49 protein-coding genes and 1 riboswitch (1 of these 50 only partly in view) are annotated in these 49,556 nt (G+C 48.3%); of the genes, 36 read left to right on the plus strand and 13 right to left on the minus strand.

Annotated elements, in window-relative coordinates:
- The 4 genes from ACIFO6_RS03300 to ACIFO6_RS03315 all read left to right on the plus strand — a co-directional run.
- Positions 1–845, plus strand: partial view of a methionine ABC transporter ATP-binding protein gene (locus tag ACIFO6_RS03300; protein ID WP_430038142.1) — the 3' portion only. The gene continues 178 nt to the left of window position 1, outside the view; the window shows 845 of its 1,023 coding nt (coding positions 179–1,023); the start codon falls outside the window, past its left edge; it ends in the stop codon at positions 843–845.
- A complete protein-coding gene (locus ACIFO6_RS03305) occupies positions 842–1,510 on the plus strand; it encodes a methionine ABC transporter permease (RefSeq protein ID WP_430038146.1) in 669 nt (222 codons plus the stop codon). The genes ACIFO6_RS03300 and ACIFO6_RS03305 overlap by 4 nt, the downstream gene beginning before the upstream one ends.
- Before the next feature lie 73 nt (positions 1,511–1,583).
- On the plus strand, positions 1,584–2,426 hold the full coding sequence (locus ACIFO6_RS03310; RefSeq protein ID WP_430038149.1) for a MetQ/NlpA family ABC transporter substrate-binding protein: 843 nt from the start codon (positions 1,584–1,586) through the stop codon (positions 2,424–2,426).
- Between the two features lie 144 nt (positions 2,427–2,570).
- Positions 2,571–3,335 carry an SDR family oxidoreductase gene (locus ACIFO6_RS03315; protein WP_430038152.1) on the plus strand — a complete coding sequence of 255 codons (765 nt, stop codon included), beginning with the start codon at positions 2,571–2,573 and terminating at the stop codon, positions 3,333–3,335.
- 94 nt (positions 3,336–3,429) lie between these two features.
- Here ACIFO6_RS03315 and ACIFO6_RS03320 read toward each other — a convergent pair whose 3' ends face one another.
- A complete protein-coding gene (locus ACIFO6_RS03320; protein WP_025684715.1) occupies positions 3,430–3,675 on the minus strand; it encodes a NifU family protein in 246 nt (81 codons plus the stop codon).
- A gap of 87 nt (positions 3,676–3,762) precedes the next feature.
- On the opposite strand from ACIFO6_RS03320, the gene ACIFO6_RS03325 reads away from it, so the two are divergent.
- Complete coding sequence (locus tag ACIFO6_RS03325; RefSeq protein WP_044645448.1) at positions 3,763–4,020, plus strand: YuzB family protein; 258 nt, start codon at positions 3,763–3,765, stop codon at positions 4,018–4,020.
- A 132-nt stretch (positions 4,021–4,152) separates the two neighbouring features.
- Here the strand turns inward: ACIFO6_RS03325 and ACIFO6_RS03330 are convergent, their stop codons facing one another.
- Both ACIFO6_RS03330 and mqnE read right to left on the minus strand, forming a co-directional pair.
- A complete protein-coding gene (locus ACIFO6_RS03330; protein WP_430038155.1) occupies positions 4,153–5,220 on the minus strand; it encodes an NAD(P)/FAD-dependent oxidoreductase in 1,068 nt (355 codons plus the stop codon).
- Positions 5,221–5,485: 265 nt separating this feature from the next.
- Positions 5,486–6,592: an aminofutalosine synthase MqnE gene (gene mqnE, locus ACIFO6_RS03335; protein ID WP_430038158.1), complete on the minus strand. Its 1,107-nt coding sequence runs from the start codon at positions 6,590–6,592 to the stop codon at positions 5,486–5,488.
- 381 nt (positions 6,593–6,973) lie between these two features.
- Between mqnE and ACIFO6_RS03340 the strand changes: the two genes are divergently transcribed.
- Both ACIFO6_RS03340 and ACIFO6_RS03345 read left to right on the plus strand, forming a co-directional pair.
- A complete protein-coding gene (locus tag ACIFO6_RS03340) occupies positions 6,974–7,333 on the plus strand; it encodes a HesB/IscA family protein (RefSeq protein WP_430038161.1) in 360 nt (119 codons plus the stop codon).
- A 221-nt stretch (positions 7,334–7,554) separates the two neighbouring features.
- The gene (locus ACIFO6_RS03345; protein WP_430038164.1) at positions 7,555–8,328 is read left to right on the plus strand and encodes an S-layer homology domain-containing protein; all 774 of its coding nucleotides are present in this window, start codon (positions 7,555–7,557) and stop codon (positions 8,326–8,328) included.
- A gap of 350 nt (positions 8,329–8,678) precedes the next feature.
- Here ACIFO6_RS03345 and ACIFO6_RS03350 read toward each other — a convergent pair whose 3' ends face one another.
- The gene (locus tag ACIFO6_RS03350) at positions 8,679–8,906 is read right to left on the minus strand and encodes a helix-turn-helix domain-containing protein (RefSeq protein ID WP_283653184.1); all 228 of its coding nucleotides are present in this window, start codon (positions 8,904–8,906) and stop codon (positions 8,679–8,681) included.
- 351 nt (positions 8,907–9,257) lie between these two features.
- Between ACIFO6_RS03350 and ACIFO6_RS03355 the strand changes: the two genes are divergently transcribed.
- The 9 genes from ACIFO6_RS03355 (at position 9,258) to ACIFO6_RS03395 (ending at position 15,807) form a co-directional block, all read left to right on the plus strand.
- Complete coding sequence (locus ACIFO6_RS03355; RefSeq protein WP_283653183.1) at positions 9,258–9,623, plus strand: hypothetical protein; 366 nt, start codon at positions 9,258–9,260, stop codon at positions 9,621–9,623.
- 185 nt (positions 9,624–9,808) lie between these two features.
- Complete coding sequence (locus tag ACIFO6_RS03360) at positions 9,809–11,383, plus strand: sigma-70 family RNA polymerase sigma factor (protein ID WP_430038168.1); 1,575 nt, start codon at positions 9,809–9,811, stop codon at positions 11,381–11,383.
- 301 nt (positions 11,384–11,684) lie between these two features.
- The gene (locus ACIFO6_RS03365) at positions 11,685–12,437 is read left to right on the plus strand and encodes a TetR/AcrR family transcriptional regulator (RefSeq protein ID WP_430038171.1); all 753 of its coding nucleotides are present in this window, start codon (positions 11,685–11,687) and stop codon (positions 12,435–12,437) included.
- 26 nt (positions 12,438–12,463) lie between these two features.
- Positions 12,464–13,210: a type I methionyl aminopeptidase gene (gene map / locus ACIFO6_RS03370; RefSeq protein WP_430038174.1), complete on the plus strand. Its 747-nt coding sequence runs from the start codon at positions 12,464–12,466 to the stop codon at positions 13,208–13,210.
- A 325-nt stretch (positions 13,211–13,535) separates the two neighbouring features.
- A complete protein-coding gene (locus ACIFO6_RS03375) occupies positions 13,536–14,153 on the plus strand; it encodes a hypothetical protein (protein ID WP_430038176.1) in 618 nt (205 codons plus the stop codon).
- 10 nt (positions 14,154–14,163) lie between these two features.
- A complete protein-coding gene (locus ACIFO6_RS03380; protein WP_430038179.1) occupies positions 14,164–14,508 on the plus strand; it encodes a YkvA family protein in 345 nt (114 codons plus the stop codon).
- Between the two features lie 30 nt (positions 14,509–14,538).
- Positions 14,539–14,877 carry a hypothetical protein gene (locus ACIFO6_RS03385; RefSeq protein WP_430038182.1) on the plus strand — a complete coding sequence of 113 codons (339 nt, stop codon included), beginning with the start codon at positions 14,539–14,541 and terminating at the stop codon, positions 14,875–14,877.
- A gap of 6 nt (positions 14,878–14,883) precedes the next feature.
- Positions 14,884–15,174 (plus strand): hypothetical protein, encoded by a 291-nt coding sequence (locus ACIFO6_RS03390; RefSeq protein ID WP_430038186.1) that lies wholly within the window; start codon positions 14,884–14,886, stop codon positions 15,172–15,174.
- 312 nt (positions 15,175–15,486) lie between these two features.
- Complete coding sequence (locus tag ACIFO6_RS03395; protein ID WP_014277849.1) at positions 15,487–15,807, plus strand: hypothetical protein; 321 nt, start codon at positions 15,487–15,489, stop codon at positions 15,805–15,807.
- Positions 15,808–15,960: 153 nt separating this feature from the next.
- Here the strand turns inward: ACIFO6_RS03395 and ACIFO6_RS03400 are convergent, their stop codons facing one another.
- The 3 genes from ACIFO6_RS03400 to ACIFO6_RS03410 form a co-directional block, all read right to left on the minus strand.
- Positions 15,961–16,815, minus strand: a complete 855-nt coding sequence (locus ACIFO6_RS03400) for a 1,4-dihydroxy-6-naphthoate synthase (RefSeq protein WP_430038190.1) — start codon at positions 16,813–16,815, stop codon at positions 15,961–15,963.
- On the minus strand, positions 16,816–17,475 hold the full coding sequence (locus ACIFO6_RS03405; RefSeq protein WP_430038247.1) for a futalosine hydrolase: 660 nt from the start codon (positions 17,473–17,475) through the stop codon (positions 16,816–16,818).
- 263 nt (positions 17,476–17,738) lie between these two features.
- On the minus strand, positions 17,739–17,984 hold the full coding sequence (locus ACIFO6_RS03410) for a hypothetical protein (protein WP_430038193.1): 246 nt from the start codon (positions 17,982–17,984) through the stop codon (positions 17,739–17,741).
- 308 nt (positions 17,985–18,292) lie between these two features.
- On the opposite strand from ACIFO6_RS03410, the gene ppk1 reads away from it, so the two are divergent.
- Positions 18,293–20,413: a polyphosphate kinase 1 gene (gene ppk1 / locus ACIFO6_RS03415; protein WP_430038195.1), complete on the plus strand. Its 2,121-nt coding sequence runs from the start codon at positions 18,293–18,295 to the stop codon at positions 20,411–20,413.
- Here the strand turns inward: ppk1 and ACIFO6_RS03420 are convergent.
- Positions 20,373–21,920, minus strand: coding sequence for a Ppx/GppA family phosphatase (locus ACIFO6_RS03420; RefSeq protein WP_430038197.1), 1,548 nt, complete (start codon positions 21,918–21,920; stop codon positions 20,373–20,375). The two genes, ppk1 and ACIFO6_RS03420, sit on opposite strands and share 41 nt — an antisense overlap.
- 217 nt (positions 21,921–22,137) lie before the next feature.
- Here ACIFO6_RS03420 and ACIFO6_RS03425 point away from each other — a divergent pair, with 217 nt between their 5' ends.
- Together ACIFO6_RS03425 and ACIFO6_RS03430 are read left to right on the plus strand one after the other, a co-directional pair.
- Positions 22,138–22,794 carry a YheC/YheD family protein gene (locus tag ACIFO6_RS03425; protein WP_430038199.1) on the plus strand — a complete coding sequence of 219 codons (657 nt, stop codon included), beginning with the start codon at positions 22,138–22,140 and terminating at the stop codon, positions 22,792–22,794.
- Positions 22,795–23,075: 281 nt separating this feature from the next.
- A complete protein-coding gene (locus tag ACIFO6_RS03430) occupies positions 23,076–23,219 on the plus strand; it encodes a sporulation histidine kinase inhibitor Sda (protein ID WP_007431918.1) in 144 nt (47 codons plus the stop codon).
- A gap of 160 nt (positions 23,220–23,379) precedes the next feature.
- Here the strand turns inward: ACIFO6_RS03430 and ACIFO6_RS03435 are convergent, their stop codons facing one another.
- Positions 23,380–24,384 carry an NAD(P)/FAD-dependent oxidoreductase gene (locus tag ACIFO6_RS03435; protein WP_430038201.1) on the minus strand — a complete coding sequence of 335 codons (1,005 nt, stop codon included), beginning with the start codon at positions 24,382–24,384 and terminating at the stop codon, positions 23,380–23,382.
- 245 nt (positions 24,385–24,629) lie between these two features.
- Between ACIFO6_RS03435 and ACIFO6_RS03440 the strand changes: the two genes are divergently transcribed.
- From ACIFO6_RS03440 to ACIFO6_RS03455, 4 genes are all read left to right on the plus strand, one after another.
- Positions 24,630–25,820: an NAD(P)/FAD-dependent oxidoreductase gene (locus ACIFO6_RS03440; RefSeq protein ID WP_430038203.1), complete on the plus strand. Its 1,191-nt coding sequence runs from the start codon at positions 24,630–24,632 to the stop codon at positions 25,818–25,820.
- A 166-nt stretch (positions 25,821–25,986) separates the two neighbouring features.
- Complete coding sequence (locus tag ACIFO6_RS03445) at positions 25,987–26,493, plus strand: MarR family winged helix-turn-helix transcriptional regulator (protein ID WP_430038205.1); 507 nt, start codon at positions 25,987–25,989, stop codon at positions 26,491–26,493.
- 116 nt (positions 26,494–26,609) lie between these two features.
- Positions 26,610–27,947: an HlyD family secretion protein gene (locus tag ACIFO6_RS03450; RefSeq protein ID WP_430038207.1), complete on the plus strand. Its 1,338-nt coding sequence runs from the start codon at positions 26,610–26,612 to the stop codon at positions 27,945–27,947.
- Positions 27,944–29,110 carry an ABC transporter permease gene (locus tag ACIFO6_RS03455; RefSeq protein ID WP_430038209.1) on the plus strand — a complete coding sequence of 389 codons (1,167 nt, stop codon included), beginning with the start codon at positions 27,944–27,946 and terminating at the stop codon, positions 29,108–29,110. Before ACIFO6_RS03450 ends, ACIFO6_RS03455 begins: the two co-directional genes overlap by 4 nt.
- Positions 29,111–29,234: 124 nt before the next feature.
- Here ACIFO6_RS03455 and hemQ read toward each other — a convergent pair whose 3' ends face one another.
- Complete coding sequence (gene hemQ, locus ACIFO6_RS03460) at positions 29,235–30,014, minus strand: hydrogen peroxide-dependent heme synthase (RefSeq protein ID WP_430038211.1); 780 nt, start codon at positions 30,012–30,014, stop codon at positions 29,235–29,237.
- A 347-nt stretch (positions 30,015–30,361) separates the two neighbouring features.
- On the opposite strand from hemQ, the gene ACIFO6_RS03465 reads away from it, so the two are divergent.
- The 4 genes from ACIFO6_RS03465 to uvrC all read left to right on the plus strand — a co-directional run bounded on the left by ACIFO6_RS03465 (position 30,362) and on the right by uvrC (position 35,709).
- Positions 30,362–31,879 (plus strand): helicase DnaB, encoded by a 1,518-nt coding sequence (locus tag ACIFO6_RS03465; protein WP_430038213.1) that lies wholly within the window; start codon positions 30,362–30,364, stop codon positions 31,877–31,879.
- A gap of 229 nt (positions 31,880–32,108) precedes the next feature.
- The gene (gene dnaI / locus ACIFO6_RS03470; protein WP_430038215.1) at positions 32,109–33,062 is read left to right on the plus strand and encodes a primosomal protein DnaI; all 954 of its coding nucleotides are present in this window, start codon (positions 32,109–32,111) and stop codon (positions 33,060–33,062) included.
- 119 nt (positions 33,063–33,181) lie between these two features.
- Entirely contained in the window at positions 33,182–33,499 is a 318-nt protein-coding gene (gene trxA, locus ACIFO6_RS03475) for a thioredoxin (protein WP_010347861.1), read from the plus strand.
- Between the two features lie 155 nt (positions 33,500–33,654).
- Positions 33,655–35,709 (plus strand): excinuclease ABC subunit UvrC, encoded by a 2,055-nt coding sequence (gene uvrC / locus ACIFO6_RS03480; protein WP_430038217.1) that lies wholly within the window; start codon positions 33,655–33,657, stop codon positions 35,707–35,709.
- Here the strand turns inward: uvrC and ACIFO6_RS03485 are convergent.
- On the minus strand, positions 35,681–37,408 hold the full coding sequence (locus ACIFO6_RS03485) for a CPBP family intramembrane glutamic endopeptidase (protein WP_430038219.1): 1,728 nt from the start codon (positions 37,406–37,408) through the stop codon (positions 35,681–35,683). The genes uvrC and ACIFO6_RS03485 overlap by 29 nt on opposite strands.
- 263 nt (positions 37,409–37,671) lie before the next feature.
- Positions 37,672–37,821, plus strand: a riboswitch (cyclic di-AMP (ydaO/yuaA leader).
- Between the two features lie 588 nt (positions 37,822–38,409).
- On the opposite strand from ACIFO6_RS03485, the gene ACIFO6_RS03490 reads away from it, so the two are divergent.
- Together ACIFO6_RS03490 and ACIFO6_RS03495 are read left to right on the plus strand one after the other, a co-directional pair.
- Positions 38,410–39,750, plus strand: a complete 1,341-nt coding sequence (locus ACIFO6_RS03490) for a TrkH family potassium uptake protein (protein WP_430038221.1) — start codon at positions 38,410–38,412, stop codon at positions 39,748–39,750.
- A gap of 48 nt (positions 39,751–39,798) precedes the next feature.
- Positions 39,799–40,467 carry a potassium channel family protein gene (locus ACIFO6_RS03495; RefSeq protein WP_430038223.1) on the plus strand — a complete coding sequence of 223 codons (669 nt, stop codon included), beginning with the start codon at positions 39,799–39,801 and terminating at the stop codon, positions 40,465–40,467.
- Between the two features lie 14 nt (positions 40,468–40,481).
- Here ACIFO6_RS03495 and ACIFO6_RS03500 read toward each other — a convergent pair whose 3' ends face one another.
- Positions 40,482–41,387, minus strand: coding sequence for a LysR family transcriptional regulator (locus tag ACIFO6_RS03500; protein ID WP_430038249.1), 906 nt, complete (start codon positions 41,385–41,387; stop codon positions 40,482–40,484).
- Between the two features lie 226 nt (positions 41,388–41,613).
- Between ACIFO6_RS03500 and ACIFO6_RS03505 the strand changes: the two genes are divergently transcribed.
- The 7 genes from ACIFO6_RS03505 (at position 41,614) to ACIFO6_RS03535 (ending at position 48,456) form a co-directional block, all read left to right on the plus strand.
- On the plus strand, positions 41,614–42,288 hold the full coding sequence (locus ACIFO6_RS03505) for a succinate dehydrogenase cytochrome b558 subunit (RefSeq protein ID WP_430038225.1): 675 nt from the start codon (positions 41,614–41,616) through the stop codon (positions 42,286–42,288).
- Between the two features lie 106 nt (positions 42,289–42,394).
- A complete protein-coding gene (gene sdhA, locus ACIFO6_RS03510; protein WP_430038227.1) occupies positions 42,395–44,140 on the plus strand; it encodes a succinate dehydrogenase flavoprotein subunit in 1,746 nt (581 codons plus the stop codon).
- Positions 44,141–44,168: 28 nt separating this feature from the next.
- On the plus strand, positions 44,169–44,936 hold the full coding sequence (sdhB, locus tag ACIFO6_RS03515) for a succinate dehydrogenase iron-sulfur subunit (protein ID WP_430038229.1): 768 nt from the start codon (positions 44,169–44,171) through the stop codon (positions 44,934–44,936).
- 172 nt (positions 44,937–45,108) lie between these two features.
- Complete coding sequence (locus tag ACIFO6_RS03520; RefSeq protein WP_430038231.1) at positions 45,109–45,918, plus strand: aminoglycoside N(3)-acetyltransferase; 810 nt, start codon at positions 45,109–45,111, stop codon at positions 45,916–45,918.
- An 88-nt stretch (positions 45,919–46,006) separates the two neighbouring features.
- Positions 46,007–46,951, plus strand: coding sequence for a metallophosphoesterase (locus ACIFO6_RS03525; protein ID WP_430038233.1), 945 nt, complete (start codon positions 46,007–46,009; stop codon positions 46,949–46,951).
- A gap of 79 nt (positions 46,952–47,030) precedes the next feature.
- Positions 47,031–47,771 (plus strand): metallophosphoesterase family protein, encoded by a 741-nt coding sequence (locus ACIFO6_RS03530; protein ID WP_430038235.1) that lies wholly within the window; start codon positions 47,031–47,033, stop codon positions 47,769–47,771.
- 52 nt (positions 47,772–47,823) lie between these two features.
- Complete coding sequence (locus ACIFO6_RS03535) at positions 47,824–48,456, plus strand: GNAT family N-acetyltransferase (RefSeq protein WP_430038237.1); 633 nt, start codon at positions 47,824–47,826, stop codon at positions 48,454–48,456.
- A 183-nt stretch (positions 48,457–48,639) separates the two neighbouring features.
- Here the strand turns inward: ACIFO6_RS03535 and ACIFO6_RS03540 are convergent, their stop codons facing one another.
- Entirely contained in the window at positions 48,640–49,527 is an 888-nt protein-coding gene (locus ACIFO6_RS03540; RefSeq protein WP_430038239.1) for an NAD(P)H-binding protein, read from the minus strand.
- Positions 49,528–49,556 lie beyond the last annotated feature (29 nt).

Here is a 49,556-nt window from a genome sequence, read left to right on the forward strand (position 1 = left end):
GCGAGGTATGGGTAGATGATGTGAATCTCGCCATGGTAAGCCAATCCCAATTACAGAAACAGCGTCGTAAAATCGGAATGATCTTTCAGCATTTTAATTTATTATCCTCAGCGACGGTATATGACAATATTGCCTTTCCGTTGCGTCTGGTGAACACGCCCAAGCAGAAGCTGGACCACAAGGTTCGTGAGTTGCTGGAGTTGGTCGGTCTGGAAGAACACAGCGCTAAATATCCGTCACAGCTTTCGGGTGGGCAGAAGCAGCGGGTTGGTATTGCACGGGCGCTTGCCAGTGATCCTCATGTACTGCTGTGCGACGAGGCGACCTCGGCACTTGATCCGCAGACGACAGGGTCCATCCTGAAATTGCTGTTAGACATTAACCAGCGTTTTAATTTGACCATCGTACTGATTACGCATGAAATGCATGTCATTCAAAGCATCTGTGATCGTGTCGGCGTCATTCATCAGGGGGACATCGTGGAGCAAGGTCCGGTGGCAGAAATATTCCTCAAGCCACAGCATCAAGTAACCAAGGACTTTATCCAGCGGGAGTCTGAGCATCCCGAGGAGCTGCAAGCAGCCATAGCAGCAGCAGGAGGCGGCGAATCGGCGCATGTTGTACGGATTTCATTTTTGGGCAGCAAGACATATGATGCGATTTTGTCACGTACAGTCCGTAGCACTGGGGTTGATTTTGCGATCTTGCAGGGAACCATCTCCACGATTAAAAACGTACCCTATGGACAGCTTATCGTCCGTTTTGAAGGGAATCAGGAGGCTATTGAGCACACGCTGCGCGAAGTGTCCGGTCAGGGACTTGATGTGGAGGTGATCGGACGATGAGTGAACTTGATTTTTCGCAAGTGAGTTGGGAAGAACTGGGTAACTCTACATTAGAGACACTCCAGATGCTTGGTGCATCTGCGTTGTTCACCCTTATTATTGGTTTACCGCTCGGGATTTTATTATTTCTGGCAAGCCGCTCTTCATGGAGTCTGATGAAGGTGATATACGTTGTACTTTCCTTTATCGTAAACATTTTGCGGTCCGTACCGTTTATTATTTTGATTGTTGCACTCATTCCTTTTACGCGGTCGTTGGTTGGCACCTCTACCGGGGTGCTGGGTACGATTCCACCGCTGGTCATTGGCGCTGCGCCATTCTTTGCCCGTCTCGTAGAGACGTCATTGCGCGAAGTGGACAAGGGTGTCATCGAGGCTGCACAAGCCATGGGCGCCTCTACAGGTCAGATTATTAGGCGGGTGCTGTTGCGTGAGGCCCTGCCGGGTCTGCTCGCCGCATTAACGATTACCGTCGTTACGCTCGTATCCTATACAGCAATGTCCGGTATGATCGGGGGCGGTGGTTTGGGTACATTAGCTATCAACTACGGATACTACCGTTATGAAACGGCTGTCATGATCGTTGCGGTCATACTGATGATCGTACTGGTGCAATTGCTGCAAATGGCGGGAGACCGTCTGGTGCGGCATTATACTCGAAAATAGGGAAACCATATAAAATCCTTATTGATCAGGGTGTCTAAATCCTGAACATCACAATTCATTGGAGGGTAATCACATGAAAAAATGGATATTGGCCGTATTAAGCTTGACATTAATTGCGGTATTGGCTGCTTGCGGCACGAAAAGCACGACATCTGATACAAACAATGCGACCCAAAATACGGGTGGGTCACCACGTGAAGTCGAACTGAAAGTTGGCGCTTCTCCTGTGCCGCATGCAGAAATTTTGGAAGCGATCAAGCCACAGTTGGAAAAAGAGGGCATTCGTCTTCAAGTCGTTCAGTTTAACGACTACGTACAACCGAACGTACAATTGTTCGACAAGCAACTGGATGCTAACTTCTATCAACATGTACCATACCTGGATGTTATGAACAAAGAGCGCAAAATGGACCTGGTATCTGTAGGCGCGGTTCATCTGGAGCCATTCGGTATCTACTCGCAAAAATATAAAAAGCTTGATGAAATTCCGGATGGTGCAACAGTTGCCATTCCTAACGATGCAACCAATGGAGGACGTGCATTGCTGTTGCTGGAGAAACAAGGTCTGATCAAGCTGAAAGATGCAAGCAACATTGAAGCTACAGTAAAAGATATTACAGAAAACCCAAAAAACCTGAAATTCAAGGAGCTGGAAGCGGCTATGCTGCCACGTCAGTTGCCTGAAGTGGACATTGCTCTGATCAACACGAACTATGCTCTGGAAGCGAAGCTAAACCCGACGAAGGATGCACTGGCATTGGAAGATAAAGATTCTCCATATGCTAACGTTCTGGTAGCACGTCCTGATAATAAAGATTCCGAAGCGATTCAAAAGCTGATCAAAGCGCTGCAATCCCCGGAAACTAAAAAATTCATCGAAGACAAATACCAAGGCGCGATTATCCCGGCATTTTAAGCTGGAACCAAAAACGCTTAGAGCCCCAACCCCGAATTCTCTTGGACAAGAGGATTTGGGGTTTCTTTTGGCTTGGAGTTGTAGGCGAAGCCTAAATATTTTATACTTGGGGGTGACCGTTCTCTGTGAAGAGGAGGAAAACTGTTGAGACACAAAGTCGCGCTTATAACGGGCAGTGCCAAAGGATTAGGTAAAATGACCGCTCTGCGTCTGGCTGATGAAGGCTGTGACATTGTACTAAACTATGTGCATAGCCAAACGGAAGCCGAAGAGCTTAGACAGGTGATTGAAGCCAAGGGAGTACGCTGTCTGTCTTTGCAAGGAGATATTTCGGTTCAGGAAGATATTACAAGGCTGATCGGCGAAGTACAGGATCGGCTGGGCGGCGTAGATATTATGGTGAATAACGCCGGACCATTCATCCGGGAACGTCGCTTGTTTGCGGATTACAGTGTAGCTGAGATCCATGCCATGATTCAGGGGAATCTGGTGGGTACGATGCTGCTGGATCATCTGGTATTACCTCATATGCGGAACCGGCAATGGGGACGTATTATTCATTTTGGCTTCGGTCATGCTGGAGAAGCACGGGCTTGGCCACATCGTGCTGTGTACGCAGCCGCCAAGGTGGGGCTGGTGTCCTTTACGAAGTCACTGGCTGTGGAGGAAGCTCCTTATGGTATCACGGTCAATATGATTTGTCCCGGGGATATTCGGGGTGCGAACAAGGAAAAGTCAATTGCCGACGTCATCGGCTTGCAGGATAAAGAGACACCGCGCGGACGTCCGGGGAGTGGAGAGGATATCGCCCGTGTGATTGCTTATTTATGTGATGAGGATTCGGATTTTATCACAGGCAACATTATGGATGTGTCAGGAGGGCTGGACCCGATTCGGCCAATCATATAAGGGATAAAGATCCAGTATAGTCCCTGTCACACAAAAAAGAGTCTTGAGCTTCGGTATCGAAGTCAAGACTCTCATGATCATTATGCATCAAGCATTAGAATACTTGTACCACTTCTTGGACGCCGTCGACTTCTTCGAGAAGAGCGCGTTCAATCCCTGCTTTCAGCGTGATTGTGGAACTTGGGCAACTGCCGCAAGCGCCTACCAGCTTCAGCTTAACGATGCCGTCTTCTACATCAACCAACTCAACGTCGCCACCATCGCGTTGCAGGAACGGACGAAGCTTATCCAATACTTCGGATACTTCATCATACATTGGAATGCTTTGTGTTTCGCTCATTAGAATTCAACTCCTTTCCTATACCTTATTTATTATATTACAAAGCGGGCCAAATTAAAATGCCCGTCGACCAAAGCAGGTGAAAAAATGTTAAGACCCATCATTGAATTTTGCACTAGCAATATGCATTTTGGCACCGATGAGTTGATGTCCAGACTGGAGCAAAATCCAGATTACGACGTCATTGAATATGGCTGTCTCAGCAATTGTGGTCAGTGTAACGCAGAACCGTATGCGATGGTCAACGGTGAGATTGTATCTGCCGATTCAGCAGAGCTGCTGTACGAAGTGATTATGAACAAAATCAAAGAAGCCGAGGCGTGGGATAACCTTGATCTCGACTGAGGTATGACTGAGGTATAATCATTCGTCAGCCAGCTTCTTTCTGTATTGGATATACGCACGGTGAATACAATACTCAAAACAAAGAAGACCCGCTTCCCAGAGCAGGTCTTCTTTGTGTGTTGTACCGACAGATTATCCAAAATGGCGTTTGGATTTCCAGAGCACGCCGCTTTTGAGCAGGCGGGGTACACGACCACGCAGCGAGGTGCTGCCCATGAAGCCATAGCCGAATCCTGCCTTCTTGCCAAGGGCACCCAATGTGCCACGCAGCTTCAAAGGATGCGGGTGAGGCGTGTGACCTTTCCACAGGTCGTGTACAATGTGTGCAATCTGCTCACCTTGCACCTCCGCTGCCTGAGCACTTGGGGAGTAGGGGAGGCTGGCACAGTCTCCAACTACATATACCTCGGTATGATCTGGAATTTGGTAATATTCATTTAGCACAATGCGGCCCTGAGGGTCTTTGGGCACAGCTAAATCCTGCACGATTTTCACAGGCTGAATCCCGGCAGTCCATACAACCGCATCCGTCACAATTTCTTCATCATGATTGTAAATAGCGCCCGGCTCAATGCGGGAAACCCCAACATGATTCAATGCATCGACTTGATGCTCCTTAAACCAGGCATGTACATAGGCAGACAAACGCTGCGGGAATGCCGACAGCACCCGCTCACCCCGGTCCATAATGGTAATATTCAAATCTGTGCGGCTTTCGCGTAATTCCGCCGCAATCTCTACACCGCTCAGACCGCCACCTACAATATGCACATGTCCGTAAGGCTTGATTTCATTCAAGCGCAGATACGTTTGACGTGTATTGTTAAAGGACTGGATGGTACAGCTATGCTCTTCAGCTCCCGGTGTATTATGAAAACGGTCGGTACAGCCCAGTGCAATCACAAGCTGTTCATACGGCAAAGGCTCGTCGTCCTGAAAATGTACGATTTTATTTTCCAAATCCATCGAGGTGACTTCTCCGTATTTGCGAATGAGTCGTTGTTCATCGGGAAAATGCACACGTAAATCAAAATCAGATACCGTACCCGCTGCGAGGGCGTAGTATTCTGTTTTCAATCCCTGAAAGGGCATTCGATCCACTAAAATGACTTGAATATTGTCGGGAATATGTTTATTCAGTAATTCCTTGGCAATGGTAAGGCCACCGTAGCCGCCTCCCAGAATAACGAAATTTTTCATCAAAACCCGCCGTCCTTTCGCTGCCGTGTCCCCGGCAAATGGTCTGGTGCCTCATCAGGAAACCTTGTTCGCCTTCAAATTATGTCTTATCCCGGCGACATGCAAATTCAATGTTTCCGATCAGACACAAGTTTTTTGTTGTTATAAAACCCGGGTTCCCGGCCCGCCAACAGGCAGACCAGAGAATTCCGAGGCAGCTTGATGCTGCATGATGTGAGGTATGGGGATGAAATGCACGCGGGAAAATACGAATCCGATATGGCTTTTATTCGAAAACTTCGATTTCGTTATAGAAGGTGTCCCGTTCAACCGGGATGCGTCCGGCACCTTTGACCAGCCAGATCAGCTCTTTACGGGTCAATCCGGCCGGGGTCAGTGCACCTGCGGCATGGCTAATTTGCTCGCGCACAATCGTGCCATGGACGTCCGATGCGCCAAAGGTCAGAGCAACCTGCGTCAATTGCGGGCCAATATTAATGAAGTAAGCTTTGACATGGTCGATATTGTCCAGCATCAGGCGGCTGATCGCAATGGTTTTGAGATCCTCGTAAGCAGAGTTGCGGCGCATGATGTTGGCATTTTTGCTTTTCGGCTGCATGGACAGTGGAATAAATACCATAAATCCGTTCGTTTCGTCCTGCAATGCCCGAATTTGCAGCATATGTTCAATACGATCCTCGTAGGATTCAACCGAACCGTACAGCATTGTCGTATGGGTTCTCATGCCGAGATTGTGAGCCGTGCGATGAACCTCAAGATAGCGATCTACATTCGCTTTGGTGACACGCATTTTTTGGCGATACTCATCTGATAAAATCTCTGCGCCACCGCCGGTCAAGGTTTGAAGCCCTGCCTTTTGCAGCTCCTGAAGCACTTCTTTGATACTCAAGCCACTAATACGTGTGAAAAAGTCAATTTCCGCCGCAGTATAAGCTTTAAGTGTAACGTTGGGGTACTTTTCATTTAACGCCTTCAATGAGTCTACATAGTATTGGAAAGGTACATGATTATTATGACCGCCGACGATATGGAATTCTCTGACCCCCGGATGGATATGCTGCTCAACATAATCAATCATTTCCTGCCCGGACAACGTATAAGAGCCGTCTTCCCCCTGATCCTTGCGGAAATTACAGAATGCGCAGCGAGCTTCGCATACATTGGTGAAGTACAGGCTCATATTCTCAATAAAATATACCTTTTTTCCGTTCTTGCGTAAATTCGCTTCGTTAGCTAACTGACCCAGTGTGAGAATATCCTCAGTTTCGTACAAATATATACCATCTTCAAGGTTCAAACGAATGCCGTTCTGTACCTTTTCTACAATCTCTGCCATTCTGCGGTCTGTAAAGGGTGTAACTAATGTGGACATGCCTATATTCCTCCTTCAAGTTGCTCTGTGCGAGGCTGTCCGCCCTATAAGCGGCACAAGCGCTTGATGCACACAGGATGTCCCGTTCCGTCGGTACGAATCCGGCAGCGCGGATATATAATATATGATATGTGAAAAATGTTACAATACCAAGCTACAATGATGAATGTCTCAGATCATTGCCTATGAAATGACAAATTTCCGACAGTTTCTTTTACTCACTCTTCACCTATTATAAACCTCACCTCACAGGTGTTCAATACAAACGAACAGAAAAACAGGTCTTTTAGCCCGTAAGGGAAGGACATTCCATGACTTGAGCACCTGCAAATAGTGGAGTATACTGAAGGAGAACATGAAGTAAAAGAGGAGGATGGAGCCATGATTAACATCACCGATTCCGCTGCCGAGCGATTGAAAGATATGCTGGAGCAGCAGGAAACGCCGAATATGTTTTTGCGTCTGGGTGTTACGCCGGGCGGTTGCACCGGATTCTCGTATGCCATGGGCTTTGACGACAACGAGACGGATCAGGATATATATATGAACGTACACGATATGAAGATTGTAGTGGAAAAGGAAAGCATCCGCTACCTGGACGGTCTGGAAATCGACTTTGAAGAGTCGGGTATGTCAGGCGGTTTTACGATTCATAATCCGAATGCAATCGCTACCTGTGGTTGCGGTTCAAGCTTCCGTACAGCTACGGATGCAGGGAAGCCGAACGAGGAGCCATGTTAATTAGTGTTTTTCGAGTGGTGGTCTGAATTATAGAAGCCTAAATATCAGGTTTGTTAGGGAATGCGGATAACGGCCTTTGTGACGGGAATTACTCGTTGCGAGGTCGTTTTTGTGTTGTTTTTTCTGATTATTATCATCATTTGCTTTTGAAATGCCGATATAACATGGAGTTTCGGAGAACTAGTTTCTACATAAATTTTACTTTAAGGAAGTGGAAAGAGATGTTGAAAAAGAAATGGCTTATCACTCCGCTGGTTGTGGTGGCACTGTTTTTTAGTCAATCCGCATTCGCGGCAAATACGTTTACTGATGTGAACGGGACAAAATATGAGTGGGCTGCTGAATCTATTCGTTCGATGGTCGACAAAGGCGTTGTCAAGGGCTATGCGGATGGGACCTTCAAGCCAGGAAAAACCATAACGAAAGCGGAATTTGTAAATATGTTTCACAAGCTTTTTCCAGAGATCAATCATTCGTCCGGAAAAGCTTCAGAATTTGTTGATGCGCGTAAGCACTGGGCGAATAAAGATTTTGCAGCATTATTCAATGGGGATTATGTTTGGGGCTTCACTGAAAGAGTAGGGGGCAAATATCCAAACTATCAATTCTATATCAATCCCGACAAACCGCTGACCCGCTGGGATGTTATGATGATTGCTTCCGTTCGGACGGATTATACGAATCAGACTCTTCATCCTGAGATCAAGGAAGTAATCTCTGCAGCTGCGCAGTATAAGGATATAAAAATTCGTCAGGCGAATTACAATGACAATTTCATGATCAACTATCCAGTAATATACATCGACACGACTCAAGAGGAGCCCTATTATGATGGAGATTCCCAAGATCAAAAAGGAGAAGCATTTTACACCCTGACTAATATGGGCGTCCTTACCGCCAATGATGGATACCTTCACCCCAAAGCGCTAGTCACACGGGCTGAAGCGGTTACCATTTTACAGCGTTTGTACGAAGCCACAAAGCAATCGAAGTGATTTTTAAATAGGATCAGACGAAAGCAAAGAAATGATCTAACTATAAATGAAGGCCTCTATAGCGGTATAGTCGTATAATACTATATTGCTATGGAGGCCTTTTTGAATGTGTTAAATGATCATAATCACTACACTATATAAAGTGATTACCTTGACATGACTTATAAAGCCGTGGAGGAACTGATCAAAAGATCGAATATATAAATGGAACTGCCACTTCGCAGACGGATGGTGCTTCCGAAGCGACCGCTTGGCTTGTACAGCACCAATCCGTCTTCTCCGTTTTTCTTGTACATTATTTAAGTTTAGCCAGTGCAGACGAAAAGTACTTAACGAAAATAGGACCGTTTTTATAGGCGATCCTTTTCAGAATTTTCAATTGCTATGAGTTCAGATATATCATCAATTTCAAGTGCATCCGCGATTTTGATAAGTGTTTTTAGATTTATTTGTTCACGAATGTTCCGTGACATTTCTGATATAGCCGCCTGACGAACACCAGATAGTTCAGAAAGTTGAGTTTGCGTAAGTCCCCGTTGTGTCATAACCTCGTTCAATTTAAGCCGAATCGTTCTCATATGTACACCATCCTCTAGCCCATTATATCCAATATACGAATATCCGTAAAATTGATGTTGACTCTATACTAAAAGTCGTATATATTATACTAATAAACGAATATACGAATATGAGTATTAAATTTATTTTCTCTCAACATTGTTAATTTGATCACTTGGTACTTGGTTCTAAAGTAGAACGGTACTGGATACTGAATTTAAGTATTGATAAAAAATTTCTTATAACAATGATTTAGGGAGTGAAGGGGCGTGTCGTTTATGTTTTCCAGATCATTCATACAGTAACCATGCTTATGCTGGATATCAATACATAAATAAATCAGTAATATTATAAGGTAGGGGGAATTATTTATGAGCGAATCTGTTGAATTGAAAAGAGTTGCCATGGTATATGGACTTGATGATGATCCTCATATGTATGAATTATTTGAGGGAGTCCTGTATGATCGTAGCTATTTTTTTTATCTTGAACATGGAATATTGTGTCTGCGATATGTACGAAAGGTAGAACAACCGGATCATCCGTATCTTTATGTGGACGGGGAAAGCGGGGGGCTGCAACTAGCGGAGAATGTGCAACGTGAGATTATGGAGGTCGTCACAGAACTGATCGAGCGTTTGCGCAGTAAGGATGGATTAGCATTTTTACTGGATGAACTGCTATGGCTACATGGTAGAAGTCACATTGAACTTAACCTCGTGAAAAATAAAGGGTGATTTATTTCGGTTGGAAACCTGTAACTACAGTATGCTTCTATGAGAAAGAATCTGTTCATATTGTTGCAGTGTTCGGTGACGCTATGTATCAATCATTTCATTTTTCCATCAATAGGATTTGTAACCTTCCCCCATTGAGTTGGCACTTAAGATTAAGAACACGAAAGAAACGAGGCTAGGGACGTATGAGGGAGTGGGTTGAAAAGGCGCGGCTAGGGGATGCGGAAGCGTTTGGGCAGCTGATGCTGCATTTTCGTGGGATGGCCTATGCGGTGTCCTATGACATGCTGAAGGATGTCCATCTCGCGGAAGATGCCGTGCAGGATGCGTTCATAGAGGCTTATCAGAATCTGGAGAAGCTACAGAACCCGGCCGCTTTTCCCGGCTGGTTCAAGACCATTGTCGTAAGACAGTCCCAGCGGATGCTGCGGCGCAAGCATCATTCGGTGCTTCCTCTGGATGAAGCGGTGCAGGTATCGGGAGGAGTATCGGATTTGGCAGAAATTGCGGAGCGTAGGGAGGAGAGTCAAGTTCTGCAGCAATCGGTGAAGGCACTGTCTGCCAAGCTGCGCGTGCCTCTGCGGCTATTTTATTTTTACGGCTACTCTCTTCAGGAAATTTCCGATTATCTGGGCACTCCGGTCCCGACGCTTAAGAAGCGGCTGCACGATGCCCGCCGAAAGTTGAAAGGTACACTCCCGGTGGCCGATCTCGTCTCCGTGTTCCATCATTTGTATGAGGGAGGGCAAAACATGCTACATATTGTTAACGGTGATGTTGTAGGTGAGATGTTGAAGCAGGGCGTTGTACAGGGTGATGTGCTTGTATGGAGAGAGGTTTATCCATCAGGGCCGATATTTGCAAATCCAGCAGGGGCTGAAGAACGGTCACTGCGGGCCCGGGTTCTGGAAGCAACGATGGGTATTCCGGCCAGCGAATATATAACGGGCTGTGAGGAACAAGAGCAGAAACTTCGTGAATATACCAAGTACGATGAAGTCGTGTTGTGGTTTGAGCATGACCTGTTTGATCAGAGTATGCTCGCCTATCTGCTCCACTGGTTTAAAAGACAGAAACTGGGCCGCACGAAGCTGAGTCTGCTCTGTATTGGGGAATTTCCAGGAATTGAACGGTTTCACGGTCTGGGACAGCTCACTCCGGCACAGCTTCAGACATTATCCGGAACCTGGCGGACCATTGGGCGGCAAGAAATGGAGCTCGGAAGCGAGCTTTGGCAGGCGTATGCTTCTCCAGATCCTGCTCAAATGGCTAATCTTCTGGAAGACAAGAAGGCAACATTGGCAGCATCCGGTCTGCCTTTTGCCTATGAGGCCTTCACAGCGCATCTCAAACGGTTGCCCTCGGAACGGAATGGTCTTGGTATTGTGGAACAGACCACGCTTCAGGCCGTTCGCAACGGAGTGGATACGCCTTTGGAAATGTTCCGTCAGGTAACTGACGTCCTGCATGTGCTCGGCATGGGCGATCTCGAATATTGGAAAGTTATTCGTTCTTTGGTGGAAGGTGAGCATCCTTTACTGATTATGGACGGGGCTGAGGACGGCTTGGATTTCAGGCAAATCCCGGAGTTTCTGAACCGCCCGGTAATTCTGACTGAGTTGGGTAATGAGGTACTACATGGATCAGCGGATCGTATTGCAGTTCAAGGGATCGACGAGTGGTTTGGGGGGCTGCATCTTCACGGACATGAGGTTTCCTGGCGCTGGGATGATTTGGCTGGAGGTTTGGTCCGTCATTGAATAAGCTATAGAAGCATGCCGAAAACCTTGAGCGGTATGTCGGTGAAAGGGATCGTTCTAAGTCTATGATGGCTCAACCCAAAAGATAAATAGCGAAAGAGTTTTCCGTTCATGGAAAACTCTTTTTTATTTTTAAGCACATCACGTAAAGACAGGAAAACCACCTGCTTTTGAAAAGACACCCCTTATCATAACGATCTCAATAAGTCGTAAATTCTCCAGCTAATTCCTTGTTATTCGCAAGCCGATGTTTTATATTGACATAAGAGTAGGTCAAAAATAAAAGAGGTGAACGGACGAGATGTCTCCACGCACGAAGGAACAAAACGAAGAGATCCGACTGCGGCGTCTGGCGCAAATTCGGAAAGCCGCTGCCGATGTGTTTTTGAATAAAGGGCCTTTACTGGAAATGCGCGATGTGGCCGCGCAGGCGGGACTCGGCTATGGCACGGTATACCATTATTACAGCAATAAGGGCGATTTGCTCCACGATCTGCTATGGGACGCGTTGGAGCGGGCCGGGGGATGGCAGAAGGACACGCTAGAGGCCCCGCTGGAGGTCCCGTGCGCTTCGGCTTCGGCTTCGGGGGAGGCGCCGGAGGGCGGACATTTCGGCTTGGCTGCTGCGGCGGACACCGGGAACGCGGCTGCCGCGGATTCCCGAAGCGGAAGTCGCGAAACGGCCGCTGCCGCAGAGCTTGGCCCCGTCGCCGCCGCTGGGGTCCGACTGTTACAGCTTTGGGCGGAGGACCACGCTCTGTACCTGCTGCATAAGCTGGCCGGTGAGGGCTTTGCCTCGCTGCCTGAAGCACGGTCGGCTCCGCTCTCGGCCGCCTTTCGCCGGGAGGTGCTCGCGCCGCTTGCCGCGCTGCTGGAAACTGGGCGTGCGGCGGACGGGGCTGCCGCTTCCGGCAGAAACGCAGCGGAGCCGCCGGATCGGCTACAGCGCGCGGAAATGCTGCTGGCCGCCTTGGTCGGCTGCGCCTCACTATCGCTTCGCCGCGGAAAGCTGCACGAGGAGGCCAGGGATATCGCCGGGCTTTTAAAATTATAGAATGGATAAGGAGCGAATAAACAAAGATGATCATTTTAAAATCACCTAGGGAAATCGAAGAGATGAAGCCGGCGAGCCAAATCGTTGCGGATTGCTACCGTAAGGTGGCCAAACTGATCGAGCCTGGGATTACCACCCAGGAAATCAATGACTTTGTTGCCAGACACATCACCAAGCTGGGCGGCAAGCAGTTTACGAAAGGATACAATGGTTTCCCCGCCGAAACCTGTATTTCGATCAACGATGTCGTGGCTCACGGCATTCCTTCCAATCGGGTGCTTATGGACGGGGACTTGTTGAAGCTCGACATCGTCGCGGAATACGGCGGATGGTTCGGCGATTCGTGCATGAGCTATGCGGTGGGCAATATCCGACCTGAGGCGCAACAATTAATGAAGGTGACGAAGGAATGTCTGGATCTGGGGATCGCCCGAGCGCTCCCCGGGGGCCGGCTTGGTGACATCACGTCAGCAATTCAACAGCATGCGGAGGCGAATGGGTATTCCGTCGTACGCGATCTGCTGGCGCACGGGATTGGGCGGAGCCTGCACGAAGAGCCGAGCTACGAGCATATCGGCACAGCCGGCAAAGGCATTCGGTTAAAGGAAGGCATGGTATTTACGATTGAACCCATGATCAACGAAGGTACGTTCCGTATCATGATCGACGACGATCAGTGGACGGCGAGAACGGCCGACGGCAAGTTGTCGGCGCAATATGAGCATACGATCGCAGTCACGCCGGACGGACCACTGATTTTAACGGCCCAGTAACAAGAGAGGCGAACGGACGGGAATGCGTCATTTTAGGAAATAAGTCGCCAACCCGGCCTGCTTGGCCTGACGAAAGTTCGTAATCCGAAACGACTAAAAAGCGCTGGGCCGAGTTTGGGAGCAGGGAAGCTTTTTTTACATGGTTTGTAGCTTTACCGATTTACGAAAAACTGCTCCCCGGGAAAACGAGGCAACCGAAGCTCAAGGGCCAATGAAACGAGTACCAGCACCCATGAATAGAGAATGAGAAAGCAGGAAGAATATACTAGATTATAAAAAGGGGTCATAGTAAAATATGACTATATAAATAGAGAGGAAGTTTGTTATGGGGGAATTAGGTAGTCATACTCAGTCTGTGGAGCCTCAATCACAGGCTGTTCGCAAGCTCGCAGTTGTAGCCACGGTCATTTCAGGAGTAGCGGTACTAGGATGTATAGCCTTGGCGGTATGGAATTATAATCTGAATACGAGGGTAAATACTTTGACGACAGCAAATGCTTCACTCAACAAGACAACACAAGCATTAACGAAGCAACAAAACGATACAGAGACGCTGCTGCAACAGGTTAGATTAGCAGCCAACCTGTCGTCCATATCGCATGCATTGGAGCAGACTTCTGTCGTTACTGATGATTTTGTATTGGAAAAAGTGACCTTTGATGTAGCAGAGAATGGTACGTTGAAGGGTGTGCTTTTAAATGTGAACAATCAACCGAATCTTGGTTTGGGTGGCGCTTATCAAGGTTATGGTAAATATAATATGGCTTCTTCTACTTTGACAAAGAAGGCGGAGGAAGTCATAAACATCGCTATGAAAGAGTATGGTACATCGGACAAGCTTCCGGTATGGGATAAGAAGAAGACGACGGTGGAAATGACGGTCCACAATTATCCGCTTGGAAAGCGGGAAGGTGGAATTTTCAAGCTTGCCAGTCAGCAATAGGAGGAGCCTTATGAAGGATTTTGATGTAACTAAAGCCAAGTATGATCCGAAGCAGGAAGAAAAGGTGAAAAAGGGATTTTTCAAAAAGGTGAAATCCACGGCCGGGAAGGTTCCCTTTGTGAAGGATGCGCTGGCCATGTACTATTGTGCGTTAGATCCTGAAACGCCTCTTTATGCCAAAGGGGTGGCCTTCGGGGCCTTGGCCTATTTTATTTCTCCATTGGATGCCATATCGGATGTTATTCCGATGCTGGGCTTCACGGACGATGCGGGTGTCGTGCTGGCGGCCTTAAAAGTGCTGGACATGCATATCAAGCCTGCCCACCGGGAGAAGGCGAACGAATTTCTTTCTTGAGGATTGCTTAAAGAGCGGGGGAGCTAAAGAATGGATAGGTACACGCTTACAGCGAGGGAACGCTGGCAAATGAGACGGAGTGAGCCACAGCCGCAGGGCTGGGTGCTAGCTTTGTTTGGCTGGATTTTTGCAGGATTAGGGCTACTATTAAGTATTTTAGTCATTGGTAATCTGTCGGCTATTCTGGGTTTAGTCTTCGGCATTTTGACGAAACGGATAGAGCAACGAGATACACAGGGCATCCTTATTATCGTTTTAAGCTCCATTGGGATCGGCATCGGGTTGTTGATTTTTATTATTTTTGGAGCACAAGGTTTTGTGGAAGGCCTGATAAGAGGTTATAATGAGCATTATCAGCCAGGGAGGTAGACAGCATTGAGCGTCATTATTTCACAGCAGATTACAGCAACGGGCGTGAAGGAATATACGAAGGTCATTAAAACATTGGATTCGCATTTTACCCCATTGGTTGGACAGAAAATCAGGGATACGGCTTTTGGCGATATGCAATATTATGATGTTGAGGACGTGTTTATTGATCTGACAGAGAACGAATATTGGGTCATTTTACCTGCCGTTCTGCTGCATACCGATGATATCGAGGATGTACGGGATGCGGTGCGTGAGTATCGTTCACATGGATGGGAATGTACAAAACCTGTGTAAATCCATACGGCATAAGCATCTATACAGAAACGTCTTTCTTTTGCGAGGTAGGCGTTTTTTTATGTATTTGTGCATAAAATCTTCCTAATGATTGGCATGAAAAGAAAGAATTAATGCTGAAAATGCGCGAATTGTATCATTTTTTATCATAAAACGACAGGTTGGGAAATGAAATCGTACTTAATGTGTTATACTTAGAATATCAAAGGACAAGAGTCTAAAACGACCGGTAAGGCCCTTTCTTTGAAGAGCCTCGTAAGGTTCAACGTTTATCCAAAATAAATGGTCAAAAGGAAAAGGGGAAATGCTAACGTGAGAGTAAATTTGAAATTTACGAACAAAGGGCAAGTTGCAGTCGAGAAGTTCAACAATGAGGAGCTTATCGAAATCTTTACCCGCTACATTAAAACGTTAAGCAAGAAGTATGATATCTCGGTTACTGTACCGGAGGATCTGAATGAGCAGATCTTGGCAGAGGGCACGGTGAAGGTCGTGTTGGATAAGATTAATTGTGACATGGACGCTTTTTTCAAGGAGCTGAGCCGGGATATCAAGGTGCCACTGGTCAAAAGATTGGGTACCAAATTGGATAACGTGTTTAAGACCGAGGTCGTGGAGCAGGAACAGAATTAAGGATAAGGATCAGGCGAATCTGAATTGGGGATTCGCAATATGAAATCATAAAACCTCCCGAATGGGGCGCATGGCTAGGCAATGTGCTCGTTCGGGAGGTTTTATATGTTTAAGGCTGCTTTAATCAGCAGGAAATCATGCAATGGTGGTTCATTAGCGGGTTCTGGATGCAAGGCGCAGCTTGGCTAAATCAAACGAAGGCACAAGCCCTTCATGGGCGGCGCGTCCGAGCAGTGCTTCGATGGCTGCATAGCCGCTGTCGCCCAGATTGGCGGTAAAGTCGTTCACGTACAGGTCGATATGCGATTGGGCTACATCCGGTGACAGCTCCTGTGCATGGGACAATACATATTCGCGCGAAGCCTCGGGATGCTTCCAAGCGTACTCGACAGAGGCGTGGATCCAGCCTGCAATGGCTTCGAGGTCCAGAGAACGGCGGGCAATAATGGCTCCAAGCGGAATCGGGAGACCCGTATCTTCTTCCCACCAGTTGCCCAGATCCACTTGCTTGCTGAGACCGTAGGATGGATACGTGAAACGTGCCTCGTGAATGACCAGCCCGGCATCCATATGTCCGTCACGGACAGCAGGCATGATCTGGTCGAACGGCATCACGACAATTTCACCGACCCCTCCCGGCACATGCTTGGCGGCCCACAGGCGGAATAGCAGATAGGCTGTGGAGCGTTCGCTCGGCACAGCTACGCGCTTGCCGGACAGGGCTTCCGGTCCTTCCGCCGTGGTGCCTTCCTTGGTCAGCACGAGCGGACCGCAGCCCCGACCCAGCGCGCCGCCGCAAGGCAGCAGGGCGTATTCGTCCAGCACCCAAGGGAGTGCAGCATAAGAGATTTTCATGACATCCAGCCCGTTTGGCGTTACCGCCAGATTGTTAGTGATGTCGATATCGGCAAATGTAATGTCCAGCGCGGGTGCGCCCGGAATCAACCCGTGCGCCAAGGCATGGAAGACAAAGGTGTCGTTGGGACAAGGTGAAAAAGCAATTTGCATCTATATAACCTCCGTTATTGTAGAAAATGCGGCTTCCAACGCCTGCAAAGCCTCTTTGATCCGCCAGGCTGCGCGGTCACGTGGGCCTACTGCATTGGAAATCGTGCGGATTTCCATCACAGGCAGCCCCAGCCTGTTCGCTGCTACGGCTACCCCATAGCCTTCCATCGCTTCGGCAGCGGCTCCGGGAACGCGCAGCCCCAGCCGTTCTGCCGTAGCCGCTGTACCTGTGGCCGTCGTGACGGTCAGGATCGGCCCAGCCACAGCTGTCTGTCCGGCGGCGCGTAGCGCCTGAACGAGCCGCTGTGTGGTTGCGCTATTCACGGCGATTCGGCTGGAGCCGAAGCCCAGCTCGTCCACGCTGCTGAAGCCTTCCGCCGTCTCGGCCCCGAGGTCGGCGGCGATGATCGCGTCAGCGACGACGACGCTCTCCAGTGCGGCGACATCCACGAAGCCGCCGCCGATTCCGGCGCTGATGACCAGGCGGTAGCCACCGCCAGCCAGTGCCAACGCGGTCGAAGCTGCTGCGGACGGAGCGCCCACACCAGCCAGTTCAACTGCAAAGCGGGTGTCGCCGTTCAGCCCGCGCAGCACGGCTTCCCGTTCGTCTTCAACCGCGGTCATGATCAGGATGCGTCTGTCTGATGTTGTATGCTCCATTGGTTGAGTCCCCTTTAGATTTAGATCATATGTTACTTTATCATACTGCTTTTTGAAACGATGTTCAAAAAATAACGACAAAAAAAAGCGCTCTGTGGCGCCTTTTGGATAAACCTGTAATATGTTAACAAACCGAAAGCCAGCAGCATAGCTGCCTTAAAGAATAACGTTTAGCCTATAAGTTAACAGTTAGATGGCAGTTATATTCAAGAAAAAAAAGCATTTCTAATCTGGAAGAACAGTACAGACATAGCATATAATAATTATATCGGCTGATCCTTGGTGATCAACTGAAACATCGTGATATTGCGGTCATAATGGCTTTGGGTCCCATCCTGATTGCGCACCCGAATCATCTCGCTGCTGAACAATTCGATATATCCGCAGCCAATCTCGCAGTATACGCCCGTCGGGTCCTCCTGCCAGACTGAAACGAGATGCTGAGACAGCGCCGCGGTGAAAAATTCGATGTTTTTTTGCAGTACGCGTGGCGTTTTCTTGGGTTCCATAACGTAAATCCTCCTATATGATGCCATTTGAAAATGAAGCAGTTGAACGTGGCTGGTATGTGACAAGTAACAGCGTGATAATCATAAAAAAAACGATGAAAACGTACGATTCGACAATCTATCTCAATGAAACAGACGTAAACACTGTACCCTTTAATACTATTTTTGTAAAGTATCCGATTGACCTTTTCAACATCAGGCTGCATTTTACACACATTTTACATTGTGTTTACACAGTCGTGATGCTAGTGCGTTTCATCTAATAGTACAATAAAACATAACTATACTGCATGATTGATGGAGGCCATATGTTGATAGAGAGTCAGAATAAGGATAAGGATAAAGATAAAGCCGGGTCAGAACGCTACTTTAATCGGGATTTGAGCTGGATTGAATTTAACCGTCGTGTGCTTCAGGAAGCTCAGGATACAGACACACCGTTGCTGGAGAGAGCCAAATTTTTGGCGATTGTGTCCAGCAATCTGGATGAATTTATGGCTGTTCGGGTGGCAGAGACGCGAGAGAAGATTAAGGCCGGGTTTATGCAAAAGGATTTTACCGGATATACTCCCTCCGGTTTGTACAAACGGCTGATCAAGCGCACGGTCTCAATGGTATCGGAGCAGTATCGAGCCTATCGCGAAATTTCCCGCCTGTTGACGAAAAAGGGGATTTTGCTGCTTGAATATGAGGGCTTGAATGCGACACAGCGCAAGTCTCTGGATACGTACTTTCATGAAATTATATTTCCTGTGCTGACGCCGATGGCGGTTGATCAGAGCCGTCCATTTCCACTAGTTCACAATAAATACGTATATTTGGCAGTTGTACTGAGACGTCAAGGGGATACGGAGGAGGATAAGCCGTTTTTTGCCATTGTACAGGTGCCTTCCAATATTCCGCGTGTCGTTTCTGTGCCGCTACGCTCCAATAGCAAGAAGAAATCATTCATTTTAATTGAAGAGTTAATTAAGCATCATATTCAAACGCTGTTCACAGGTTATGTGCCGGAATCAGTTCAAGCCTTCCGTGTCACACGCAATTCCGATTTGTCCATTAATGAAGAAGAGATCGAAGATTTGCTCGAAGAGATTGAAAAAGAGCTGCGTCGCAGAAGACGCGGTGCGCCAGTCAGGCTGGAAGTGGAAAAAGGGATTCATCCCTTTGCTCTGATGGAGCTTCAGCGCGAATTCAAGCTGTTCGATCATGTGTTTGAGATGGACGGGCCGCTGGATTTGACGTTTCTGTCGTCCTTTGCCGATCAATTGGAAGGGTATTCGCATTTGAAGTTTCCGTCGATCAAGCCGTTGTACCCGGAAGAGCTGCCCCCGCAGGAGGATATTTTCAATGTACTCCGCAAACGGGACGTGCTGGTATATCATCCGTATGAGTCGTTCGATGCGGTAACGGATTTTATCATTGAAGCGTCCGAGGACCCGGATGTGATGGCGATCAAAATGACCTTGTACCGGGTCAATGGAGAATCGAGGCTGATTCCGGCATTAGCTCGTGCGGCTGAATCGGGCAAGCAGGTTACGGTGGTGGTAGAGCTGAAAGCCCGCTTTGACGAGGAGCGTAATATTGCCTGGGCACGCAAGCTTGAAAAAGCAGGCTGCCATGTGGTGTACGGGCTGGTCGGCTTGAAGACCCATGCTAAAATTATTCTCGTGGTACGCCACGAGCGTAACGCACTTAAGCGCTACGTGCATGTGGGGACTGGCAACTACAATGAAAGCACGGCCCGCGTATATACGGATATCGGGTTATTCACGTCAGACCCGGTCTTGGGCGAGGATGCCTCCGAGCTGTTTAATGAAATCACGGGCTTCTCCGCACTCAAGACGCTGCAAGCTTTTACGGTGGCTCCGACGGGAATGAAAAACAAGCTGTTCGAGCTGATCCGTAGGGAAGCAGAGCAAGCTTTGGCAGGCAAGCCCGCCCGGATTATCGCCAAAATCAACTCCTTATCCAGTCAGGAGATGATTGATGAACTATATGCAGCTTCTCAGGCGGGTGTGAAGATTGATCTGATCATTAGAGGGGTCTGCTGCTTGCGTCCCGGTGTGGAAGGCTTCAGCGAGAATATCAGCGTCATCAGTATTGTGGATCGCTTTCTGGAGCATTCCAGGCTGTTTTATTTTGAAAATGCAGGGGCTTCTGAGTTGTTCCTGTCCAGCGCGGACTGGATGACTCGCAACCTGACACGTCGGATTGAGCTAATGTGCCCGATTTATGATGACCGGATCAAGGGAATGCTGTCGGATATTTTGCGTTTGTCCTTGAGAGATAATGTGAAGGCGCGGCAGCTTCTGTCTAATGGCAGCTATCAGTTTGTGGCAAGAAACGACGAAGAGGCCCCTATGCGGAGCCAATCCGAAGCCATGAAGGTTAGAAATTGGAAGAAGGAAGAATGGACCACGACAACGTAAGGTTCCATGCTTTTTGAAAATCTTTGGCGACAGCCTCCAGCTCCCGCTGTTCCAGAATCGGTTCACCCGTGCTTTCCAGACGAAGATGTAGCGCATCGTCACCTGTGGTGGGATTGATGCTGGTGATGATGCCGGATTCGCTCCGATCCATGCCGATCGCAAGCTGGAGCAGGGAGCCTAACCGATGTACACGTTCTTCGTCGGAAGGCTCCAGAATATCGGCATGTGTGCGCAGCAGTCGGGGCGTCCGATTCTTGGGATGATAGTCTGCGATCAGCGCAGCCAGCACCGTTTCCTGATGGGATAAACCTCCGATGCCCGCGTGCAGGATCCAGAACACAGAATGCTGTCGGAAATGATAGTAATTTAAGGCTGCTCCGGTTTTGTACAGCGTTGCAGCGGTCAGCAACAGACGTTTGTCCATCGCTGAGGATGATACGTCAGTCCATACGCCAACGAGTTCGTCATACAGCCGCACAGCGTACTCGTTAACCCGCTTGACGTGCTCTTCGCTAACCGGTACAGCGAATGAAAGTATATTGCGGATCGACGCGATGAGCGGATTGTCGACCACAGGCTTTTCGGCATTGACCAGTTTATGAAACAAACCGTCACGCAAGCCCGCTCCGCTGACCAAATAGGTGGAGCCATGAGCGGCCTCGAATATCGTTTTCAATATAACTAGCCCCGGAATAATAATGTCGGCTCTGTCTTTGGACAGGCCGGCTGTTTTTTTGCGTTTTTCATAGGGAAGATGGGGCAGACTGACATAAAAATAATCGACATCTTCTGTCGTCATTTCGTAATGGTGCGTCACGGGCAACGAGTAATCCTGCCGCTTCTGATTGATTTTGGCCAAGGTACGCAAGGTACCCCCCAAACCGATGAACGGCAGGCCCGGATTGGAAAAGATCCAATCATGGTCTTGCAGGGAAGAACGGACGAAGCTCTCCATCTCCTCAAGCTGCTGAGGGGACCATTCACCATTCCTGACTTCCCGGCCAAAGCGCGAATTCGTGTTGACCGCGCCAAAAGGAAACGAGACGGTATGAAGCCGCTGTCGCTCGCGGAACAGCGTAATTTCGGTACTGCCGCCCCCGATGTCAATAATAATGCCGTCGTTTACATTCATGGTATTGACGACGCCCAGAAAACCGGCATAGCCTTCCTGCTCCCCGCTCAATATTTCCAGCGTTAAGCCTGTTTCCTCGGCAATCCATTGAACAATCTCATCCGAATTCGCCGCATTACGGATAGCGGCCGTCGCTGCTGCACGCATACGAACAACCTCGTGCATACGGCATACCGTTATAAATTGGCGCAGTAATGGAGCGATGCTTCGAATCGCTTCCCGCTCCATGCGGCCGTTGGTTCCAACCTTTTCACTTAGTCGGGCAGCCTCTTTGCATTCCTGGACAATTCTGTAGGCTCCTGACTCTGTTATTTCATAGATCACTAGACGTATGGAGTTGGAGCCAATGTCCATGATGCCGATTTTGCTGTTCATGAGTTGACCTCCTTGTCGAAAAAACAATTTGCCGGCAAACCCGCTGCTCCGTGCAAATATAAGTAGATTATTGTCATTGTACCAGTGATGTCCTGTGCTTGCTACCGTTAGCATGATCTTGTCGAAATGGATATGTGCCTCGGGCAATCATCCAAGAATAGAGCATCCATGTTGAGTATGTATAAGTATAGTGTGACGGCGAAAGGAGAGAGGATTCATGAGACAACTTGCAAGCAAGTGGTTAAAGACGAAGGTGCTGCTCCGCCATCCGTATACCGCCGTTTATATACCGGAAACGTGTCTGTATAGCGAAGATCAACTGCGAATGATGCTGCGGCGGCAAGCTTTTGTGTTCATAAAGCCTGTGAAGGGCGGCGGTGGAATCGGAGTCATGCGTGTGGCTAGGGAGCGCAGAGAATACACCTGCACGCGCATGGAACGCACATACCGGTTCAGCAGCTTTGGAGAGCTTGCTGTCGGAATCGGAAAGCTCCGGCTCCAGCGTCCGTATTTGATTCAGCAGGGTATTTTGTTGGCTACGATTCAGGGCAGACCTGTTGACTATCGGGTAAAAGTAGTGAAAGTGGGCCAGAAATGGGTTTTCCGGTCGGTGGTTGCACGTCATGCCCGTCCCGGACTGGTCATTACGAACCTGTGCAAAGGGGGAATTCTGATAAAGGGAATGGATGCACTTCGGAAGATTTATCCCCGTCGGGTGGCTATCCAAAAGCGTCGTGAAATCGTTAATCTTACACAACGATGTATTCCTGTACTGGAGAAAAGATTTCCGGGGATTGGACAATTGGGATTTGATTATGGACTTGATCCGAATGGACGGATATGGATTTTGGAGGTAAACACAAGACCCCAATAATCCTTGATTTCTTAAATTAACTCCCATAAAATTCAATTTAGTGGATTGTAAATATAATCTATATGTGTAAACTATAAAAATATTTTTTTTATTTACAAGCGTTAAAATCCTGTGTATAAGTATTGTCCACATTATCCCCTGTCACATATAAGGCTTTACGACACTTACCAACAATTTATACACAGGATTTCCACAACGTGCTGTGGATAACAGAACGCTTGTTCCGTTTTTGGTATTTTGATAGAATAGATTTTGAAATAAAAGGAAAGGTTGTGTCGAGGATGGCTATGCTGACGGATGAAATGCTTTTGGATTCCTATCAGATGGCAATCGAGCTTAAACTTGAATGTGACTTCATTGCACTGTTGCTGGCTGAGATTCACAAAAGAAACTTAGAGATGAATACAGCCGTAGTCCTTCATTAGACCGGACAAGCTCTCGTACTGCGACTGTGAAGTCATTCAGGGTTCGAATGGCTTTACGGACAATCATTGCAACGAATAGGCACACCGTAGAAAAGGGTATTTCACTCCAATAATTCAAATTTGGAGTAAAACACCCTTTTTTGTCATAGTCTAGAATAGACTACAGCTTCATGTTACTACTGTGACCCGGGGACAGCTTGGCGTCCGGATCAACATAAACCTTGGCGTTGTTGACGGCTGTAGGCGCTTCACCGAAGCCGACAGCAATCAGCTTGAGCTTGCCTGGATAGGTCGTGATGTCCCCAGCGGCGAAAATGCCGGGAATATTCGTTTCCTGACGGGAATCGACCACGATGGAGTTACTTTCGATTTCGATTCCCCATTCGGCAATCGGGCCGAGAGTGGATACAAATCCAAAGTTAACGATCACATCGTCCACTTCGATTTCCTGAGTTTCTTTGGTTTTTACATGAGCAAGGGTAACCTTCGTAATCGAGTCTTCTCCGTGCAACTCTGTAATTTCAGTCGGTGTAACAACGTTTACTTTGGAAGCGAGGAGGTTTTCTACACTGTGTTCATGCGCACGGAACTTGTCGCGCCGATGAATCAATGTAACCTGTTCTGCAATCGGTTCCAGCATGAGCGCCCAGTCTACCGCAGAGTCGCCGCCGCCGCTGATCAGCACTTTCCGGCCTGCAAATTTGCTCAGGTCACTAACAAAGTAATGCAGGTTCGTTTTTTCAAAACGATCTGCGCTCGGCAGCTCCAGTCTGCGCGGCTCGAAAGCACCCACGCCAGCGGTGATAATGACCGCTTTACCGTGATACTCGCTGCCTTTATCTGTTTTTACGATGAAGTGGCGTTCTTCCTTTTTCTCTAATGATACGACTTTCTCTTCTAACTGTACTTCTGGATTAAAGTGGTTCATCTGCTGAACCAGATTGTTGACCAGTTCCTGTGCAGTCACTTTAGGAAAGCCAGCGACGTCATAAATATATTTTTCAGGATAAAGGGCTGCAAGCTGGCCCCCGAGTTGGGGCATACTTTCAATTAAGGTGACGGATGCCTGGCGCATTCCCCCGTAGAAAGCAGCGAAAATACCGGCTGGACCGCCTCCGATGATAATCAGATCGCGGAGCTCCGCACCTGTGGATTGAGCTGTCACTCTAAAAACACCTCCGAAAGGGATAGTATGGATAATGGATATTGAATGTTGAATCAGCCGCATAGAGGTTAAAAAAAGCCATCGAACGTATGATTCACTGTCTATCATTATAAACTGCCGGGTTCCGCTTGCAAAGTTTAAGCGAATTATTATTTGATGAAGGTTATCCGGCGTGTATAAATAAGCCATTTTGAGAGCAAAGCTGTGAATAATCACTGATTACGTAAACCGGAAGGGGTAGAAGCATGAGCAGTATTCCCAAAATTGTCATTGTGGGTGCCGGGTATGGGGGTATTTTGACGGCTCAGCAATTGCAAAAGGAGCTCAAGCACAACGAGGCGGATGTCACGCTGATTAACCGCCATGATTACCACTATATAACAACGCATCTCCACATGCCCGCAGCGGGTACGGATACGATTGAGCATTCACGTATTCCGATTTCGCAGCTGATCGATGAGTTCAAGGTGGATCTAATCAAAGGGACGGTTAAGGATATCATACCGAAGGAGAAAAAAATCGTGCTGGAGGATGGATCGTTATCCTACGATTATCTAGTAATCGGGCTGGGCGGAGAACCGGAAACCTTCGGTATTCAGGGGATGGATAAGTTCGCGCTTACGATTCGAAGCATTAACTCGGTCCGCTTGATCCGTGAGCATATCGAATACCAGCTTGCTTTGTATAAAAATGACGGAAACCCCGGACGGCTAAATTTTGTAGTCGGAGGCGCGGGCTTTAGCGGCATTGAATTCATAGCGGAGCTGGCGGATCGTCTGCCACAATTGGCGAGAGCCTATGATATTGACTTTAACCGGATTCAAATCATTAACGTCGAGGCGGCTCCTACGGCATTGCCAGGCTTCGATCCGGAGCTGGTAGAATACGCGATGGATGTCCTTAAGCGCAAGGGCGTTACCTTCCGCATCGGTGTTCCCATTAAGGAATGTCTTGAGGATGGCGTCATTGTCGGTGAGGGTGAGAAAATCGAAGCCTGCACGGTCGTGTGGACTGGAGGTATTCGTGGTAACGGTCTGATCGAGAAAGCCGGATTTGAAGTGATGCGCGGACGGGTGAAGATCGACGATTTTCTACGCGCACCGGGCCATGACGACATTTTTATTATTGGGGACAGTTCTTTAATGTTTAATCCCGAAGGACGCCCGTATCCGCCGACCGCCCAAATTGCGATGCAGCAAGGGGTACTCTGCGCGAAGAATCTGGCAGCCACGCTTCGTAAAAAGGAGCTGCACAAGTTTGTATTTTCCAACAAAGGCACGGTTGCTTCTCTTGGAAAAGGGGAGGCTGTCGCGGTTGTGGGCAATCGCAAAATAAAGGGCTGGATAGCCGCGCAGCTGAAGAAAATTGTGGATATCCGCTATTTGTTCATCATTGGCGGGATTCCGTTGGTGCTGAAAAAGGGACGGTTTTTCTAAGCTTGAGCATGACATCAAAAAAATCCCGTCATTGAGAAGGTTTCCATGACCCCTGGCCAGGGAGCTTGGAAACCTTTTTTATTAATGTACCTCTAAAAAGAGTATTGACACATAACTATACGACGACGTATAGTGTGGATATTAATTACAGAGGAGGGGGTTTACGTTGTATTTTGATTTTAACTTCAAGGGTGATCCCAAAAAGATAAATTTATTGGCAGAAAAAATTCCCCATGTGGACCCCCAATCGTTGAGTACGCTAGTGCTTTTCATGCAGACGGCTCATGAAGTATACAATGGTGTGTGCTCCAGACTGTCCGAATATGGACTATCGATTGGAAGTCTGAAAATCTTAATCCCGCTGTATCTGCATGAACGTGCGTTGACTCCATCTGAACTGGCCGAATATTCAGGAGTTACTCGTTCAACCGTAACCAGTGTAATCGACAAGTTGGAACGTGACGGTATCATCCGAAGAAGTACGCTGGCGGATCGCCGGATGACTGCGATCTCCTTGACGGAGGAAGGAAGACAGTTAATGACGGAAAGAATTCCGATGTTCATTCAGCTTTTTTCGGATTTATTGAAGGAATTTACGAAGGAAGATCATGTCCACTTCGCTGGGATGCTACAGAAGCTTTCCACAGGTCTGGAGGAAATAAAACGGGAATAATTACTTTTCCCAGCATCAATAGTTAGACGTCGTACTATTAGATTGCGTACTTGTTTTTTAAACAATTATTTTTCGCTTATTATTGGCTAAATCATCATGAAGGAGAGTTCATTGCAATGAATAAAAAGATCATTGTGTACGTTATACTTGTTGCCGCATTAGGTACTGGAGGTACGCTGATGGCTATGAGCGGCAAGGATGCTGTGAGTATGGCTGCCACACAAAAAAACACGCTGCTTACGGCAGATACCGTAAATGTCGCTTTTCAGGGCGTTGGGGGAAGAGTGAACACCATTGAGGTGAAGGAGGAACAACAGGTGAAAAAAGGGGAGGTGCTCATGACCCTTGATCCTGTGGACCTCGACCTGCAAATTGAGAAATTAAAAACGGATATCGCGCAGGCTGATGTAAAAATAAAGCAGGCTAAAGACGGACTGCAAAACCAGTCAGAGAAAATTTCGACTTCAGAAAAACAGGGGCAACTCGATATTCAGGCTGCGCAAGCGGGAGAATCCCTGTTGAACCAAGGCACACGAGTGGAGGATATCCAAAAGCAAAGGCTGGCTATTGAAGCAGCGCAGCAGTCGTTGGACGCATCTCTGACAGGAGTGGAGACAGCCAAAAGAAATGCAGAGATCGCGCAAAAGACAGTGACCTCCAGACAACAGGCGCATGAGCTGGCTAAAGTCAATTACAACCGTATCAAAGCTTTGTACGATGCCGGGGCTGGAACCAAGGCGGAGCTGGATAACGTCAAAAACCAACTGGATTCTGCCCAAATTGCGCTGGATACAGCCCGGGATCAGGTGGAGATTGCTAATAATCAGATTACTTCCGCCGGCAAACAATCCGACATTGCTAAAAATAGTATCGCCCAGCAGCAAACCGCTCTGGAAAAAATGGAGGCAGGCGCAACCGCAGAGGAACGCGAACAGGCCCGCATCAAAACAGAAAAGGCCAAGGAAGCACTAACCCAGACCTCCCAAACACGTAAAGATGTTAAAAATAGTGAATACAACCTGGATCTTCTGGCTCAACAAAAACAGGCATTATCCGTTCAGCTCAAAACCTTGCAATTGCAGCGCGGACGTACGGTGCTGAAGGCATCTACAGATGGTAAAGTGTCCCGCATTGTTCCCAAGATGGGAGAAATCGTTGCTACGGGGGCAACAGGCGTCGTTATTGAAACCAACCAGCTATACTATGATATTTATGTGGATGAGGATTCCATCTCACAGTTTAAAGCAGGGGAAAATGTGGCTTCACATGTCGTCGCTATAGACAAAAATATCCAGGGCAAGGTGAGATACGTTACCTCTGCTCCGCAGTATACCAATATGAGAATGAGTCGGGATAAAGGTTTGTCGGATATAAGCTCCTTCCAGGTAAGGGTAGATGTTCAGCGAACACCTGAATTATTACCTGGCATGACGATAGAGGTTGTGACGAAATGAAGGCGTTTATAGAGGAATGGAAGCTATTGATCAGCGGCAAGCTGGTATTCGTTATGCTGCTCGTCCCGATTGTCGTATCGGCATCTTTAGGGTTTGTTTTTAAAAACAATCAGCTGAATGATGCCTCTGTCGCTGTAGTCGATTTAGATCATAGCCATTATAGCCGACAGCTTATTAATAAATTAAATGCATCTCAGTATATTGATGTACGTTATGTGCAAGAGAATGAAACCGATCCGAATTTACTCTTATATAATGAAAAATTTTTTGCAGTGATTTATCTTCCGGCAGGTCTGGAGGAGAATAGAGTTAAGGGAGTCCAGAGCAACATCGGCTTTTATGTAGATAACACGGTCGGGCTGGCTACAGGGAATCTGCGGTCGGCGGTGACGGAGATCATTGCCACGGAAAATGCGATGCTGGCTGGTGGTGGACTAAGGGGCATGGGAATGAGTGACAGCCAGGTTACAGGGCTTACCTCCAATATGCTGCTCCAGCAGCGTCTGCTGTATAATCCCACCAACGTCACGCTGATGACCTCGGTTATGGGGTTCATGAATACGGTCATGATTTCGCTGATGGGTGCTGCTGCGCTGACGATTGTTCCTCGCTTAAGGGAGGAAGGACGATTAAAAGATGAGCTGCAGCATTCATACGGTCTGATTCTGAGGGTGATACCGTATGCGGTAGTTGGATGTGTATCCTTTTTTCTATCCATTGGTTTGCTCAAGCAGATCGGCGGACTCCGTTTTGAAGCCAATGTATGGCAAATGAGTATTCCGTTTCTAATGTACACGATTACTTTGGGTTTGTTTGCAATGGTTCTGGGATGGAGTGCGGCTAATCCGGGAAAAGCTTCCCCGCGTCTCATGCTGCTTATATTGCCTTCGTTTATGCTGAGTGGTGCTCAATTGCCGGTAGCTATGCTACCTCCATCGTTGCAGTATGTAAGTAACATTCTTCCATTAACCTGGCATTTCAAGTTTTTGAGAGGGGTGGGATTCAAGGGCGGAAGCTTGAAGTATTTCATTCCTGAGGTTGGAGGATTTTTGATCCTGTTAAGTGCTTTGTTGCTTCTGATCTTTATTCTGATTGCTCTGGAGAAAAGAAAGCTGGCAAAAAGCGAGGATGCAGCTGTAGTGGTTGAACCTGTGTTACACTAATATATAAGAATATGATTTTTCAGGCGCCCGTGAGGGGGCCTTTTCTCATCTTGTGTGGCTTTGAAGCACGTAAAAAAGGATTCCGCAGTCCCTAAAGCGGGAGCTCACGAAATCCTTGGTCGTTTTATAGCTTTAACATGTCTTCAAATGTTTCTTCGTTCAGGACGCTGCCGACATAGAAGGAGCCGAACTCGCCGTAACGGGCGCTGACTTCGTCAAAACGCATTTCGTAGATCAGCTTTTTAAATTGAAGTGCATCGTCGGCGAACAGCGTGACACCCCATTCCCAATCGTCGAAGCCGATAGAACCGGAAATGATTTGCTTCACTCTGCCAGCGTAGCTGCGTCCGATCAAACCGTGGCTGCGCATCAGAGTGCGACGCTCATCCATCGAAAGCATGTACCAGTTGTCATCCAGATCGCGTTTTTTGTTCATCGGATAGAAGCAAATATATCGAGCCTTGTTCAAAACAGGCTTCAGACGTGCAACAATTTGCGGATTTTGCATCGGATCTTCTTCTTTGCTCAAATAGTTGCTCAGCTCGACCACACTCACGTAAGAGTAGGTTTTAGTCGTATATTTGGCAAAGGTTGTTTTGTTAAAATCATTTTCGAGTTTGTTGAGGTCCTCCAGCGTTTCGCGTAGATGCAACATCACAAAATCAGCCTTTTGTCCGATTACTGTATATACGGCAGAGCTGCCCTGACCCGCTTCCTCGGTAACGCTCCATTCCTTCATAAACTCTTGAAGCTCGTCCAGCGCCCCGGCGCGTTCTTCATCGTCTGCTGATTTCCATGCCGTCCAGTTGATGGATCGGAAATCGTGAAGTGCATACCAGCCTTCCAGCGTGGATGCTACTTCATTTGGTGTTGATGGGGGGTGTTGAGGTTGATGTTGGTTCACAATGGTCACTCCTTTTTTCAAATCTGTAAATAATCATCGGCATGGCCGAAACATGTGCGTTGTAAGTATGTCCTGCGAATGAGGAATGGTGATGCTTAACTATTATATTGTAGCCCAAATTAAGGATTTTCACCAATGAAAGAAATGTGAAGAATATTATTTTTTCCGTGATGCAGGTCACAAGTCGTAAAATAGTTAGTATTCTCGAAAAAAGGGGAACACGGACGAATGAGACTGCCAAAAAGGAGGACAATTGGACTTATTTTGCTGGTCTCAGTTGGGGTCAAGTATGATAGAATAGTAAAACATCTTGGAGACCGTTATGTCAGGAAAGGAAGAATGTTGGAATGCGGATGAAAAACCTGCTGCACTATACTGAGAACCACCGCTACTGCGTTTATCGGGAATTCGGCTTGAGCGCACTGGATGAATTGATGCTGGGAAGCGTCTATCAGCCGATGGTAGGCGCATTTGCGGTCAGCCTGTATCGGCTATTGTTCCAGCATGTGCCAGTCGGACAGATCGGTTATTCGCCGCTGGAGCAGCAGCGTCGTCTTTTTCTGACACTAGGGCTGGAGCCGAGTGAGAAGGGACGCAAGTATCTCATTGAACAGACCTCGAAGCTGGAGGCTGTCGGTCTGTTGCAGACGTCCAGGCTGTATGCACCGGAAACGGACGACTATATGTATGAATATGAGATGCAGCCACCGCTTGCACCTGCCGATTTTTTCAGGACGCAGCATCTTACTCTTTTGTTGAGAGACAAAATCGGCAAGTTTGCAGTGCTTTCTCTGCGAGAATCGCTGTGGAGCAGCGAATCTGCGGAATGGTCGCAATTTTCCTATAATAAAGAGAATATATCTATTCCGTTTTACGAGTTATTTGAGCTGAACACCCATGTCATTGATTACGAGTTGGAGCAGGCGCTGTCCGAGGTGTCTTCGGGCCGTCACAATGGTGCTTTGGCCGCAGAGTCGGAGGAAGGGCTGAATTATGCAGACATCATTCTCCGTTTTCCGCGTGAATCCGTTAATCGCAAGCATGTAGAGCGTCTGCGTTTTGAACACGAGCAGTTAGGCATGGTCAATTACGTTGTTCGCAAATTTGACTTATCTGTACAGGACATCAGCCGCTTGCTGGATGAGGATGGTATTTTTACAGAAGCGGGCGATTTGCTGCTAGACGAGCTTCAGCTCCGAGCCAGCCAGCATTCCAGACAGGATCGGAAGCGTCAGGAGGAACAGCAGGTGCAGGCCGCCAAAGTGGTTGCCTTGCGCCAGAGAGAAGCTGCCAATCCAGAAGAGCCGCCTGCGGAGCAAGCCGTGGAGATGGAATTTTATGTGGAGGTTCCACCACAGTTCACAGCCAAGTGCGACATTCACCAATATAATATGATGCTGCGCAATGAGCCCTATCGACGTTTGCTTCAAACCTTTTTCCCCGGCACGGTTCCCGGTAACCTGCTGGATATATTCGAAAAGATTGATATCAGCTACAAGCTGCCCGGTGAAGTCATCAACGTACTTATCCATTATTTGATGTCCCTGCTGGTGTCAGGGAGCGATCAGCGGATCAACCGAAACTTTGTCGAGGCCGTCGCTTCCAATATGCTGTTAAAGCAAGTGAGCACCTACGAAAAGGCCGTTCAATATATACGTGATCAAGCCAAGGTAAAAGGAAAGCAGTCCGCTGCTTCTTCTTCCGGCGGCCGTTCGCGTTCGTATGCCAAAAACAACGGCCCATCCAAGCCATCCATTCCCATCGTACAGGATCATCCTTCCGAGGAATCCGTATCCGAGGAAGAACTGGATGAATTGCTGCGCCTAGCGGAACGCATGCAATCTGGTAAACAGAAAAAGGTGTGAAAATATTAAGCGAAGCCAATTCAAATATGTGTCGACTTTATGGCGGTCGGCAGCGGAGTGGGCAGAATTGTTCTGAAGAAGCGAAGCGTTTGCCTTTATCCCCAGATTTTAACCTTTAAATCCTTATTTCAATAGGAAAAATCCGGGGATAACAGCAATCGGAAGAACAATCTGCACGCGAAGCGTCTCTCCCCCATAACTCTGCACATTTTAGAAAGGAGGAGCGTTCTTGGAATCACTGGGCGATTTGCTACAGCAGATGCAGAACCCTTCGTTTCGCCAGCGCACGCGCAATGTGGCCGATCAGGTTCTCAATGATCCGCTGGTGCAGGAATTTTGCGCTGCGCATCCCGATATTGACGAAGCACAACTGCGATTAAACATGAGCATGCTTTTTCAATATACCCGGGACCGTCGGAATTGCGACAACTGTCCGGGGCTCGAACAGTGTCCTAACGATTTTCAGGGACATTTTTGCAAGCTGGGCGTGGAATATCCGAATGGCACAGCCGAAATGGTGGACATCCGTACCCCTTGCGCCAAGCTGGTAGCTTCACAGCACGAACAGCGGGTGCGTCAGCGGATTAAAAGCTTTTATGTGGATGAGCGTGCGCTTTTGGAAGGCTATAATGCCCTTGAGATTGCACGTAAGGACTCACAACGCATGCCCGCAGTCACACAGCTATTCCGTTACATCGAAGAAACGAAAAGCCAGGGCTTATCCAAAAAAGGACTCTACCTGGAAGGTACGTTTGGTACGGGGAAGACCTTTTTAATGGGATATCTGCTGCACGAGCTGGCCCTGTCTGGGCTGAACGGTGTGATCGTGTATATGCCTGATTTTGTGGAGGACTTAAAGTCCATGATTCAGGAAGGACAAAAGCTGAAGGAAACGACCGAAATGCTTAAAAATTGTGATCTGCTCGTATTTGACGACATTGGAGCCGAAAATTTGAGTCCATGGGTACGGGATCATGTGATGGGCTCGATTTTAAATTACCGAATGAACCGCAAACCTACCTTTTATACTTCGAATTATTCGTTGCAGGGGCTGGAGAAGCATCTGAGCTTTACGAGCAAGGACGGTGAGGAATTGTACAAGGGGCAGCGCTTGATGGACCGGATTCGTCCTTTTGTAGACGTCATTACTGTCAAAGGAAAAAATCAGCGAGGATCATCGTAAATCAACTTGATATTTTGATATCTTACAATTAAAAAACTATTGTGATATAATTAAAAGGTGTCAAAAAAGAAATTACAGGTTATAATAATCCTGACTTTTCTATAAAGGAGGAACATACAATGGCAATTGTTAACGTGTCCGACCAATCCTTCAACGCAGAAGTCGAAGGTACAGGAACCGTTTTAGTTGATTTTTGGGCGCCATGGTGCGGTCCTTGCAAAATGATCGCTCCTATTCTGGAGGATCTGTCCACAGAAGTTGGCGACAGCGTCAAAATCGCGAAAGTGAACGTGGATGAAAATCCAGAGTCTGCTTCCCGTTTCGGCGTTATGAGCATTCCTACCCTGATCGTCTTCAAAGACGGGCAGCCCGTTGATAAAGTGGTAGGCCTGAACTCCAAAGAAGCGCTGAAAAGCATGCTTACCAAACACCAGTAATCATTGCATGTGACCCATGCTCCTGCGGGGGCTTGGAGAGCAACCATGAACGGTCAATGCCTCCGGTTGTAAATACCGGGGGCGTTTTTGTGTATTAATCCTGCATATTATATAGTAGTTGAAGTCATTTAAGAATGGAAGGAGGAAACGGGCGAATGGAATCTTATGCGGAGGACTTGCGGAATCAGGAGAAGGCGCTGGAGAACATCCGGCACAAATTAGCATTGCTGCCGGATGCATCGGGCTGTTACTTGATGAAGAACAGCGAGGGCACCATCATTTATGTCGGCAAGGCCAAAGTGCTGAAAAACCGGGTCCGTTCCTATTTTACAGGCAGCCATAACGGCAAGACGCAGCGACTGGTTTCCGATATCCGAGATTTTGAATATATCGTTACGGGCAGTAATATGGAGGCGCTCATTCTGGAGTGCAACCTGATTAAAAAGCATCAGCCGCGCTATAACGTGCTGTTGAAGGATGACAAAACCTTTCCGTATTTGAAAATTACGAACGAGAAGCACCCCAAGCTGGAGGTGACCCGGCGCGTTCTGAAAGATAAAGCAAAATATTTTGGCCCTTATCCTAATTCTTATGCTGCACATCAGACGAAGAAGCTGCTGGACCGGATGTACCCGTTACGCAAGTGCGGTGTGATGCCGAAGGAAGTGTGCCTTTATTATCATATGCATCAATGTCTGGGGCCTTGTGTGAAAGAGGTTGAGCAGGAAACGTATGACCAGATTGGTCAGGAGATAAGTTCTTTTTTGAGCGGTGGACATGAGGAAATTAAAAAGGATCTTCAACGTAAAATGCAGGAGGCCGCAGAGGAACTGTACTTTGAGCGTGCCAAGGAGCTGCGCGACCAGATTATCAGCATTGACGCGATGATGGAAAAGCAGAAAATCACGACAGCCGACGCGAAGGATCGCGATGTATTCGGATTTTCGGTGGATAAGGGCTGGATGTGTGTACAGATCCTATATGTTCGCAAAGGTAAAATGATCGAAAGGCATGTGTCTACGTTTCCTTTTTACGGAGAGGCTTACAGCGATTTCATGTCCTATGTAACGCAATATTATAGTGATAACCCGGCGGTGCCGCAGGAAATATTGCTGCCAGATACACCGAAGCTGATGAAGCAGGCGGAAGTTGTTCCTCACACTGCAACAACCGAGGGAACCGCACAGACCAGTAACGATGCTGCACAAGAAGCAGGAACAGTATCGGATGTGCCAAATGAAGAGCAGCCGTTCGAGCGTTCCGCGGATGCACTGCTGGTGGCCGAAGAGCGTGCTTCTTATGGAGAAGCAACGGAGCAGGACCAGACAGAAGCCCAACTGTCCGGCGGGCTGGAGGAACCAGCTACGGCGGCACTCGCTCTGGCTGAATGGCTGGATGTAAAGGTACTGGTGCCTCAGCGTGGACTGAAAAAGCAAATGACAGGGATGGCTACGGAAAATGCACGGGTCGCTTTGGATGAGAAGTTTAAGCTGATTGAACGGGACGAGGAACGGACATCCAAGGCTGCAAGCAATTTGGGGCGTGCGATTGGGCTGGATAGCCTGCACCGCGTCGAGGCGTTTGATAACTCCAACATACAGGGGTCCGATCCAGTCTCGGCCATGATTGTGTTCATTGATGGGAAGCCTGCCAAGAAGGAGTACCGTAAATATAAAATCCGTTCAGTGCAGGGGCCAGATGATTATGAAACGATGCGTGAGGTTATTCGGCGTCGATATGAACGTGTGCTCAAGGAAAATCTGGAGCGTCCGAATTTGATCGTCGTCGATGGTGGACGCGGACAGATTAAGGCCGCTGTGGATGTGCTGGAGAATGAACTGGGTTTGTTCATTCCTGTGTGTGGTCTGGTGAAGGATGCCAAGCATAGAACCTCTCAACTACTGGTAGGGGATTCTCCAGAGGCCGTGACACTGGCCCGCAACAGTGAAGAATTTTACCTGCTGCAACGCATTCAGGACGAGGTTCACCGATTCGCCATTACATTCCATCGTGAGCAACGGGGCAAATCCATGGTAACCTCTCGTTTGGACTCGATTCCGGGAATTGGAGAGAAGCGGCGTAAGCTGCTGCTTAAGCATTTTGGCTCACTTAAAAAAATAAGAGAGGCCAGCGTCGAAGACTTCCGGCCTCTCTCTATTGGTGATAAGCTTGCGGGTCAGATTATAGCTGCCCTTCAGGAGGAGTCGTAGAATACGGCTCTTCTTTTTTTATGGGCTCAAACATGACTCGATTTGGTTTCTTTGGACTAAACCAGTACATGATATAGGCCACAATGGCAGGAAGCACGATCCAGAATATACCTGCGAACAGGTTCACACTGTCTCCCAGCGTCATCACACTCAGTCCCATCAGAATACTGTCAAAAATAACGTGGCTGAACATGGCGGCAATAAAGCCGTAGCGCAGGAACACAAAACTGAACAGCAATCCAAGGAAGGTCAGCTCAATCGGTCTGGAAATGACCGGATAGATCGGATACAGTGTGTGCCCCAGTGCCCAAATCAATGTGGTGATCAGACAGGCAACAAAAGTACTTCTCACTAATTTTTTCACCATTGGAATACCAAACAGACGGTATACGGCTTCCTCTCCAATACCTGCCATCCAAGCCATAATCGGCAGTAGCCATGGATAAGCCATGTTGTAAGGAGACTGTGTGGCATCTGTTGTGGAGAACGTATGAAGCGTGCGCTCCAGTACAAAGAACAAAATGGATTGCACCCCAAGTAAAATAAAGGCCCACAAGTAGCCAACATACATACTGCGAAGCACATACAGCCCATAGGCTGGCTCTTTGGCGCGTGGCCATGCATTCAGTCCAGCCTTGCGCATCAGCCCGTCACCGCCGACCAAGGAGAAGTAGATCGCTACAGCCATTATGAAGGAAACCACAACTTGCAAAATCATAAGAAATATAAGCGCTCCCCGACCGCCTGCTTCTGCTTGCAGTATAGGTAGCATGTTAAATGTCCCTGCCATACTGGCAGCAAAATATACAATGGACAGAACAATGCCGCGTACAAAGGAAGTGTGGCGTCGTGTGAGTGAGGCGTATACGATAGCAAGTATGCCCAAGACCATGCTTAATAAGGCATAACCCGCGTAGGTCATCCAGTTTGCCCAGTACGTTTGTTTTTTGACATAATCCGTATAGGACGATGGGGCCGAAAAGCTTTGTGTAAACGAGCGAACATCCCCGTCTTCAAAAGTAAAGGCCAGTGTAAGCACCGAGGAACCGATTTTCTTATCGTTCACGGTATACTTTAATCCACCCTCGCCTTCGGTTGTCGCGAGCTTCAAGTCCGACGGCTTAAAGCCAAAGCGTTTCACCCAAGCTGCCGCTGCCTGCTCCTTCGCTTCCAGCGTCATGTCTCCCTCGGCTGCACGTATAAGCCTGCTACGTGCTTGCTCATCCGTAGAAATATCTGCTTGTGTGTAACTGGTGCTAGAGGTCTTTCGTTTAAAGCTAACGACTTTGCCAGTGGACAAATCCACATGAATTTGCAACTTGCTCTTCGAAGAAGGTTCCGGTAAATCGACCCGGAAGGTTTCGTAGGGATAACTTTTTTTCCAAGTACGGTCATACTGTTGAAGCAGCTTTTCTCTGGATAAATAACCGTACAGGTCCGTTTCGGCCTGATAGGTCACCAGAGGCTCCTTAGACCGTAATTCGGTATAGCTCAGCTCGGAGCGGGCGAAGTCCAGCGCGTGTATGACTGCTTCCTGCTTGCTGATGACCTTGGCATCCGCCAGTGCCTCCGGATTCGGATTACTTAACGAGGGAATAAGCAATTGAAAGACAAAAAAGCAAATCAGGCCAATCGCGCCCAGCAAGCCTAATCTTTTGAAGTTGGCCGTGAGCACGACCGGTTTCCCGATAGGATTCATGAGTTTCCTCCTTAATCTGTAAATAAGAACATCCATTAAAGATATCATACTGCACAGGTTCCCGCCAACAGACCTACGATATTCATGAAAATGGAGTGAAAGCACTTTAAAGTTTCAATAAAATAAGATAAGCTGCGATTAAAGGTGGCCTATTCTCCAATTACCGCTAATTTAACGTTATTTCGACGAAATCGGTTTTGTACTCTGCATACATAAAGATTATAATCTTGAGGCAATGGATATGAAATACATTAGGTAACGTTATACATTTTGAGCCGAATTTCCATAAGAAAACGGGGGAACCATGTTACTGGGGTGAATTTCACAGCCGGTCCCGGACCGGAAGTGTGAATAGGGCATACTGTGCTGCCCGAATCCGTCAGCTAACCTCGTAGGCTGTGAGCAGGAACCAAGTCAGGCACTCGGTTTTCCGGTGTCTTTTTTTTGTGCAATTAAAACGTAGCTGAGTTAAGTCCGCTTCGCGCTCCATTTGATCTTCCGATCGCTGTTGTCTCTGAATTTTATTGGATTAGATAAACCCTGATAAGGTTAAAATTCAGAGACAAAGGCGAGCGCTAGCGCTTCTCCAGATTCAAATGGACCGCTGCGCTGCTGCCCGCCTTAAAGTCATCCAACGTTTCATGAGGTAGTGAGGTATGAGTGTAGTGAGTAATGAAAGGCAAAAGTATCCCGCTTCGCGGATACTTTTCTGTTTTCTCTAAAAAAAACGGACTAAAGAAACTGAAAAGAGATTGGTGATTTTATGAGCTGGCAGTAGCGGAGGGGGCAGAATTGTTCTGAAGAAGCGACAGCGTTTGCCTGAAAGCTTTCCATAGGAAAGCTCGCATCGTAAGCATAAGCTACCACCGGATTTTAACCATTAAAGGGCTTATAAAATCAGAAAAAAATCCGGGGGTAACAGCAATCGGAAGAACAGAACAATCTGCACCCGTAGCGATCTCCGTGCTCATCATTCACCAAGTAGGAGCCGTGATAAATAGATGAATCCCAATGCAAGATGGCTTCGGCTTTCTCCACCGCAGATATTCGTTGTGGGCTTTGCCATTATCATTCTTATAGGCAGCTTGTTGTTAATGCTGCCGATTTCCAATACAACGGGAAAGCCGCTTGCATTTATAGATGCTTTGTTTACAGCTGCCTCCGCAACCTGTGTAACAGGTCTTGTCGTTAAGGATACGGGCACCTTCTTTACCACCTTTGGTCAGGTGGTTATCGCTGCGCTGATCCAGATTGGTGGTCTTGGCTTTATGACGATGGCTACCTTGATTGCGCTGGTGTTCAAGCGCCGCATTTCCTTGCGGGAGCGCCTGATTTTGCAGGAAGCGATGAATCAGACTTCTGTTGAGGGAATTGTCGGATTGATTCGTAGGGTGTTGCTGTACTCGCTAATTATTGAGGGCGTGTGCGCCACGATATTCGCGATTCGCTGGTCCTTTGATATGCCCGTAGGCAGGGCGATTTATTTTGGAATCTGGCATGCGATTTCCATGTTTAACAATGCAGGCTTTGATTTGTTCGGTCGATTTCGCAGCCTGACAGGTTATGTGTATGATCCTATTGTTAATTTTACAGCTATGTTTCTGATTATTTCGGGTGGCATCGGCTTTGTGGTTATGTCGGACCTGGTAGAATACCGCAAGCGCGGGAGACTTTCCTTGCATACCAAGGTGGTACTCAGTATGACGGCTGCCCTGATCGTAGTCGGCACGCTTGTCATCTTTGTATTCGAGTTTACCAATCCGAAGACATTGGGCTCGCTGGATTGGGGTGGAAAGCTGCTGGGATCTTTATTTCAGTCCATAACACCACGTACCGCAGGTGCCAATACGTTAGATATCGCTGGCTTGCGACAGGCCACGCAGTTTTTTATCGTTATATTGATGTTTATTGGTGCTTCTCCTGGCTCTACTGGAGGCGGGATTAAGACGACAACGTTTGCGCTGCTCATTGGAGCCGTGATTTCGATGCTGCGGGGTCGGGAGGATATTGTACTGTTCAAATACCGGCTTGCGCAGGGGCGAATTTACAAGGCTTTGACCATTACACTGCTGGGGCTGCTGTTTGTGATTGGCGTGACGATGATTTTGTCGGCAACCGAGGATCATCATTTTCTGATGATATTGTTCGAGACGGTGTCTGCATTTGGGACGGTGGGATTGTCCATGGGGCTTACACCTGACCTGACAGTTATAGGCAAGCTGGTCATTACCCTGACGATGTTTGCAGGTAGACTCGGCCCACTTACACTGGCGTACGCACTAGGACCCAAAAAGGGTAAGGAATTATATCGTCATCCGGAAGGAAAAATGATTATAGGATGAATCAATCATTTATGAAATTGATTCAGATAAGGGAGTTTTCGAGTAGATATGAAAACGCAGCAGTTTGTAGTTATTGGTTTGGGACGATTTGGCTCAAGCCTGGCTTTGCAATTGGTAGATATGGGGTGCGAGGTGCTTGGCATCGACCGGAATGAGGATGTTGTAGACAGTATGAGTGAGCTGTTGACGCATACCGTCGTGGCGGACGCTACAGATGAGGATTCACTACGATCACTGGGCATCCGCAATTTCGATTGTGGCATTGTTGCGATTGGTGCTGATATTCAGGTCAGCATTCTGGCTGCCATTTTGCTAAAGGAGCTGGGTGTGAGCAAAGTCGTTGCCAAAGCGATTTCTGTTCTGCACGGACGGGCGTTGGAAAAGCTCGGTGTGGACCGGGTCATTTATCCCGAGCGGGATATGGGGATACGGGTCGCGCATCAACTGGTCACGCCTAATTTGCTTGATTATTTGGAGCTGTCCAAGGAATACAGTATTGTAGAACTCAACGTTCCTGTATGTCTGCATGGCAAAACGCTATCTGAGCTGAATACCCGCACCCGCTTTGGTTGCAGCATCGTGGCGCTTCATACGGCGAACGGTATCCTGATTGCACCCACAGCGATGGATCGGCTAAAAGCGGACGATATTATGGTCATCATCGGCTCCAATGATAATATCGGTCGCTTCGAGGACGAGGTCGTTAACGTTAACTAGAAAGCTGATCTCCGCTACACCATACGATAGCCTGCAAACGATGCACGTGTCTCGCTGATCCAGCGTCGTGCTGTCGGCCCCAGATCGGTCGTCTCCGAGTAGATAAGGGAGGTGGTGCGTCGTGTCTCCTTCAGATCGGGCAAGTACAGCGCGGTTAGCCCATTATCCCGCAGCAGCTCGCTACGCAAGTAGGATTTGGGCAGCAATGCGGAAGCCTTACAGGTCGGCAGCAGGCGCACAATCGCCTCGAACGAGTCGATTTCCATACGGATATCTGGCATGATGCCACTGCGCTGGAACAGGTCATCTGTAAGACTGCGATACCAGGTTCCCTTGGAAAAAATAATCATTGGCAGTCCTTGCAGGTCTTTCATCGAGGCCGTTCCCGTCTTTATCGTTAATTCATGTCCGATCGGAACGACTAGCTCCAAATGATCATCAAACAGCGGAATGCAACGCAGTCCGGCCTCATGAATGGCAGACCCGACAATACCGGCGTCTGCTTTTTTGTCGCGTACAAAAGCGACGATTTCATGGGTTTTTCCTGTGAGTAGTTTCAGCTCCGTTTGGGGATGCTTGCTCATGAAAGCTTCAACGAGGGTAGGCAGCGTCGTTTGGAGTGTCGTCAAACTCGCGCCCAGTGTGAGCATGCTCTGGGCTTCGTTTTTGTGCTGGGACAGCTTTTGCAAAAATCGGAGCTGTCGTTGTCGTTGCTCCAGCGCGAAGGTGTATACAAATCGGCCTGTTGACGTAATTTCGAGTCGTTTGCCCTTTCGATCAAAGAGGTTCACACCCATCTCTTCCTCCAGCTTGGCGATTTTGCGGGACAGGGCCGGCTGGGACAGATTAAGCAGCTTGGAGGCTTTATTCAGGCTGGATTGCTCGACTATGACAGCAAAAGCGTTCAAATCCTCAAACAAATCATCCACTTCCTCTCTATATGCAAAAAAGACATAACAATTAATACGTATATTGCAATTCCATTATAAGCCGAAAAGGAGTAACATGAAAGCGACACAAGATGTTCACACTTTTGTTTTTCCCTTTAAGGAACACCTTGTTGGACATTTCCTGTCGGAAACTGTCATTTTATATGTTATATTACTATTGAAAACGCTATTATTAGGAGAAGGGAGCATTACCTAGATGAGAGGATTTTATTCCAGAAAGCTGCACTCGCTTCTTGGTGTCATTCCGCTGGCTCTATTTTTTGTAGAGCATTTGGTGACCAACTTCACAGCGGTGGAGGGCGGCAAGGAAGGATTCAATCGCAGCGTGGCCTTCCTGAATGGTTTACCGCTTGTTATTGTGCTTGAAACGTTATTTATTTACTTGCCATTGCTGTTCCATGGAATCTATGGCTTGTATATCGCTTATCAGGCTGATCCGAATGTCAAAAATTTTGGCTATTCGCGTAACTGGCGCTTTCTGTTTCAGCGCATTTCCGGTGTGATTACGTTCGTATTCATTATCTGGCACGTATATGATACACGTTTTCAGGTGGCTCTGGGTCATGTAACACATGAGCAGCTAGGCGGCGTGATGCATGGCATTGTAACGAATCCGGTTTATTTTATCCTTTATTTAATCAGCGTCGTTTCAGCATCCTTTCACTTTGCTAACGGACTATGGGCTTTTATGGTCAGTTGGGGGATTACGGTGGGACCGCGTGCACAAAAAGTGTCCTCCTATATCTGCATGACCTTGTTCGTGGTTGTATCCATCGGCTTCATCGCTTCCCTGCTGGCATTCCGCAGCGCGGAATTCCAGGAAACGGCAACCGCCTTGATACAAAGCAGTGCTATTCAACAGCTACTGTAAAAAATGAATGTACACTATGCGTGTTTGCAATACATCGTTTGCAGATTCTATTTCTTATGGTAAAAGGGGATTTGGCTAAAATCCTGAAAAAAAGGAGTGAGCAGAAATGGCAGCATCCAACATTATCGTCGTGGGCGGCGGTCTGGCGGGTCTAATGGCTACGATCAAGGCGGCAGAGGCAGGAGTTCACGTTCATTTATTTTCTTTGGTTCCAGTCAAAAGGTCCCACTCCGTTTGTGCTCAAGGCGGCATCAACGGCGCGGTGAATACGAAGGGTGAAGGCGACTCACCCTGGATTCACTTTGACGATTCAGTCTATGGGGGGGACTTTCTGGCCAACCAGCCTCCGGTAAAAGCGATGTGCGAAGCGGCTCCAGGGATTATCCATCTCATGGACCGCATGGGGGTCATGTTTAACCGGACACCGGAAGGACTGCTGGATTTCCGCCGCTTCGGGGGTACGCAGCATCATCGGACAGCCTTTGCCGGAGCGACGACAGGGCAGCAGCTTCTGTACGCACTTGATGAACAGGTACGGCGCTGGGAATCCGAGGGTTTGGTGACCAAGTATGAAAACTGGGAGTTTTTACAGGCTGTACTAGACGATGAGAGTATTTGTCGCGGCATCTGTGCTCAGGATTTGCGCACGATGGAAGTGAAGACTTTTGCAGCAGATGCGGTTATTTTGGCATCGGGCGGTCCTGGCATTATTTTCGGCAAAACCACGAATTCCGTGATTAATACCGGCACGGCTGCCGGGGCGGTATATCAGCAGGGCGTACGCTATGCCAACGGCGAGTTTATCCAGATTCATCCGACGGCTATTCCGGGGGATGACAAGCTACGTCTGATGTCCGAGTCGGCACGGGGAGAGGGCGGCCGTATATGGACGTACAAGGACGGCAAGCCGTGGTATTTCCTCGAAGAAAAGTATCCGGCTTATGGAAATCTGGTCCCTCGTGATATTGCGACACGTGAAATATTCAGTGTATGTGTCGATGATGGGCTCGGCATTAATGGCGAGAACATGGTGTACCTCGATCTGTCCCATAAGGACCCGAAAGAGCTGGACGTGAAGCTGGGCGGTATTATTGAAATTTATGAAAAATTCGTTGGTGACGATCCGCGTAAAATACCGATGAAAATCTTCCCGGCTGTGCATTATTCGATGGGCGGAATGTGGGTCGATTACAATCAGATGACGAATATTCCGGGGCTGTTTGCCGCCGGGGAATGTGAATTCCAGTATCACGGAGCGAACCGTTTGGGTGCCAACTCGCTGCTGTCAGCCATTTATGGCGGGATGGTGGCTGGACCAAAGGCTGTGGAATATATTAAGGGCTTGAAAAAATCCGCGCAGGATGTAGCTTCCTCCGTGTTCGATGCGGCGGTCAACCAGCAGACAGAGAAGTATGAGCGTATTTTGCATATGGACGGGAAAGAAAATGCCTATGTCCTTCATAAAGAGCTGGGCGAGTGGATGACGAACAACATGACAGTGGTTCGTTATAATGACAAGCTGGAAGCTACGATCCACAAGATCAAGGAGCTGAAGGAGCGTTATTCCAACATTAACATCAATGATGCTTCGCGCTGGAACAATGCGGGTGCGGCGTTCACACGTCAGCTGTGGAATATGATGGAGCTGGCCGAAGCGATGACTAAAGGGGCGCTGCTGCGTAACGAAAGTCGTGGAGCCCACTACAAACCTGACTTCCCGGATCGTAACGATGAGGATTATCTGAAAACGACCATTGCGGACTGGACACCGGAAGGACCGCAAATCTCGTATGAAGCGGTAGATGTTTCGTTGATCAAGCCGCGTATTCGGGATTACTCCAAGAACAAGTAAAAGGAAGATACAGAAGGGAGTGTATTAGATGTCGGAGCAAGCAGTGAAATCGGATAAAACCGTGAAGTTCGTTGTGACCCGTCAGGATGAACCTAATGCGAATCCATATACGGAAGAATTTGAGTTGGCTTATCGACCGGGGATGAATGTGATCAGTGCGTTGATGGAGATTCAGCGTAACCCGGTGGATAGCCATGGTAAAGAGACAGCCCCGGTATGCTGGGAGTCGAACTGCCTGGAGGAAGTGTGCGGAGCCTGCTCCATGGTGATTAACGGCAAGCCGCGTCAGGCTTGTGCCGCCCTTGTGGATAAGCTGGAGCAGCCGATTACCATCGCGCCGATGAGCACGTTTCCGGTTGTGCGGGATTTGGTCATCGACCGCAGCCGGATGTTTAACGCGCTCAAGAAGGTCAAAGCATGGATTCCGATTGACGGTACCTACGATCTGGGCCCCGGCCCCAGAATGGCAGAGAAGAAGCGTCAATGGGCGTATGAGCTGTCCAAGTGCATGACTTGCGGTGTCTGCCTGGAGGCTTGCCCGAATGTGAACGAGAAAACGACATTCATTGGACCTGCGGCGATATCTCAGGTTCGTCTGTTCAATAGTCATCCGACTGGGGAAATGAATCAGGAGGAGCGGCTGGATGCGTTGATGACGGACGACGGGCTGGAGGGCTGCGGTAACTCGCAAAACTGCGTACGTTCCTGCCCGAAGGGCATTCCGTTGACAACCTCCATTGCGGAAATGAACAAGCAAATGACCAAGCATATGTTCAAGCGCTGGTTGACCGTATAGCACTCGTCAGTGAATGCTTTATACAAAACAGGCTTTTTCCCTGAACGGGAGAAAGCCTGTTTTGTATGCTCAGGACAGATCGGAGTTATCGTGTAGGGAGGAGAGTTGGGCAGCAGTTATGGTATAATTATGGTATTGTGTATACGTTTTTGGAGAAAAGGAGGCTGGACAGGTGACTGTACAACCGATGACGCGACGGCCTGTTACTGGGTCGGATGTGTTGAAGGGATTAAAGAAGCTGGGAGTTCAAAAAGGCATGACGCTGCTTGTGCACTCGTCGATGCGCAGCTTCGGCAGTTTTGTTCCGGGCGGTGCCTCTGCCATTCTTGCAGCATTAACCGAAGCCATTGGCCCGGAAGGTACGCTGGTCACGCCGACGCAATCCCATGATCTGACCGATCCGTCCACATGGATGAACCCGCCTCTGGATGAGGCATGGTGGGAGCTTGTACGCCAGGAAATACCCGCTTATGATCCGGTCTGGACGCTGACTGGGGGTATGGGTGTCATTGTAGAAACGTTCCGTGGCCTGCCGGGAACACTGCGCAGCGGACACCCGCACGTTTCGTTTGCAGCCCGTGGACCTGCCGCTGCATGCTTGCTGGAGGGGCATGAGCTTGATTTCGGGCTGGGTGAACCTTCGCCACTAGCGAAGCTGTACGAGGCAGAGGCCTACGTGCTGCTGCTGGGCTGTGGACATGACAGCAATACGTCTTTGCATTTGGCAGAATATCGAACGTCGTATCGCGGACGTGAAAAAATCAAGCATCAGGCCCCGATGATGGTGAACGGGGAGAAGGCTTGGGTCACTTTTCAGGATTTTAATATATTCTCGGATGATTTTGATAAGCTTGGGCTTGATTTTGAACGGGATTGCCCTGCGTGCTTTACACGGGTCAACATTGGAGATGCCTCCTGTTTTTTAGCGAGGCAGCGCGATTTGGTAGACTATGCAGAACGATGGTTAGCTACCAACCGCTAGAGGGCTAAAAGCGTGAGCTATTTGAACATTTGAATCATGAGATATCTGAACTGTACAATAGTTGAATAGATAGCAAGGGGGCACGCATATGGAAAAGACGCCGCAAACCCGCCGCGAGAGTCAGGATGGCTCACACGATGAGGCCGCGATCCCTCCCGGTTCTTCGCGGCGTTCTATTTCAAATGAGCCAACCAATCCTTCGCGCCGCCGTTTTTTGAAAAAAGCCGCTTTAGCGACAGCCGGAACCGCGCTTTTGACTGGAGGATACGCTTCCTTATGGGAGCCTAATCATTTGGAGATTACACGCTTCACACTAGCTTTGCCCCGTCTGCCGTTGGCTTTTGACGGCATCAGGGTGGTGCATTTTAGTGATGTACATTTGGGCTTTCACATGGATGAGCGTGACCTGCGGGAGCTTGCGGACCGGATTGCAGGACTGGAGCCGGATTTGCTTTGTTTTACAGGTGATATTGTGGATGATTATGCCGTATCTATGAAAGCTGCTGTTCCGGTCATGGCCTCTATGCACGCCACACTCGGCAAATTCGCCATTCTCGGCAATCACGATTATAGAGGTTTACCAGCCGGGGTACAGGAGCTATATCCGAAAACCGGGTTTACGTTGCTGAGAAATGAACATGTGATAGTGGAGCGAGCAGGACAGCGACTGGCGATTGTCGGTTTAGAGGATGACATTATGGGCAAACCCAATCCACGGCGTGCCATCCACGGACTACCTGATGAGATGTGCAAGCTGCTGCTTATGCATGAGCCGGATTATGCGGATGTGGCGGCGAGAATGTCCTTTGATCTTCAGCTGTCGGGGCATACGCATGGAGGACAGGTGCGCTTGCCTGTCATGGGAGCGCCGATGCCGCCTCCGGGTGGACGCAAGTACATTCAGGGATTATTTCATGTAGGGACCGACAGAATGCCGCTGTATGTCAGCAGAGGCATTGGTATGACCAAGCTGCCGATTCGAGTGCTGTGCAGGCCGGAGCTGAGTGTCATTACACTGAAATCCGGCCAATAGGCTATTATAAGTTCACCTCAATCATAAAAAAGGGTTTAGTGTAGTATGTAGCTGTTTCGGACAAAGGAGTGATATTCAGATGGATCGTATTGCTGTCATTTCAGATATACATGGCAATTGGCCTGCCTGCGAGGCGGTGCTGGAGGATATTGCTTCCCGAGGGATTAGTCGTGTGTTTTGTTTGGGCGATCTGATCGGCAAAGGGCCTAGCCCGTGCGAGGTTCTGGAGGCTGTCCGTCAACATTGCGAGGTGGTCGTGCGTGGCAATTGGGATGAGCTGGTTAGCATTACGGATGATCTCAATTTTAGCTGGCAAGCCGAGCGCCTGGGCACAGAACGGCTACAGTATTTGGCAGACCTACCGTTTCATCATGATTTCAGGATGAGTGGACGTCGTATCCGTCTGGTGCATGCTTCGCCGCAAAGTGTATATCATCGCGTGCAGCCATGGGATGAGCCGGAGAAAAGACTCGCCATGTTCGACCCGTTGGCCGAGGAAAGTGGAGAAGTCGTTTTTGCCCCGGATGTCTTGGGGTATGGAGATGTGCATAATGCCTTTATACAGCATTTTCAGGGCAAAACGCTTTTTAATGTCGGCAGTGTTGGCAATCCGCTGGATGTAACTCAGGCTTCCTACTGCATTTTGGAGGGGAACATGGGAGAAGAGAGTCCTGCACCTTTTTCCATCCAGTTTGTACGTGTGCCTTATGATATTGAGCTGGCGGTGAGACAGGCTGAGGAAGCAGACGTACCTTCTTTGCCATATTATATCCGTGAGTTGCGCACAGGCATTTACCGGGGAATTCAGGACCTGGATTGAGTGTACAACCTATTCGCTGCAAAAAGCCAATCCATCCGCAGGAGGGATCATTGTGCTGACCAGAGAAATGCTTCGTTCAGGGTCAGGGCTACCGGAGCTTTATACCGACCGTGTCCGGTTGCGCCAGCTACAAGCAAGGGATTACCCCGCGCTGGAACGGATGCTGTCCGATCCATTGGTTATCCGGTATGTGAACCGGATTCGCAAGCCAGTCGATGCGCGGATGAAGCGTCTGGTAGCGCAAATCAGAGTAGCTGCGGATTCCCTGGATTCCCTGCATTTTGCGGTGGAATGGCATGGGGAAAATACAGCAGCAAACAACGAACCCGGCCAACTCAACGAACTCCATGAACATAATGAATCCAGCCACTCGCCGCTGCTCGGTATTGCTTCTTTCCAGCAATGGAATGAAAAAGCGGGTGAGGCGCAGCTAGGCTATATTTTGGACCGTCCTTTCTGGGGACAAGGGCTGGCTACAGAGGTCGTGGAAGAAATGCTGAGATTTGGTTTTGGTGCTTTAAAGCTCAAGCGGATCGAAGGTCGTTGCCAAGAGGATAATCAGGCTTCCGTGCGTGTGCTGATCAAAAATAAGATGCGCCTACTGCGCACAATCAGTGCCTATGATCATTCAGGAGAAGTGCCGAGTGTATTGGTGTTCTCGATTACCCAAGGGGATTATGCATAGAAACGACAGTGGAATATTTTGTTACAGAGATGAAATATAACTGCAAACTAACTCTAACACAGGACGGGTACAATACAGACATGACCCCCTTTTGAATAATATATGTTGCTGGGACCCGATGATTCGGGTCCTCTTTTTTTTGCCTTGTTTCTATGGCAGTTACTTGTGATTTACAAGTTACTTTTATGATTCATAGGAACGGTTCAGGTTGGTGATCAGGTCGGGAAGCCATTCGGTCAGGCTAAGGAACGAGTACCCATTTGACTGGGCTTTGGTCGTATCCATATACCAGGATTGTGTAATACCGAATGGAGACATATGCTCGTCGGCTGTTTTTTCTTGAATCATGGCTTGTTTTCCAGTTACCTGTTCAATGGCGGAAACGAGTTCTCCAATCTTCACAGTACCGTCAGAGCAAGCATTTACGGGTCCTGTCAAATGAGAGTGACCAAGCCAAAGCAGAAAATTTGCGGCTTCGTCAGAACGGATAAACGAGATGTGCGCTGCCGGATTCGGTATGCCGATTTCTATTCCATCACGAACATGCTCAATATGAAAATGAAGTCTTCTCGTATAATCATCTGTTCCTAATACAATCGGAAAACGAACAGCGGCAACCGGGAACGTAGCTTGTTGCATGAAAACCGCTTCTGCCTGCCGTTTAGCCTCCTGATATGTAAAATCGTCCTTGCCGCCTTTGCGAACCAGGTAAGCCTGGGGGTCGAAGACACTCTCGGTCAGCACTTCCGGACTTGGATCGTAGACGGATAAGCTGGAGGTCAGAATATACCGTTTGGCTTTAGCATCAAAAATGCGGCACGCTTCTCTGGCTTCATCTGGAGAAAAGCAAATATTATCGTAGACAACATCCCAAACCTGCTCACCTACCGCCTCAGCCAACGCTTCCGCATCGTTACGATCTGCAATAATCCGTTGAACGCGCTCACCGAACGAATCGCTTGTTTGACCTCTAGTGAGGATCGTAACGTTATTCTCGGAATCTTCCAGCAGACGTTCTACCAGCCTTTTGCCAAAAAAGCGCGTTCCACCTAATACAAGTATCTTTCTCATTTGTTAATCACTCCCACTATAAATTAATA

This window comes from Paenibacillus sp. NRS-1781 (genome assembly GCF_050467745.1).
Classification (GTDB): Bacteria; Bacillota; Bacilli; order Paenibacillales; family Paenibacillaceae; genus Paenibacillus; species Paenibacillus terrae_A.

Bases quoted from the DNA above. Each gene is read 5' to 3' on its own strand.
- ACIFO6_RS03305 (WP_430038146.1), top strand. From the start codon at position 842: ATGAGTGAACTTGATTTTTCGCAAGTGAGTTGGGAAGAACTGGGTAAC.
- ACIFO6_RS03310 (WP_430038149.1), top strand. From the start codon at position 1,584: ATGAAAAAATGGATATTGGCCGTATTAAGCTTGACATTAATTGCGGTA.
- ACIFO6_RS03320 (WP_025684715.1), bottom strand. From the start codon at position 3,675: ATGAGCGAAACACAAAGCATTCCAATGTATGATGAAGTATCCGAAGTA.
- ACIFO6_RS03325 (WP_044645448.1), top strand. From the start codon at position 3,763: ATGTTAAGACCCATCATTGAATTTTGCACTAGCAATATGCATTTTGGC.
- ACIFO6_RS03330 (WP_430038155.1), bottom strand. From the start codon at position 5,220: ATGAAAAATTTCGTTATTCTGGGAGGCGGCTACGGTGGCCTTACCATT.
- mqnE (WP_430038158.1), bottom strand. From the start codon at position 6,592: ATGTCCACATTAGTTACACCCTTTACAGACCGCAGAATGGCAGAGATT.
- ACIFO6_RS03340 (WP_430038161.1), top strand. From the start codon at position 6,974: ATGATTAACATCACCGATTCCGCTGCCGAGCGATTGAAAGATATGCTG.
- ACIFO6_RS03345 (WP_430038164.1), top strand. From the start codon at position 7,555: ATGTTGAAAAAGAAATGGCTTATCACTCCGCTGGTTGTGGTGGCACTG.
- ACIFO6_RS03350 (WP_283653184.1), bottom strand. From the start codon at position 8,906: ATGAGAACGATTCGGCTTAAATTGAACGAGGTTATGACACAACGGGGA.
- ACIFO6_RS03355 (WP_283653183.1), top strand. From the start codon at position 9,258: ATGAGCGAATCTGTTGAATTGAAAAGAGTTGCCATGGTATATGGACTT.
- ACIFO6_RS03360 (WP_430038168.1), top strand. From the start codon at position 9,809: ATGAGGGAGTGGGTTGAAAAGGCGCGGCTAGGGGATGCGGAAGCGTTT.
- ACIFO6_RS03365 (WP_430038171.1), top strand. From the start codon at position 11,685: ATGTCTCCACGCACGAAGGAACAAAACGAAGAGATCCGACTGCGGCGT.
- map (WP_430038174.1), top strand. From the start codon at position 12,464: ATGATCATTTTAAAATCACCTAGGGAAATCGAAGAGATGAAGCCGGCG.
- ACIFO6_RS03375 (WP_430038176.1), top strand. From the start codon at position 13,536: ATGGGGGAATTAGGTAGTCATACTCAGTCTGTGGAGCCTCAATCACAG.
- ACIFO6_RS03380 (WP_430038179.1), top strand. From the start codon at position 14,164: ATGAAGGATTTTGATGTAACTAAAGCCAAGTATGATCCGAAGCAGGAA.
- ACIFO6_RS03385 (WP_430038182.1), top strand. From the start codon at position 14,539: ATGGATAGGTACACGCTTACAGCGAGGGAACGCTGGCAAATGAGACGG.
- ACIFO6_RS03400 (WP_430038190.1), bottom strand. From the start codon at position 16,815: ATGCAAATTGCTTTTTCACCTTGTCCCAACGACACCTTTGTCTTCCAT.
- ACIFO6_RS03405 (WP_430038247.1), bottom strand. From the start codon at position 17,475: ATGGAGCATACAACATCAGACAGACGCATCCTGATCATGACCGCGGTT.
- ACIFO6_RS03410 (WP_430038193.1), bottom strand. From the start codon at position 17,984: ATGGAACCCAAGAAAACGCCACGCGTACTGCAAAAAAACATCGAATTT.
- ppk1 (WP_430038195.1), top strand. From the start codon at position 18,293: ATGTTGATAGAGAGTCAGAATAAGGATAAGGATAAAGATAAAGCCGGG.
- ACIFO6_RS03420 (WP_430038197.1), bottom strand. From the start codon at position 21,920: ATGAACAGCAAAATCGGCATCATGGACATTGGCTCCAACTCCATACGT.
- ACIFO6_RS03425 (WP_430038199.1), top strand. From the start codon at position 22,138: ATGAGACAACTTGCAAGCAAGTGGTTAAAGACGAAGGTGCTGCTCCGC.
- ACIFO6_RS03430 (WP_007431918.1), top strand. From the start codon at position 23,076: ATGGCTATGCTGACGGATGAAATGCTTTTGGATTCCTATCAGATGGCA.
- ACIFO6_RS03440 (WP_430038203.1), top strand. From the start codon at position 24,630: ATGAGCAGTATTCCCAAAATTGTCATTGTGGGTGCCGGGTATGGGGGT.
- ACIFO6_RS03450 (WP_430038207.1), top strand. From the start codon at position 26,610: ATGAATAAAAAGATCATTGTGTACGTTATACTTGTTGCCGCATTAGGT.
- ACIFO6_RS03455 (WP_430038209.1), top strand. From the start codon at position 27,944: ATGAAGGCGTTTATAGAGGAATGGAAGCTATTGATCAGCGGCAAGCTG.
- ACIFO6_RS03465 (WP_430038213.1), top strand. From the start codon at position 30,362: ATGCGGATGAAAAACCTGCTGCACTATACTGAGAACCACCGCTACTGC.
- trxA (WP_010347861.1), top strand. From the start codon at position 33,182: ATGGCAATTGTTAACGTGTCCGACCAATCCTTCAACGCAGAAGTCGAA.
- uvrC (WP_430038217.1), top strand. From the start codon at position 33,655: ATGGAATCTTATGCGGAGGACTTGCGGAATCAGGAGAAGGCGCTGGAG.
- ACIFO6_RS03485 (WP_430038219.1), bottom strand. From the start codon at position 37,408: ATGAATCCTATCGGGAAACCGGTCGTGCTCACGGCCAACTTCAAAAGA.
- ACIFO6_RS03490 (WP_430038221.1), top strand. From the start codon at position 38,410: ATGAATCCCAATGCAAGATGGCTTCGGCTTTCTCCACCGCAGATATTC.
- ACIFO6_RS03495 (WP_430038223.1), top strand. From the start codon at position 39,799: ATGAAAACGCAGCAGTTTGTAGTTATTGGTTTGGGACGATTTGGCTCA.
- ACIFO6_RS03505 (WP_430038225.1), top strand. From the start codon at position 41,614: ATGAGAGGATTTTATTCCAGAAAGCTGCACTCGCTTCTTGGTGTCATT.
- sdhA (WP_430038227.1), top strand. From the start codon at position 42,395: ATGGCAGCATCCAACATTATCGTCGTGGGCGGCGGTCTGGCGGGTCTA.
- sdhB (WP_430038229.1), top strand. From the start codon at position 44,169: ATGTCGGAGCAAGCAGTGAAATCGGATAAAACCGTGAAGTTCGTTGTG.
- ACIFO6_RS03525 (WP_430038233.1), top strand. From the start codon at position 46,007: ATGGAAAAGACGCCGCAAACCCGCCGCGAGAGTCAGGATGGCTCACAC.
- ACIFO6_RS03530 (WP_430038235.1), top strand. From the start codon at position 47,031: ATGGATCGTATTGCTGTCATTTCAGATATACATGGCAATTGGCCTGCC.
- ACIFO6_RS03540 (WP_430038239.1), bottom strand. From the start codon at position 49,527: ATGAGAAAGATACTTGTATTAGGTGGAACGCGCTTTTTTGGCAAAAGG.